Source organism: Shewanella sp. SM101 (assembly GCF_025654465.1).
GTDB classification, from domain to species: Bacteria; Pseudomonadota; Gammaproteobacteria; order Enterobacterales; family Shewanellaceae; genus Shewanella; species Shewanella oncorhynchi.
Map to the genome: position 1 here is coordinate 1 of NZ_JAKKRH010000008.1, position 57,671 is coordinate 57,671.

45 protein-coding genes, 1 tRNA gene and 1 pseudogene (1 of these 47 running past the window's edge) are annotated in these 57,671 nt (G+C 45.3%); 9 read left to right on the plus strand and 38 right to left on the minus strand.

What is annotated here, in order from left to right:
• Positions 1-230, plus strand: a pseudogene (locus tag L5M38_RS06045) (IS4 family transposase); the annotation flags it as partial.
• Positions 231-237: 7 nt separating this feature from the next.
• On the opposite strand, the gene L5M38_RS06050 reads toward L5M38_RS06045, so the two are convergent.
• The 8 genes from L5M38_RS06050 to L5M38_RS06085 all read right to left on the minus strand — a co-directional run bounded on the left by L5M38_RS06050 (position 238) and on the right by L5M38_RS06085 (position 8,617).
• A complete protein-coding gene (locus L5M38_RS06050) occupies positions 238-399 on the minus strand; it encodes a hypothetical protein (RefSeq protein WP_263178574.1) in 162 nt (53 codons plus the stop codon).
• 336 nt (positions 400-735) lie between these two features.
• Entirely contained in the window at positions 736-2,199 is a 1,464-nt protein-coding gene (locus L5M38_RS06055; RefSeq protein WP_126492073.1) for a YfjI family protein, read from the minus strand.
• A gap of 37 nt (positions 2,200-2,236) precedes the next feature.
• Positions 2,237-2,449, minus strand: a complete 213-nt coding sequence (locus tag L5M38_RS06060) for a helix-turn-helix transcriptional regulator (protein WP_126492074.1) — start codon at positions 2,447-2,449, stop codon at positions 2,237-2,239.
• A 118-nt stretch (positions 2,450-2,567) separates the two neighbouring features.
• On the minus strand, positions 2,568-3,644 hold the full coding sequence (locus L5M38_RS06065; protein ID WP_263178575.1) for a cytoplasmic protein: 1,077 nt from the start codon (positions 3,642-3,644) through the stop codon (positions 2,568-2,570).
• A 172-nt stretch (positions 3,645-3,816) separates the two neighbouring features.
• Positions 3,817-5,052, minus strand: a complete 1,236-nt coding sequence (locus L5M38_RS06070; RefSeq protein ID WP_263178577.1) for a tyrosine-type recombinase/integrase — start codon at positions 5,050-5,052, stop codon at positions 3,817-3,819.
• 357 nt (positions 5,053-5,409) lie between these two features.
• Positions 5,410-5,497 (minus strand) — tRNA-Ser (locus tag L5M38_RS06075).
• A gap of 213 nt (positions 5,498-5,710) precedes the next feature.
• Positions 5,711-7,705, minus strand: a complete 1,995-nt coding sequence (locus L5M38_RS06080) for a methyl-accepting chemotaxis protein (protein ID WP_263178578.1) — start codon at positions 7,703-7,705, stop codon at positions 5,711-5,713.
• Between the two features lie 279 nt (positions 7,706-7,984).
• Complete coding sequence (locus tag L5M38_RS06085; RefSeq protein WP_006081420.1) at positions 7,985-8,617, minus strand: YchE family NAAT transporter; 633 nt, start codon at positions 8,615-8,617, stop codon at positions 7,985-7,987.
• A 318-nt stretch (positions 8,618-8,935) separates the two neighbouring features.
• On the opposite strand from L5M38_RS06085, the gene adhE reads away from it, so the two are divergent.
• Entirely contained in the window at positions 8,936-11,539 is a 2,604-nt protein-coding gene (adhE, locus tag L5M38_RS06090) for a bifunctional acetaldehyde-CoA/alcohol dehydrogenase (RefSeq protein WP_263166391.1), read from the plus strand.
• Positions 11,540-11,760: 221 nt separating this feature from the next.
• Here adhE and L5M38_RS06095 read toward each other — a convergent pair whose 3' ends face one another.
• From L5M38_RS06095 to L5M38_RS06110, 4 genes are all read right to left on the minus strand, one after another.
• Positions 11,761-12,696 (minus strand): M14 family metallocarboxypeptidase, encoded by a 936-nt coding sequence (locus tag L5M38_RS06095; protein ID WP_263166392.1) that lies wholly within the window; start codon positions 12,694-12,696, stop codon positions 11,761-11,763.
• Positions 12,697-12,857: 161 nt separating this feature from the next.
• Positions 12,858-13,316: a GNAT family N-acetyltransferase gene (locus L5M38_RS06100; protein WP_263166393.1), complete on the minus strand. Its 459-nt coding sequence runs from the start codon at positions 13,314-13,316 to the stop codon at positions 12,858-12,860.
• Positions 13,317-13,565: 249 nt separating this feature from the next.
• Positions 13,566-15,617 (minus strand): alpha/beta hydrolase family protein, encoded by a 2,052-nt coding sequence (locus tag L5M38_RS06105; RefSeq protein WP_113939551.1) that lies wholly within the window; start codon positions 15,615-15,617, stop codon positions 13,566-13,568.
• A gap of 317 nt (positions 15,618-15,934) precedes the next feature.
• Positions 15,935-17,479, minus strand: coding sequence for a fumarate hydratase (locus L5M38_RS06110; protein WP_113939706.1), 1,545 nt, complete (start codon positions 17,477-17,479; stop codon positions 15,935-15,937).
• A gap of 119 nt (positions 17,480-17,598) precedes the next feature.
• Here L5M38_RS06110 and pabB point away from each other — a divergent pair, with 119 nt between their 5' ends.
• Positions 17,599-19,011 carry an aminodeoxychorismate synthase component I gene (gene pabB / locus L5M38_RS06115; protein WP_263178579.1) on the plus strand — a complete coding sequence of 471 codons (1,413 nt, stop codon included), beginning with the start codon at positions 17,599-17,601 and terminating at the stop codon, positions 19,009-19,011.
• Between the two features lie 31 nt (positions 19,012-19,042).
• Complete coding sequence (locus L5M38_RS06120) at positions 19,043-19,630, plus strand: CoA pyrophosphatase (RefSeq protein WP_219233693.1); 588 nt, start codon at positions 19,043-19,045, stop codon at positions 19,628-19,630.
• Positions 19,631-19,673: 43 nt separating this feature from the next.
• Here L5M38_RS06120 and L5M38_RS06125 read toward each other — a convergent pair whose 3' ends face one another.
• Positions 19,674-20,009 carry a hypothetical protein gene (locus L5M38_RS06125; RefSeq protein WP_263166396.1) on the minus strand — a complete coding sequence of 112 codons (336 nt, stop codon included), beginning with the start codon at positions 20,007-20,009 and terminating at the stop codon, positions 19,674-19,676.
• Between the two features lie 150 nt (positions 20,010-20,159).
• On the opposite strand from L5M38_RS06125, the gene asnS reads away from it, so the two are divergent.
• Complete coding sequence (gene asnS / locus L5M38_RS06130) at positions 20,160-21,560, plus strand: asparagine--tRNA ligase (protein WP_263166398.1); 1,401 nt, start codon at positions 20,160-20,162, stop codon at positions 21,558-21,560.
• A gap of 124 nt (positions 21,561-21,684) precedes the next feature.
• Here asnS and L5M38_RS06135 read toward each other — a convergent pair whose 3' ends face one another.
• The 8 genes from L5M38_RS06135 to L5M38_RS06170 all read right to left on the minus strand — a co-directional run bounded on the left by L5M38_RS06135 (position 21,685) and on the right by L5M38_RS06170 (position 31,326).
• The gene (locus tag L5M38_RS06135) at positions 21,685-22,074 is read right to left on the minus strand and encodes a DUF1801 domain-containing protein (protein WP_263178580.1); all 390 of its coding nucleotides are present in this window, start codon (positions 22,072-22,074) and stop codon (positions 21,685-21,687) included.
• Between the two features lie 188 nt (positions 22,075-22,262).
• Positions 22,263-22,850, minus strand: a complete 588-nt coding sequence (locus tag L5M38_RS06140; RefSeq protein ID WP_028760143.1) for a cytochrome c3 family protein — start codon at positions 22,848-22,850, stop codon at positions 22,263-22,265.
• A gap of 8 nt (positions 22,851-22,858) precedes the next feature.
• Positions 22,859-23,344 carry a nitrate reductase cytochrome c-type subunit gene (locus L5M38_RS06145; RefSeq protein ID WP_028760144.1) on the minus strand — a complete coding sequence of 162 codons (486 nt, stop codon included), beginning with the start codon at positions 23,342-23,344 and terminating at the stop codon, positions 22,859-22,861.
• Between the two features lie 10 nt (positions 23,345-23,354).
• Entirely contained in the window at positions 23,355-25,844 is a 2,490-nt protein-coding gene (napA, locus tag L5M38_RS06150) for a nitrate reductase catalytic subunit NapA (RefSeq protein ID WP_263166573.1), read from the minus strand.
• A 2-nt stretch (positions 25,845-25,846) separates the two neighbouring features.
• Entirely contained in the window at positions 25,847-26,104 is a 258-nt protein-coding gene (locus L5M38_RS06155) for a chaperone NapD (RefSeq protein WP_028760146.1), read from the minus strand.
• Between the two features lie 43 nt (positions 26,105-26,147).
• Positions 26,148-26,306 carry a nitrate reductase gene (locus tag L5M38_RS06160; RefSeq protein ID WP_028760147.1) on the minus strand — a complete coding sequence of 53 codons (159 nt, stop codon included), beginning with the start codon at positions 26,304-26,306 and terminating at the stop codon, positions 26,148-26,150.
• A 605-nt stretch (positions 26,307-26,911) separates the two neighbouring features.
• A complete protein-coding gene (hrpA, locus tag L5M38_RS06165) occupies positions 26,912-30,787 on the minus strand; it encodes an ATP-dependent RNA helicase HrpA (protein WP_411569030.1) in 3,876 nt (1,291 codons plus the stop codon).
• 122 nt (positions 30,788-30,909) lie between these two features.
• Positions 30,910-31,326, minus strand: coding sequence for a CBS domain-containing protein (locus L5M38_RS06170; protein ID WP_006081403.1), 417 nt, complete (start codon positions 31,324-31,326; stop codon positions 30,910-30,912).
• 215 nt (positions 31,327-31,541) lie between these two features.
• On the opposite strand from L5M38_RS06170, the gene L5M38_RS06175 reads away from it, so the two are divergent.
• The gene (locus tag L5M38_RS06175; protein WP_113939545.1) at positions 31,542-31,721 is read left to right on the plus strand and encodes a hypothetical protein; all 180 of its coding nucleotides are present in this window, start codon (positions 31,542-31,544) and stop codon (positions 31,719-31,721) included.
• A gap of 171 nt (positions 31,722-31,892) precedes the next feature.
• On the opposite strand, the gene L5M38_RS06180 is transcribed toward L5M38_RS06175, so the two are convergent.
• The 13 genes from L5M38_RS06180 to L5M38_RS06230 all read right to left on the minus strand — a co-directional run bounded on the left by L5M38_RS06180 (position 31,893) and on the right by L5M38_RS06230 (position 47,548).
• Positions 31,893-32,576, minus strand: a complete 684-nt coding sequence (locus L5M38_RS06180) for a response regulator (RefSeq protein ID WP_028760150.1) — start codon at positions 32,574-32,576, stop codon at positions 31,893-31,895.
• 49 nt (positions 32,577-32,625) lie between these two features.
• Complete coding sequence (locus L5M38_RS06185; RefSeq protein WP_263166406.1) at positions 32,626-35,286, minus strand: sensor histidine kinase; 2,661 nt, start codon at positions 35,284-35,286, stop codon at positions 32,626-32,628.
• A 2-nt stretch (positions 35,287-35,288) separates the two neighbouring features.
• Positions 35,289-36,050 carry a TorF family putative porin gene (locus tag L5M38_RS06190; RefSeq protein ID WP_263166409.1) on the minus strand — a complete coding sequence of 254 codons (762 nt, stop codon included), beginning with the start codon at positions 36,048-36,050 and terminating at the stop codon, positions 35,289-35,291.
• Positions 36,051-36,084: 34 nt separating this feature from the next.
• Positions 36,085-36,684, minus strand: coding sequence for a potassium-transporting ATPase subunit KdpC (kdpC, locus tag L5M38_RS06195; RefSeq protein WP_168824074.1), 600 nt, complete (start codon positions 36,682-36,684; stop codon positions 36,085-36,087).
• A gap of 9 nt (positions 36,685-36,693) precedes the next feature.
• The gene (kdpB, locus tag L5M38_RS06200) at positions 36,694-38,712 is read right to left on the minus strand and encodes a potassium-transporting ATPase subunit KdpB (RefSeq protein WP_131525163.1); all 2,019 of its coding nucleotides are present in this window, start codon (positions 38,710-38,712) and stop codon (positions 36,694-36,696) included.
• 2 nt (positions 38,713-38,714) lie between these two features.
• On the minus strand, positions 38,715-40,439 hold the full coding sequence (kdpA, locus tag L5M38_RS06205; RefSeq protein ID WP_263166414.1) for a potassium-transporting ATPase subunit KdpA: 1,725 nt from the start codon (positions 40,437-40,439) through the stop codon (positions 38,715-38,717).
• 8 nt (positions 40,440-40,447) lie between these two features.
• Positions 40,448-40,528 (minus strand): potassium-transporting ATPase subunit F, encoded by an 81-nt coding sequence (locus L5M38_RS24565; protein ID WP_105252297.1) that lies wholly within the window; start codon positions 40,526-40,528, stop codon positions 40,448-40,450.
• A gap of 225 nt (positions 40,529-40,753) precedes the next feature.
• Positions 40,754-41,752: an FAD:protein FMN transferase gene (locus L5M38_RS06210; protein ID WP_263166417.1), complete on the minus strand. Its 999-nt coding sequence runs from the start codon at positions 41,750-41,752 to the stop codon at positions 40,754-40,756.
• 52 nt (positions 41,753-41,804) lie between these two features.
• Entirely contained in the window at positions 41,805-43,286 is a 1,482-nt protein-coding gene (locus tag L5M38_RS06215; protein ID WP_049821715.1) for a TrkH family potassium uptake protein, read from the minus strand.
• A 12-nt stretch (positions 43,287-43,298) separates the two neighbouring features.
• Positions 43,299-43,664: a DUF4118 domain-containing protein gene (locus L5M38_RS24570; RefSeq protein ID WP_411569032.1), complete on the minus strand. Its 366-nt coding sequence runs from the start codon at positions 43,662-43,664 to the stop codon at positions 43,299-43,301.
• 281 nt (positions 43,665-43,945) lie between these two features.
• Positions 43,946-45,106, minus strand: a complete 1,161-nt coding sequence (locus L5M38_RS06220) for a trans-sulfuration enzyme family protein (protein ID WP_263166421.1) — start codon at positions 45,104-45,106, stop codon at positions 43,946-43,948.
• Positions 45,107-45,124: 18 nt separating this feature from the next.
• A complete protein-coding gene (locus L5M38_RS06225) occupies positions 45,125-46,129 on the minus strand; it encodes an isopenicillin N synthase family dioxygenase (RefSeq protein ID WP_263178581.1) in 1,005 nt (334 codons plus the stop codon).
• 387 nt (positions 46,130-46,516) lie between these two features.
• The gene (locus L5M38_RS06230; protein WP_263178582.1) at positions 46,517-47,548 is read right to left on the minus strand and encodes an isoaspartyl peptidase/L-asparaginase family protein; all 1,032 of its coding nucleotides are present in this window, start codon (positions 47,546-47,548) and stop codon (positions 46,517-46,519) included.
• A 120-nt stretch (positions 47,549-47,668) separates the two neighbouring features.
• Between L5M38_RS06230 and L5M38_RS06235 the strand changes: the two genes are divergently transcribed.
• Complete coding sequence (locus L5M38_RS06235; protein ID WP_263178583.1) at positions 47,669-49,519, plus strand: autotransporter assembly complex protein TamA; 1,851 nt, start codon at positions 47,669-47,671, stop codon at positions 49,517-49,519.
• Positions 49,516-53,505: a translocation/assembly module TamB domain-containing protein gene (locus L5M38_RS06240; protein ID WP_263178584.1), complete on the plus strand. Its 3,990-nt coding sequence runs from the start codon at positions 49,516-49,518 to the stop codon at positions 53,503-53,505. Before L5M38_RS06235 ends, L5M38_RS06240 begins: the two co-directional genes overlap by 4 nt.
• 176 nt (positions 53,506-53,681) lie before the next feature.
• Here the strand turns inward: L5M38_RS06240 and rplY are convergent, their stop codons facing one another.
• Positions 53,682-53,969 (minus strand): 50S ribosomal protein L25, encoded by a 288-nt coding sequence (gene rplY / locus L5M38_RS06245; RefSeq protein WP_028760163.1) that lies wholly within the window; start codon positions 53,967-53,969, stop codon positions 53,682-53,684.
• 303 nt (positions 53,970-54,272) lie between these two features.
• On the opposite strand from rplY, the gene L5M38_RS06250 reads away from it, so the two are divergent.
• Positions 54,273-54,704 (plus strand): hypothetical protein, encoded by a 432-nt coding sequence (locus L5M38_RS06250; protein WP_106650352.1) that lies wholly within the window; start codon positions 54,273-54,275, stop codon positions 54,702-54,704.
• Here L5M38_RS06250 and L5M38_RS06255 read toward each other — a convergent pair.
• The 3 genes from L5M38_RS06255 to mdoH all read right to left on the minus strand — a co-directional run.
• Positions 54,655-55,203: a DUF882 domain-containing protein gene (locus L5M38_RS06255; RefSeq protein WP_028760165.1), complete on the minus strand. Its 549-nt coding sequence runs from the start codon at positions 55,201-55,203 to the stop codon at positions 54,655-54,657. The two genes, L5M38_RS06250 and L5M38_RS06255, sit on opposite strands and share 50 nt — an antisense overlap.
• A 154-nt stretch (positions 55,204-55,357) precedes the next feature.
• Entirely contained in the window at positions 55,358-56,836 is a 1,479-nt protein-coding gene (locus L5M38_RS06260) for a L,D-transpeptidase family protein (protein ID WP_411569033.1), read from the minus strand.
• Between the two features lie 324 nt (positions 56,837-57,160).
• Positions 57,161-57,671 carry the end of a glucans biosynthesis glucosyltransferase MdoH gene (gene mdoH / locus L5M38_RS06265; RefSeq protein WP_263178585.1) on the minus strand. The gene runs 1,673 nt beyond the window's last position, so the window shows 511 of its 2,184 coding nt (coding positions 1,674-2,184); its start codon lies beyond the right edge, outside the window; it ends in the stop codon at positions 57,161-57,163.

A 57,671-nucleotide genomic window follows, 5' to 3' on the forward strand; every position in this document is an offset into this window, starting at 1 on the left:
AATGGCGAGTACTGATGGCGCTCTACAAGCCAAGGGCGCACAAAGGCAAAGAGGCACCAAATATGAAGTGGGCCTATCAGTCTCTGGCGAAATTAGGCGGCTTTAATGATAGCAAGCGCACGGGAATGGCTAGCTGGACCACGATTTGGGAAGGATGGGATGATCTTCAGGCTCAAGTAAAGGGCTATCGATTAGCCAAAGCCCTTTTTGAAGCCGGAAAAACGCTATGAGATCTGATCAAGAGACAGCCTTTGAATACTCCATAACCACGCCATTTATAACCTTTGAAATTTTATTCAGATATTCTTCAATAGCACCATTCTTAAAATAAAGTGTTTGCAATCCATCATATCGAGGTGTTGTTAGCACCGTTAAATTCCTATTAATAATACTATCCATAACTCACTCTCCCATCATTATTTAAAGGGTGTAGTTAACCACTCAAAATTAACACACTAATTTTGATGAATACAAAACAACCAAGTAATACACCAGACAACCAAATTAAAAACATTAAGCAAGAAACATATAAAACACAGATATAATACTATTAAAACCCTAAATTAAAATTACCGAAAACCAACCAAACTCAAGCGATATTTTAAATTTAGATAATAAAGTTCACTGCAAAAATATTTATCACCACTCTGAATTAATATGCATACTATGAGAAAAAATAAATCTTGAGAAACAAACCATAAACGTTAAGCACTTATGTCGATTAAAAAGTAACACTCATAAATAGCGCGCCAGATTTTCAGCTAGTTGAGCATTGTCAGGTTCTTGATTGCAAAATAAGTCCATTACTCTAGTCTTACCTATAAAAACTTCAGCCATTGGGTTGCTTTGCTTTAAATAATCTAATGCAGATTGTAAGTCGGCTTTTTTACGAATACAGTTTGGACCATATTGTAAAATATAATTCTTTCTTATATATCTTATTCCCGAAGCGGTAAATGGCTGAAACCATGCGATCAGCTCCTGTGAATCCAGTACATATTTAGGCGGAGGGCAAAAGACTCGCATAAAATCTCTTGAGAAATAACTTAACAACTCAACGGCTAACCACAAAGATTGTGAAGATATTTCAAAATCGTCTGGATGTTCAAAACAATGGATCAAGGCGGCAACTCTGGCAATGTTCTCTGATAACTTGGATGCATGGTCTCTTGCACATGCATACATGCCCCCGGGAGCCATTTTAGTTTCGATGTCATTATAAATATTCCACCAGATTTTTTCAGCTGCCGAAGAAAAAACCACCTTTTTCCGATGCCAATAATCAACTAATCCCAAAGACTGCTCGAGTAGTTGTCTAATCCTGCAATTAAACTCTTCGATACCCTCACGGGAATGCCGATGACCATTAGCTTGGCGAAAACCACAGGTAGAAAGTGGCTCGCAGATCAACATCCGAGATAGAAATCCATTATCACGGACATTAACGTTAGACTTATTCAAAAAGTTCTGTAACGTATCTGGTTGCACCATGATATGCATCGATAGTCGAATATCGTTTAATTTAAATGATGGTGAGGTTTTTCGATTTACCGTCATATCATCACCACTCCACATCGGGTTAAAATTAGCAGCGTTGCTCATAACCCTACTTTTAAATATTAGATCTCCTTCACTGGAGCCGAAAAAAACATTAGGCAGATCATTTTTTAAACCATCAAGTAACGCTTCACTGGTGGTATCCTCATATATCACTCTAGGGGCTCGAGGTTTTGTAGGTTCTTGTTCAGATAATGCTACCAATTGCTGGGTCGTCTCTTCATTTTCAGCATTATCCAGCGTAATAGTCTTTTTTAATTTTGCTTTTTTTGCCTTATGTATATCCATCTGAATGTTGTACTCTTTTAAAATTTTCTGATAAACAGCCTCTTGTTCTTTTTCAATACTTTTAATCTCTCCCATGAACAAGTTATCAACGGTCGATTTACGTTCACCCGATTGTGCTATGGTCATTACCATGAGTGATACGGGAGCGATTTTCCGAGTAGGTATTTCAACATTGAACACCCCTTGCATGGCTGTTGCCATCGACGTTAACTGACAAGCCAAGATCATACCATCGGGTGCTTGCAGCAATGCTCTTACTTCTTCAAACGCTTTCTCCATCTTAGGAGCGACGGTTAGATTTGGAACATAACCGTAGGAGATTGGAAATAATTTCTGGTAATAATAACTATTCATAATCCACCTTTATTTAATAAGTTAATCACTCTTAAGGTCAGTAAAATCTTCTACCTTGTAGCCACTGTTCGACTTCTTGCATGTACCAGCCAACGGCACGAGCGCCAAGGCAAACTTTTCGAGGAAAAAGTGGATCAAACCTGGGGGATTTGGGATTGAGTTTATCGTAGATAGTTGAACGCGAAAGCCCTGTAAGCTGAACCAAGGTCTTCAGTCTAATAATGGAATTGCTTGTGAGAGTTGTGTTCATAATCGTCCTCAGAGTTGTGAATAAACGTCTACAACCCTGAGATTAGATGGTTATCAAGCATGAATAAACGGGGTAAAAACGGTCCCCCTAGCTCACCTAAAATGCATTATTAATTGTATTATATGCGTTTTTTTGGTGCCCTAAGAAATTCTCTCGGTCTTAAAATTAATTCAGCATATTTAGCATTATCACTCGAAAAGCCTTCTCCCTCTGATCCCTCTAAAAACTTTTGTATTTCAGATGTTATATTTTTATCGTAAGCCTGCTTATGATGCCAAAAATGCTCGAGGCAGTGAGTTAAGTATGGAAACTGGCAACCATCTGCAATCGATTTAGTTTTACCGCATCGACCATCAGGATTAGGGTTGAGAAAAAAAGCCGCCGCTTCTGCCTTTTTTTGAGCATAACCGAGTTGATTCATAATCAACTCTACCAATCCTTTAGCTTTAGGTAGCTTAGCTGTTTTCCCCCAATAATAACGGAAACCTAAGATAGATAATTCGTCAAGGTCTGATTGTTTACGTAACATGTCATCAATATAGTAAGGACTATCTATTGGTATATCGCTTATAGATGTTTTTTTATCTACATCTTCGACAATAAATTTAACAACATCCATTTCATACACATATACTGAATCAACAGATGCCTTTAAATCTTTAAACTCATTTTCAATGCAATTATTTTCCTTCCATTCATTTACTGATTTAGCTGAAAAAACAAATTCTACTTCAATAGAATTTCTAGCAAAAAACATATCAAACTCAGTCATCGAACCTTGTTTTTGGCGTAAATATTCTGTTTGACATCCCTTTCCATCAAGAATTTCAATATCACCATTTGAATCAAAAAACAAGATAGCGAGAGGATTTCTTACGCTGCATCGCCTTTGTTTTAAAAGCACATTTAAATCTTCTTTTTTCAACTGAACATATGAAGCATGTTTAATTAAGTGAGCATCAAATACTGGTTTAACGACATTAGGTTTACCCTTAAACCTAGTATGAGCATTTAAGCCACGGGTTGTGCGCAAATTTCTTCTGAATAAACTTTTATCACCTTTGTAGGTAACCCAGACATTTATGTTAGCGGGAACTTCAATTAAAACAGGTTTATTTTGTTCAAATAGATAAACCAAAACACTGGTAAAATCTGTGTTTAACTTTATTTTCGATAACTCTATAATTCGACCCATTGAAGCTACCACTCCACATTAACCTGCTATTTTTACTACTAATAGCAGAAATAGCACCAAAATCCCATTTCATTCTAAAATTTGAGACAAATCTTTTGCTTAGATAAAATAAGGATAAAATCACAGTAAAGCCACGAGGATGACCGGAGTGTTGGCCTAACCTAAATCCTCTCTAAACCACTTTCAGATCTCTTAAGCCAGTTACTGACAAAGAGCCCACTGCTGCAGTGGCAATATGATTGCTCCACCACTCCATTAACTTGGTACGTCGCTCTAGATAGGTAGTGCGATTATAGGCACTGCGGATTTGGTTTTTATCAACATGGGCTAACGCAGCCTCAATAACATCACCATCAAAGCCTTGTTCGTTTAAGGTAGTGCTCGCCAGCGAGCGTAAACCATGACCCGTTGTTCTTCCCTTTAATCCCATGCGCCCTAATGCTTTGTTGATGGTTTCTGGATCTGTGTGCTTTTTGGGATCTTTAGAAGACGGAAAAACGAATTGGCTGTGTTCACCAATCGGCTTAACAGTTTCCAGTATCGCGAGGGTATGCTCTGTAAGCGGGATAATATGCTCACGATTCATTTTCATGCGCGATTCAGGAATAGTCCAAAGTTTGGCATCAAAATCGATTTCTTCCCAACGGGCTCCGGCCGCTTCATTTGGCCTGGTCATTGTGTGCAATTGCCATTCAATCAAACACCGAGTCGTTAACAGTAAATTGGCGTTTGCGACGGTCTGCAGCAACTCAGCTAGCTCTGCTGGTTTTAATGCCTTCAGATGTTCCACTTTGCTTTTTCTAAAAACTTCTCGAATACCTGACAACGGATTGGCATGAATGTAACCAGAGTTAACCGAATAGTTCATGATTTCATTCAGCAACTGAGCGGTACGTTTAACCGTTTCAAGATGTCCTCTCTGCTCTAGGGGCTTTAGCGCGGCAATGGCTATGGGAGCCGTCAGTCTGCTAATCGCAATACTTCCCAGCTTAGGGAAGGCATACAGCTCAAGCTTGCGCCAATTACCTTGAATGGTTTTAGCTTTAATACTGCCCTGCTTTGAGTCCATCCACATTTGCGCAATATGCTTGAGAGTTTGAGCGTTCTCTGTTGCTGCTTTTAATTTGTTTTCAACTTTAAGTAATTGAGGGTCGATGCCTTCGGCCAAATGTTTTCGCGCTTCTAGTGCTTTATCTCGCGCCTCAGCTAAGGATACGTCAGGATATGAGCCTAAACCAAAATAGGTGGGTTTGCTGGTGGAGGGACGTATGTATCTAAATTCCCATGTTTTCCCTGCTGTGCGCACATAGAGATAGAGATTGCCACCATCTGACAATCTATAGGGCTTTGCTTCCGCTTTAGCATTGAGCACCGCTTTTGCAGTCAGCTTATTTGTACTTCTTCCCATACCGTTCTCCTCCCTCAAATTAAGCCCCAAAGTAATGCTTGATTTTGGCATTATTTCGCACTCTAAAATCAAGCATTACTTATCACTGAATAAATTCAGATAAATCAGGATATTGCCAAGTTAAATCTGGGCTATAAAATCGAGAAAATCAAGTAAAAAAACGGCATAAAAAATGGGTATTTTTTGAAGTAAAAAGTAATGCCAAAATTTGCCAAATTTCCTTGGCATTACTTTTGGCATTACTAAAGATTTCGGATGCTGTAGGATGGCATTAAACAATATAGGATTGTAAGTTATTGATTTTTATAAAAAGCAGATAAGAAAAAAGACGTCCTAGGACGTCTTTAAACTTGAATTTGGCGGTGAGAGAGGGAGTCGAACCCTCGATACGTTACCGTATACACACTTTCCAGGCGTGCTCCTTCGGCCACTCGGACACCTCACCATATGTCGATTTATGTTAGCGTGGTTAATCTTTCACGTTCAAGAATCATTAACGATTTTATATAGCCCTGCCGAGAGGCTTTCATCGTTAACGGAGCGGTACTGTACGCAAAAGCCTAAAGGGGGTCAAGTAAAAAAGACTCAGTTTCAGGCGGTTGCACAATTGCTAAACAAACCGACGTGATTTCTTGAATCTTTTCACCGTTTTATACCGTTAATTGACGGTAAATTTGTGCACTTCTTTTGACATTGAATTCGCGTCAAACGTCAGGGCTTTGGTCAGCTCCCTAAGCTCATCGGAGATCCTTTGAGTATTAAGGTAAATCTCACTGATCTTCAGTGCATTACGATTTACGTCTTCGGATACCGCCGATTGCTCATGAGTTGCTGTAGCAATTTGCTCGTTCATGCGGTCAATAATGTCTACTTGCTCCACAATACGTTTCAATTCGATACCTGCCTGTTCAGCTTCATGGACACTGCTATTAGCCTGAGCTAATCCTCTGTCCATGGCTTTTACTGCAATGCTCGCTCCCGCCTTCAATCTATCTGTCATATTTTTAATGTCAGAGGTCGAGGTTTGTGAGCGCTGCGCTAAACTTCGGACTTCGTCTGCAACTACAGCAAAACCGCGGCCCATTTCCCCTGCGCGGGCAGCTTCAATGGCGGCATTAAGCGCGAGTAAATTAGTTTGCTCAGCAATACTGCTGATCACTTCAAGCACTACCACTATGCCGTGAATTTCACGGTCTAAATCGTTAATGGCTTTAGAAGCTCCACTAATATCGTCGGCTAACGCTTTGATCGCTTTGCTGGTTCGGCCGACTTCGAGGTTGCCTTCTTTAGCCTCTATATTGGCAGCGGAAGACGCTTCGGATGCCTGCACTGCATTGCTGGCAATCTCGGCCACTGTTGCGCTCATTTCTGTCATAGCGGAGGCCACTTGTTCTGCCTCACTGTGGCCCGCCACCACATCTTGCTCCATGGCATGGGTACAGAGATCCATTTGCGCCACAGCTTGTTGCAATCTAGCGCCACTGGAACGTACATGTAGGATCACTTTTTCAAAATCACTCATCATGTCGTTAAAGGCGATGGCGAGTTCACCGAATTCATCGGAGCTAGAGTGAGTCAGACGCACACTTAAGTCGTAATGTTTACGGGCTTGCGTGATGGTCGAATATAAGTGATGCACACTGTCATGCAAATAACGGATAACAGATAGACTCAATATCAATACTATCGCCAATACTGAGATTAAGGTCGCGAGCACTAAGAACATTTTCTCATTCGCTAAGGTTAATCTTTCATGGGTGGTATTAAGTAAATCTGCCGAGACTTGCTGTTCAAACTCACGTAATAGCTCAATCCGCGCCGTCGATTTACTGAACCACTCTTCGGGACTTTGTTGCAGGATTTTTTGATTATCTTGCTCGAATGCGATTTGACGTAACAGCTCAACGTCATGCATTGCAGCTGAACTCTGTAAACGGTTAAACGAGGATAATAAATCAGAATTTGCTAGCGCTAAAAAACGCTCTTGATATGTATTTTGCTCCGAAACCAAAGTGATAAATTTGGCATAAACCTTAGGCTTAAATCCAGCTTGGCCAAAGGTTGAGCTGAGTACCGCCCTTTCAATCCCCGCCCTTTCCTTTAATTGCAAAAAAGCACTAAAAGCCGTCGCTTTAATGGCGATTTCTTGATTCGCACCCGTTTTTGCGGTTTCATCGACTATTGTCAGTAATAACTTATTTAACTCAGTGTAATAGGCAACTTCATCGGCGACACTGATACTTAAACTATCCACCTGCGAGCGGATTGCATTTAAACGCCCGAGTTGAGCGTTTAGCTCTCTAAGTTTTGGGGCAAATATCTCCGGCAGATGATTCTCAGTGATAAAACGCTGATAGAGGCCGAGCTGCGTATCCGTTAATTGTCTTTGATCAGGTATTTTACCCGCAAACGCTTTTCCTGCTGAGCCAATAAATCCAGCACTCATGCCGCGCTCTTTTTGTAACTCATGCACTAAATTACTGTTGGTGACGGCTAGCTCGCTTAATTGCACCACTAAGGTTAAATCTTTTCTATATTCATATTTTTCAATGAGGTAAAGCGTGCCACATAAAAAACAGGCTAACAGTGGAGGCAAGACAACCATTAATAATTTTTGTTTTAGACTGAGATTACCAATCCATTGCCATTTCATAGAAATATCCTTTTAAACTGAGTTTTAGATCCAAACACCGAACACTAGGTATAGCATAATATCAACCGTAGGACGACTAAGGTTTATGGAAATTGCGCAAGCTAATAGCCTGATAAACGAGGATTTCCCCCATATTCCATCAATTGTTTAGATTTTGCTAATCGCAGAGCAAACTTGAGAAACGTCAAACAAGGATCAGATAGAAATAAAAAACGCATTGAAAATTCCAATGCGTTTTTCTAGAGAAAGGAACACTTAATACTGTGACTGAAGATGACTCTAACTGAAAAGCTGTGGGAATAATCCCTTCACACCAGCCGCAATGACTTCGATACCAATAGATAACATCAAGAGTCCCATAAGACGGGTAATCACGTTAATACCCGTTTTGCCGAGGATCTTATAAATGATAGATGCCATTCTAAACAGGCCAAAACTCACTAAACCAAACACTATCACAGTAATGAACATCGCAATAATGTTCGACAATGAATTATGCTCAGCGGCAAAGACAATCACCGAACTGATAGCGCCAGGTCCCGCCATCAGTGGCAAAGCCAAAGGCACAACCGCCACAGATTCCATCGCCGAGGATTCGCGGTCTTCCTCTTGGTTACGCTTCACTTCACCTAACTTACCTTGCAACATTGACATCGCAATAATGGCAATCAGGCTGCCACCAGCAATTCTAAAGGCAGATAACGAAATGCTGAACATATTCAGAATGTGCTGCCCCGCCACAATCGTGACTAAGAGAATCACCACAACCGCAAAGTTCGCTACTTTACCCGTGTGATTCCGCTCAGCCTCCGTTTGATGGCTGGTTAAGCTCACAAACACAGGCAACAAGCCAACCGGATTAATGATGGCAACGAGGCCAAGAAAAAATTTAACGTAAAGAGTTAACTCCAAGGGACTATCCTTATGTGCGTGTCACGCCGTCTTCATCAAAATAAGCTTGAGGGCAAGTATAGTATCTCAAGCGCTATTGACTGAAAAATGAGATTTTTGAGGTTAAATCACAACTTCGAATAATATTTAGTTATCGAAGCCGATGCATTTTCAGCGCAATTTTAAACAAACAAGTCACCCTAAGTGTAGTTTTATTACATAAAAGCACGATATTGTCGTTGATATCACACTTTCAACGCGGCTTTAGGTGTAATTTTCTACCATAAAGAGGATTTAGTGAATGCCTTGATTCACTAAATCTTTTTAGGAGTATTAATCATGACAGTGACCAATGCACAAGAACTGGATCTCATGGTCGAGCGAGTGGCCAAAGCACAAGCCGAGTATGCAACATTCAGCCAAGCGCAAGTCGATAAAATTTTCCGTGCAGCGGCCCTTGCCGCTGCCGATGCGCGTATCTCGCTGGCCAAAATGGCCGCTGCAGAAACCCGCATGGGTGTAGTTGAAGACAAAGTAATTAAAAACCACTTTGCCTCCGAATACATTTATAACAAATATAAAGATGAAAAAACCTGCGGAATTTTATCTGAAGATGTCACCTTCGGTACTATTACCATTGCTGAACCCGTAGGCATTATCTGTGGCATAGTCCCCACCACGAACCCCACATCGACCGCGATATTTAAAGCCTTAATCAGCCTTAAAACCCGTAACGCAATCATCTTCTCGCCCCATCCTAGGGCCAAAATATCGACCACAACTGCAGCAAAATTAGTGCTTGATGCTGCCATAGCCGCGGGCGCGCCCAAAGACATTATTGGTTGGATTGATGAACCCAGCGTTGCACTATCGAATCAATTAATGACTCACCCTAAGGTGAATTTAATCCTCGCAACGGGTGGCCCTGGCATGGTGAAAGCCGCCTACTCTTCCGGTAAACCTGCTATTGGCGTAGGTGCGGGTAACACGCCTATTGTTATCGATGAAACCGCCGACATCAAACGCGCAGTCAGTTCGATTCTCATGTCAAAAACCTTCGATAACGGTGTGGTTTGTGCGTCAGAGCAAGCGGTAATTGTGGTCGACAGTATTTATGAGCAGGTTAAAGAGCGTTTCGCAACCCACGGTGGCTATATGCTGTCGAAGGATGAAGCCGCGGCGATGCAGCAGGTCATTTTAAAAAATGGTGGCTTAAATGCCGATATCGTTGGCCAAAGCGCCGCCAGTATCGCGCAAATGGCGGGCTTTGAAGTGCCGCACTGGACCAAAGTGTTGATCGGTGAAGTCACCGATATTTGCGACAGCGAAGCCTTCGCCCATGAAAAATTATCACCACTGCTTGGTATGTACCGCGCCATCGACTTTAACGATGCCATGGATAAAGCTGAAGCTTTAGTCGCACTCGGCGGCATTGGCCACACATCAGGGCTTTATACCGACCAAGATACCCAAACCGAACGTGTACATGCCTTTGGTTTTAGAATGAAAACGGCGCGTATCTTGATCAACACCCCAGCTTCACAGGGCGGTATTGGCGATCTGTACAACTTCAAACTGGCACCTTCGCTCACTTTAGGCTGTGGTTCTTGGGGCGGCAACTCGATTTCAGAAAACGTTGGCCCGAGTCATCTAATCAATAAAAAAACCGTCGCTAAGAGGGCCGAAAACATGTTGTGGCATAAGCTTCCTGCATCTATCTATTTCCGCCGCGGTAGTTTGCCCATCGCGCTCGAAGAACTGAGCGATAAAAAACGCGCCTTAATCATCACAGACAGATTTTTGTTCAATCACGGTTATTGCGATGAAACCATGCGGATTTTAAAAGCCCAAGGCCTTGAAACCGAAATTTTTTACGATGTTGAAGCCGACCCCACCTTAGCCATAGTCCGTCAAGGCGCTAAGGTCGCTCAAAGCTTTAAACCCGATGTGATAATTGCGCTCGGCGGCGGCTCACCAATGGATGCGGCTAAGATTATTTGGGTGATGTACGAGCATCCAGATGTGGATTTTGCCGATTTGGCGCTGCGTTTTATGGACATTCGTAAACGTATCTACAAATTCCCTAAAATGGGCACCAAAGCCATGATGGTAGCAATTCCTACCACCTCAGGTACTGGCTCAGAAGTCACTCCTTTTGCGGTAGTGACAGACGAAATTACAGGTAAAAAATACCCGATTGCCGACTATCAACTCACGCCCAATATGGCGATTGTTGATCCAAATCTTGTGATGGACATGCCTAAATCCCTCACCGCCTTTGGTGGCATAGATGCGGTGACCCATGCATTGGAAGCCTATGTTAGCGTGATGGCTAATGAGTACAGTGATGGCCAAGCGCTGCAAGCCCTCGATTTACTGTGCAAATATTTACCCGATGCCTACAACTTGGGCTCACAATCACCTGTCGCCCGTGAAAAGGTCCACAATGGCGCCACTATTGCGGGTATCGCCTTTGCTAACGCTTTCCTTGGGATTTGCCACTCAATGGCACACAAACTGGGCGCCGAGTTCCATCTCGCCCATGGCCTAGCCAATGCGCTGCTGATCAACAACGTAATACGCTTTAACGCAACGGATCTGCCCACTAAGCAAGCGGCCTTTAGCCAATACGACAGGCCAAAAGCCCTGTGCCGTTATGCTGCCATCGCAGATCACTTGAAACTAGGCGGAAAGACGGATGAAGAAAAAGTCGAAAAATTGCTTGAGAAAATCACACACCTCAAGAAGACGATTGGCATTCCTGCTTCTATCCAAGAAGCCGGTGTCAACGAAGCCGACTTCCTCGCCAAGTTAGATGAATTAGCCGAAGATGCGTTCGATGATCAATGTACCGGTGCCAACCCACGTTACCCATTGATTAACGAGCTGAAACAACTGTTCCTCGATAGCTATTATGGCCGTGACTATAGCGACAACAACTAGGTTATCGCCTGCCAATGCTAGGCTCGTGCTTAATAAAAGCCGCGCGACATAAATGAAGAAGCCCTCGAATGAGGGCTTTTTATTGCGTGATGTTCCGTGGATGACCTAATTAAGGAGTCGATGCGTTAATCGATCGCACGCAAAATGACTTCACTAGCAGCTAACTCAACTGGGCATCACTCACTTACGATCACTAAGCTGAACATCACAACAAACTGTGACTAACGCTGTGCCAGTACATAATCAATGGCGCTGGTGATGGCTGCAACCTGCGCCAGATTACATTCGGCAGGCGTGGCCGTTGGGCTATCTGGGTACACTTCTGTCGTTGTGTTATAGATACAGCCAGTGACACTGCTGCAAAGCCCTAATGACTTAAGCGGATAGTTAATCACCCCGTGCTGCACCACAGTCGAGCCAATGATCTCGCCTTTCTCATCGGCAGGAGCAATGTGCGTCACTTTGCTCACGCCATCAATAATGGCTTTTTGGAAAGCATCCATTGAATGTTCGGTATCACCCACAGCATAAAAACCATCTGGGATAGTTCCTTTGACGTACTCTTTACCATCACGGGCGCAAAGCGCTGGACGAAATTCTAATTCATCTGAATCAGTGGTTTCATGTAAATCCACATGCACATCAAAATCTTGCTCTACGGATGCGACTAAGGCCATCAAGGCCGCCGATTCTTCCGCTGGACTATTGGCATAAAATGAGCGATTAGGATCGATAGCCTTAGGGTTCCAACGGTTGATGGTTTCGTAACCCCAAGGACTCACGCACACGGCGATGACAAGATTGACGCGATCAACATAATGAGCCGCCTTATCCGCTAAAAATGCCAAGGCACCATGAACACCGCTGGTTTCGTAACCGTGCACGCCACCAGTCACGAGCACGGTTGGCTTTTGTGGATCAAACTGCTGGCTTTTTACCGCAAATAATGGGTAACGATCGGCATTAATCGATAAGGCGCCATATTGCACAATGCCAAACCCAAGCGTAGATAGCTTTGCTTCCATCGCCTTGAGTGGCGTCACGACATCGTCCTGATACGAACGCTTGATTTTGGCGCTTGCAAGCCATGCAGCTTTTTCAGCCTCGCCCCATTTTTCGCCTACGGTGCCGATGGGATAAAATGTTAAATTTGCCATAATTCCTCTATTTTTAGTTCTATTCGGTAAAGTTCTTTTTATTCAAGTTCTTTGCACTCTAGTGCTTTCGTTCAAGCTCTTTTCGCTCAAGCTTTTTCGTTGAATTACTATTCAGTCGAATGATAGTGCTCGTGTTCGGATGATAAATGAATACAGTCAACCTAAAGCAATAGCTGCATGGGAATATCACGGATCCCGCCGCGTTCTCGCTCGGGTCCAAGAGGCACAAAGCCAAAGCCTAAGTACACAGCCTGCGCATTCAGCGCCGAGTTCACGGTAAACACCCCCGGATTGCCTTGGGCTAAACATTGAGCTTTGGCATGTTCCCACAGCATTCTCGCCACGCCTTGCCCCTGTGCATGGGAGGCGACAAAAAGATGGTACAAGTGGCTATTCGCCTTCATCCCCACTACGCCTGCGAGTTGGCCTGAGTCCGTTATGGCGACATGGTACTGATAACCCATAGCAAAGTAGCTACCAATCGCCTCTATCGACATGGCATTGACTAAGATTGCAGTGCCCTCAGCAGTGCAAGTTGGGGCGATAAATTCTTGGGTTAATTGAGTGAGTAATACGCTTATTTCAGGGATATCAGTTAAGGTTGCGGCTCGAATTTTCATCTTAACTCCTTGATTAAAAACATTTCATGACACAATAAAAAGCCAGAACAAAGTCTGGCTTTTTAAGATACTGAATCAAAAGGCACTTAATCAAAATACATTTGGTCAGAAAACGCTTAGTTTAAATACAGACTAAAAATACTGTGATTGTCAGTTGAGCATTAAATGACTCGCCGATGATAATCCTATCAGGGCGAGCCTTGCTTCTATGGGCTTTCGTCGCTGCAAAGCCCATAAACGCACTGGTCGTTATTGCTTAGTCCAGCGATCCATCCAACCGAAGACATTAGCATACCATTGCTCTAAGTTTTCAGGTTTTAAGATCCAATGGTTTTCATCAGGGAAAATCAATAACTCAGATGGGATCCCTTTGCGCTGCATAAAACTGAATGCCGCTAAACCTTGACCATAAGGGACGCGGAAGTCCTTCTCACCGTGGATAACCAGCATGGGTGTTTTCCAGTTTTCAACATAATTCACTGGGTTAAACTTCTCATATAACGCTTTGTTATCTGAATAAGTGCCACCAAACTCATGCTCTGCGAACCACACTTCTTCGGTCACGTAATACATAGAACGCATATCGAACAGACCCGCGTGGTTAACTAAGCACTTGAAACCGTCGTTCCAGTTACCTTGGATCCAGTTCATCATGTAGCCGCCGTAAGAACCTCCGAGCGCACAGGTGTTTTGCGGATCGAGCCATTTTTGTTGCTGGCTCACCGCTGCTAGGCCTTTTTGCAGATCTTCTAATGGCTTACCACCCCAATCTTGGCTGATTGAATCAGTAAAGGCTTGGCCGTAACCGGTAGAGCCGTGGAAATCCACCATGACGACGCCATAACCCGCACCCGCCCATAATTGGGCATTCCAACGACCACTGAAGGCATTACCAAATGAACCTTGCGGCCCACCGTGAACGAGATAGGCAATTGGGTATTTTTTCCCTTCTTGGAAATTCGCCGGTTTGATCCAGTAACCGTAAACGTCTTCGTTATTCCAACCTTTAAAGCTGAACTGTTCAAACTTACCAAACTTGATCTCGGCCAATTTGTCTTTATTCACTTCGGTTAGACGTTTAAGCCCTTCACCTTCAGTCGTAATGCTATAGAGATCGCCCGGTTCAACTAAGGTTTTGCTATCGAAAATCAGTTGTTCGTTAGTGACCGCAATTAAACTGTTCGTACCATCACTGTAGACAGAACGCACATCGCCAAATTGGGTATTCACTTGGAAAATAGAGACTTGACCTAAGTCTTGTGCCGTCACATACAAGGTACGATTGTCAGGAGCAAACATCAGTGAGCTTGGGCTGCGATCCCATAATGGCGCCACTTCTTTGGTTTGGCCTGTGCTAGTATCGCGCAGCATAATGCCGTAGCGATCTGCTTCAAAACCCGGTTTTTTCATCGCTAAATAGGCCATGTAACGACCATCGCTCGAAAATGTTGGTTGCGCATCCCATGCAAGATTGTCTTTAGTTAAGTTAGTTGCGGTGCCGCCAGTGACGGGCACTTGCCACAAATCATAGTTAGTGGTCCAAGCTTGATCTTTGCTGGGGGCTTTCGCGCTATAAACCACAAACTTACCGTCTGGGGTGAAGGTCACTTCTTCCATACCCGAGAAAGGTTTTGGCGGCGTTTCAGTATCTAAACCTTGAGTCACATCCACTACTTTAGTGAGTTTCTCACCGTTTACCGCACCAACAAATAAATGGTTACGGGCGTGGTCTTCCCACGTATCCCAATGGCGAACCATTAACTGCTTGTATTCACGGCCAGTCGATTTACGCTCAGCTTCGGCGGTAAATTTATCCTTTGAGCAAGCTAAGTCCTTACACTCGGGGAATACCCGCATGCTGAGTACAACTTGTTTACCGTCGTTTGATAATTTATAGCCATCAATATCCAAAGGTAAATCAGAAACTTGTACCGCTTCACCGCCCGTTAATGGCAGTTGAAATAACTGGCTTGAACCACTGCGACTAGCAAGGAAATAAATCGACTTGTCGTCATTGGCGAAGCTCACATCGTGCTCTGTGCCCGTGGCAGAGGTCAATTGCAGTGGTTTCGCCTTCGTGTCTATCAAATCTAATAGATACAGATCCGAGCTGGCCTCTCCTTTATCGTTTACCGTTTTAAGACCATAAACTAATTTAGTGCCATCGTGGGACACAGTCGCAGAGTGCATCTTATTGAGTTTAATGAGTTGTTGCACAGTAAAAGGCGTTGGATCGGCCGCTTGGGCTGATAACGCCAGTCCTGCAGCGCCGAGCGCCAATAGGAGAGGAGCTATTTTCATTGTTATGTCCGTTTTTGGTTAAACTGGTTCGATAGTTGCGCCAATCATTGCAAGGGTTCTACTGAAATTGCAATAGTTCTACTGAGTTGCAACCGCACGAATGTTAAAAAACGATCTGAGATCGTATCTTTCGAAGATAAGCTTGCCACACTATCGAAACAAAAACGCTCAGGCAAGCCAAATGGCGAACCTGAGCGTATTTTTTTGTGACAAAATGTCAGTGGCGCAACGTTTTACCTCAAGAACAGATATCAGAACTCAAACTTAAGCTGTTTTGCTTAAAAAGCCATCAAGTTCAATCCGCTGCATCCCAACCTTTACGCTTTCGCGTTAGCAATATTCACTTTCCAAATTGCTGGGCCAGTTTCATGGGCGTTCACACCATGTGAATCCACAGCCACAGTCACTGGCATATCTTGCACATCAAACTCGTAAATCGCTTCCATGCCCAAATCAGCAAAGGCCACGACGCGAGAATGTTTAATCGCTTTAGACACTAAATACGCAGCGCCGCCAACGGCCATCAGATATACCGCTTTGTGTTTTTTGATCGATTCAACTGTCGCAGGGCCGCGCTCAGCTTTACCTATCATGCCCATCAAGCCAGTTTTCTCTAACATTAAGTCAGTGAATTTATCCATACGAGTTGCTGTGGTTGGGCCCGCAGGGCCGACAACTTCAGTACCCACTGGATCAACTGGGCCAACGTAGTAAATAAACTTACCGGTAAAGTCCACGCCTTCTGGCAGACCTTCACCGCTTTCAATCAGGCTTTGAATGCGCTTATGGGCAGCATCGCGACCTGTGAGCATTTTACCGCTCAGCAGAATGGTTTCACCGCTCTGCCACTGCTCGATATCCGCTTGAGTGACAGTATCTAAGTTAACGCGGCGCACATCATCACCCACTTCACGGGTAATTTCTGGCCAATCGGCCAATGATGGCGGCGTTAATTCCGCAGGACCTGAACCGTCTAAATGGAAATGTACGTGGCGTGTGGCCGCGCAGTTCGGGATCATCACCACAGGCTTTGACGCCGCGTGGGTAGGCGCCGATTTGATTTTAACGTCTAATACTGTGGTTAAACCGCCAAGACCTTGTGCACCTATACCTAAGTTGTTCGCGCGCTCAAAAATGTCTAAACGCAGCTTTTCTTCGGTCGTTTGCGCGCCACGGGCCATCAACTCATGGATATCTACACTTTCCATCAGTGCTTCTTTGGCTAATACGGCCGCTTTTTCCGCCGTGCCGCCGATGCCTATACCCAGCATACCCGGTGGACACCAGCCCGCCCCCATAGTCGGTAGCGTTTTTTCTACCCATGCAGCGATATCGTCAGATGGGTTTAACATCACCATCTTAGCTTTGTTTTCACTGCCGCCGCCTTTGGCTGCAATCGCCACTTCGATGTGGTTGCCAGGCACCATGTCGATATGCACCACAGATGGGGTGTTATCTTTGGTATTTTTACGGCTGCCCGCAGGATCTGACACTATTGATGCGCGCAGTGGGTTATCAGGATTGGTATAGGCACGACGAACACCTTCGTCGACCATTTCCTGAATCGTCATATCGGTTTTGTCCCATTGGACACCCATACCCACTTTCACGAAAGTGGTCACAATCCCAGTGTCTTGACACAGAGGACGCTTACCTTCGGCCGACATACGCGAGTTAATTAAGATCTGGGCAATCGCATCCTTCGCCGCCGCACTTTGTTCACGCTCATAAGCTTGGCTCATGGCATCAACAAAATCCTTCGGGTGGTAATAAGAAATGTATTGCAAAGCATCCGCCACACTTTCAATAAAGTCGGCTTGTTTAATCACAGAAGTTTCAGACATTTTATGGTGAGATGACATAGTAGGAGCGCTCCAGCAGCCTTTGCGGCCTAACTTGTTTTTGTTTAATTCTTTCTGGGCCAATATGATACTCTTTCACATCTTTTTGGGCTACATCACATTTTGAATAGGGTTAATCGATGGCAATTAGGGCGTCAAAACAGCTTGCATCACGCCAACTTGACTGGACATTAAGTACCGCAGCACTGTTCGAACACTTTGCAAATGACACTTGGGCAATTCTGTTAGATTCGGCGAACGCGCCGCATCAAGACGCCAGATTCGACATCATTTGCGCCAATCCTATCGCAACGTTAGTGACTCAGGGCGAGCGTAGCTATATAAAGCTCATCGATACGAGCTTGAGCTTACCCGAGGCAATAGACCCAAACCGTGATCCCTTCGAGTTACTCAACACTTTATTAACCCATTGGTATTCAAAATCTTTTGATTGTGATTTGCCCTTTAGTGGTGGCGCAATGGGCAGTTTTAGCTACGATTTAGGCCGCAGAATTGAATCACTGCCGATAACGGCCAAGCAAGATATACAACTGCCAGAGATGAACATCGGCTTTTACGACTGGGCGTTAGTTTTTGATTACCAAGCCCAGTGTTGGTATTTATTGCACTATTTAGGTGAAGCGGCACTCGACATTGAGTTGAATAAAATTCAAGATAAAATCACTAAAAAGCCAAATTCCGCCGCATTCATGCTCACTAGCCCATGGGCAGCACAAATAGACAAAGCTCAATATACGGCCAAATTTGCAGCAGTTCAAGCCTATTTGCACAGCGGTGATTGCTATCAAATAAATTTAACCCAAAGATTCGAAGCCCATTATCAAGGCGATGAGTGGTCGGCCTATAGCCAACTGCGCAATGCCAATAAAGCGCCCTTCTCGGCCTTTATGCGTCTGCCGCAAAACACGATTTTGTCGATTTCACCCGAGCGCTTTATTCAGCTTCGCGGTGACGATATTCAAACCAAACCTATCAAAGGCACACTGCCGCGTCATACCGATCCCGCATTGGATGTGAAAGCCGCCAATACACTGGCAAACTCACCAAAGGATCGCGCCGAAAATGTCATGATTGTCGATTTACTGCGTAATGATATCGGCAAAGTGGCGGCAGCAGGCTCAGTACGTGTACCGCATCTATTTGAGATTGAAAGTTTTCCTGCGGTGCATCACTTAGTCAGTACGGTGACTGCCAAGCTTGATAGCCGATTCACGGCGAGTGATTTGCTGCGTGCAGCGTTTCCCGGCGGCTCAATTACCGGCGCACCGAAAATTCGCGCCATGGAAATTATTGAAGAGCTCGAACCTTCACGGCGCAGCCTTTATTGTGGATCTATGGGTTATATCAGCCAAGACGGTCAAATGGATACCAGTATCACCATTCGCACTATTGTGGCAGAACAGGGCAAACTCTATTGCTGGGCTGGCGGCGGCATAGTGGCGGATTCTGAAGTGGATGCCGAGTACCAAGAAACCTTTGATAAGGTCAGCCGTATTTTACCTTTGCTTGGCGCTGCGTCACAAAAGCCGTAAGCTTTAATACTAAACAGTCACGAGAACGTCGATGGATCAAGCGGAATTTAGACTCAGATTTAATCTGCACCCGTTAGCGCGGCAAGATCCGGCGGCCTTCCCTCACCTTGGACTGCGCAAAGCCGCGGTGTTGATCCCACTGCTGGAGATTAACGGTGAGCTGAATCTAATTTTAACCCAAAGACCTATGCATCTGCGCGCCCATCCGGGGCAGATCAGTTTCCCCGGCGGTAAAATTGAGCCCTATGATATTGATGCGATTGCGGCCGCGTTAAGGGAAGCAGAAGAGGAAATTGGACTATCAAGGCATAACGTCGACGTGGTGGGCACGTTTCCAGCCCATAATACCTTCACAGGGTTTGAAATCACTCCTGTGATAGGCATTATCAAGCAGGCATTTGATTTAAAACTCGATCCCGGTGAGGTAGCCGATTGCTTTACCGTGCCATTAAGCTTTTTTATTGAACCGAATAATCGCCACCAAAAACGCTTTTTACGCCAAGGGCGCTATTACAGCGTGCATTTTATTCCCTATCAACAACGGTTTATCTGGGGTGCGACTGCCGCGATTATCGACCATCTGTGCCGCCAATTAAGCATTCCTGCCGATATCCTCTGACTTCACTTGCCATTACTAAACCGCCACAAGCCAACAGGCTAGCTTAAACCACCAAATGGATATACAAACCGGCGACAATAGAGGTTAACAGCAACATGGGAATATTAAACCAATAACCCATACGACTGTGGTGGGCGACATAATAGTTAAACGCTAAACTGACCAAACTAATACCGCCACAAACCCAAATCAAATACTGCAATAATTGGGTTTCATGTGGATCCCAATGGACTCTAAATGTCGCACCACGGGTTAAATAATCGCCAACTTCGCGATCGGGTCTCGCGTCACCAAACACTAATAGCGCATAGACGGCAATTGCCCAGCCTAAAATGGATAAGGCCGCAAGGATAATTTGAAATATTCTAGTCTTGCTCATACCGCCTCCCGCCGTTTAACTCACTATATCGCTCAATATCGATATTATTAACCTCAGGATACCTTTTTCAGCTTGAGAAAAGCCACCAGCAAGGTAATATAAACCTCCAAAATTTTCATATAAAACGTTTCGTTGGAGAATTAAGCAACAATGAGCATTGCATCTGTCGCATCTGTATTTAAAGGTGAGCACGCCGTCGGTTCTAAAGTCACAGTGCGTGGCTGGGTCAGAACCCGTCGTGACTCTAAAGCCGGCATCTCTTTTTTAGCTGTTTACGACGGCTCTTGCTTTAATCCTATCCAAGGTGTCGTGCCCAATAGCTTAGATAATTACGACAACGAAGTGTTAAAGCTGACTGCGGGTTGTTCTGTTGTGATGACAGGCGACGTGGTGGAATCTCCTGGTGCAGGCCAAGCATTTGAGCTGCAAGTGACTGAACTTGAAGTCGCTGGCTGGGTTGATGATCCAGACACTTACCCAATGGCCGCTAAGCGTCATTCAATTGAACATTTACGCGAATTAGCGCACTTACGCCCACGTACTAACATTATTGGTGCCGTTGCTCGCGTACGTAACTGTCTATCCCAAGCGATTCACCGCTTCTACCACGAAGAAGGCTTTATTTGGGTATCGACCCCACTTATCACAGCATCAGATTGCGAAGGCGCCGGTGAGATGTTCCGCGTATCGACCTTAGATATGGAAAACCTGCCGCGTACTGAAGCAGGTAAAGTCGATTACGATAAAGATTTCTTCGGTAAAGAAGCTTTCCTGACCGTATCAGGTCAGTTGAATGCTGAAACCTACGCCTGTGCACTGTCAAAAGTGTATACCTTTGGCCCGACTTTCCGTGCTGAAAACTCAAACACTAGCCGCCACTTAGCGGAATTCTGGATGGTTGAGCCTGAAGTCGCCTTCGCTAACTTAAACGACATCGCAGGCCTTGCCGAAGCTATGTTGAAATACGCATTCAATGCCGTATTGACTGAGCGTATGGACGATTTAACCTTCTTCGCCCAACACGTTGATAAGACTGTGATCGACCGTCTGCAATCTTTCGTTTCAAGCGATTTTGCTCAAGTGGATTACACTGATGCGGTTGAAATTCTGCAAAACTGTGGCAGAACCTTCGAGTTCCCTGTGTCTTGGGGTATCGATTTATCTTCTGAGCATGAGCGTTACTTAGCCGAAGAACACTTCAAAGCCCCTGTGGTAGTGAAGAACTATCCAAAAGATATCAAGGCCTTCTACATGCGCTTAAACGATGACGGTAAAACCGTTGCCGCGATGGACGTGTTAGCCCCAGGTATTGGTGAGATCATCGGTGGCTCTCAACGTGAAGAGCGTTTAGACGTGCTAGATATGCGTCTAGACGAAATGGAACTGAACCAAGAAGATTACTGGTGGTACCGTGATATGCGCCGTTATGGCACAGTGCCACATGCAGGTTTTGGTCTAGGGTTTGAGCGTTTAGTGTCTTACGTGACAGGCGTAAACAACATTCGTGATGTTATTCCTTTCCCACGTGCACCGCGCACTGCGAACTTCTAATCTCCCTTAACTTGGGACTGCATAGCTAAGACATCTCTATTAAGCCTTAGCAAAACGAAAGGAGCTGAATATTCGGCTCCTTTTTTGTTCGTCCGTTTTAGTCACATCATGCGGCAAAAAACCATTAATCCGCCAGACTCAACGCCTGCGCAATATATTCCGCGACTCGCTTGGCAGCAATATCATCGATTGACACCAACTTAATATGACGACGAAATTTGCCACTGCCTTCAAGTACCTGATGTGGATCGCTAAGATTCGCGCCTAAGCTAAACTCCAATGAAACATGCTGTTTATAGGCAAACACACCACCAAAACTGGCTTTGGTGCTAAAGAGTATACCGCCGTACTTAACGGCTTCAGTAATGGCCCGCGACGATGTGGTAGCGGCGGTTTTGACCTCCTGCCTCACCCCCTGCACTATTTCAAACAGACTCGGGCTGATACATAAAATATCTTCTAACAGTTTTTCAAGTTGCGGCTGATCTTCCATCATGATCTCTTTACCTCTCATACAAGCAAGACTATCCCAGCGCGATTGTAGCGCGCTAATCGGACTGAATAACACCCTATTGAAGCATCCCCAAGAAATAGAATAGTGACGTGCAAATAAAAAGGCCAAGCGTGGAGTACGCTTGGCCTTTTGCTGGAGTTGTCCAACTTAGCAAGGCTAAGTCACACGGATTAACACTGTGCCCTAGATTAAAACCCCTTCACACCGGCCATATCAGGGAGATGATGAGCAATCCCCTTGTGGCAGTCGATACAGGTCTTTTCGCCGCTTGCCAGTGATGTTGAGTGCATCTGCGCCGCTCTGGGTGATTGGCGAGTAAAGTCCATGTAAGTGAAGTTATGGCAGTTACGACACTCGAGCGAATCATTGGCCTTTAACCTTGCCCACTCATGTTCTGCCAGTTCACGACGCTTATCTTCAAACTTCTCACGGGTATTAATCGTCCCAAAAACCTTACCCCACACTTCCTTAGATGCCTGCATCTTACGGGCAATTTTATCGGTCCAGTTATGCGGTACGTGGCAATCAGGACACGTCGCCCGCACGCCACTGCGGTTAGTGAAATGAATCGTCGTCTGTAGCTCTTGATAGACGTTATTTTCCATCTCATGGCAACCAATACAGAAAGCTTCTTGGTTGGTCACTTCTAGGGCAGTGTTAAACCCGCCCCAGAAAATCACCCCAGCCACAAAACCACCTAAGGTCAAAAAACCTAAACTGTAATGCACACTCGGACGATTGAGTACCTGCCAGATTTTTTTCAGTTTATCTAACATGCTAACTCCTAGTGTTTTTTCTGCTCAGTGTTGGCTTTGATCAGATGTTCCATATCCACAAAGTCGTTTTCGACCAGTAACTTGGCATCTAACTGCGGCACATGACACTGAGTGCAGAAATAGCGGCGCGGCGATAACTCGGCTAAGAAGTTATTGTCCCTGTCCATAAAATGCGTGACGCTGACCATAGGCGCTTGCGAATCCCCAATGCGGCTACGAGCATGGCAAGCCATACACTTGTTCACTTTAAGATCAAGCTGATAGCCGTCGATCTTGTGTGGGATCACCGGTGGTTGCATGGGATAGCTGCGCACTTCCTTCACATCGGTATTACGCACACTTTGCATCGCAGGTGGCGTAGGCTCGACATTGATAGGCGCTTGGCGCAGGGTATCAATTTTATCTTCGGGTATACTGGCGGCAGACACACTTGTCATGATGAATGAGCCAAATACCAATAAACCGATCGCTGAGACTAATTTTAGGGTTTTCATCGTGTTCTCCTTAAACCTTGACGATCTTCACCGCACACTTTTTAAAGTCAGTTTGTTTTGACAAGGGATCTGTCGCATCTAAAGTGACTTTATTAATGAGCTGGCTAGCATCAAACCAAGGCACGAACACTAAACCCACGGGCGGTTTATTGCGGCCACGGGTTTCGACTCGGGTCTTAATTTCACCGCGACGGGACACCACGCGAATTTCATCGCCACGGCGCAGACCGCGTTTCTTCGCATCTTCGGGGTGCATAAAACATACGGCATCGGGGAAAGCACGATATAACTCAGGCACACGTTGGGTCATAGAACCCGAATGCCAGTGTTCCAACACTCGACCCGTCGACAACCAGATATCATATTCTTCATCGGGCGCTTCTGCGGCAGGTTCATAGGGCAGCGCGAAAATCACCGCACGACCATCGGGATGACCGTAAAACTCAAAGCCCTTACCCGCCTTAACATAAGGATCTGTGCCTTCACGGAAGCGCCACTTAGTTTCTTTACCATCGACCACAGGCCAACGTAGACCATGAGCCTCATGGTAAACATCAAATGGGGCGAGATCGTGGCCATGGCCGCGGCCAAAGGTCGCATATTCCTCGAATAAGCCTTTTTGGACATAGAAGCCAAAATGTTTAGCCTCATCGTTCAAATACTTAGGATCGGCATCCGCAAGCGGAAACTTATCGACATGGCCATTTTGATATAGGACTTCGAAAAGCGTTTTGCCTTTGAACTCTGGATTGGCGGCTAATACGTCCTTTGGCCACACTTCATCTGTGGTGAAACGTTTTGCAAATTCCATCAACTGCCACAGATCCGAATGGGACTCACCCGGTGCCTGTACCATTTGATGCCAGAACTGAGTGCGACGCTCGGCGTTACCGTAGGCGCCCTCTTTTTCCACCCACATAGCAGTGGGCAAAATCAAATCGGCAGCTTGAGTCGTCACCGTCGGATAGGCATCGGACACCACGATAAAGTTGGCAGGGTTACGGTAACCCGGTAAACCTTCTTCATTGATGTTTGGGCCCGCCTGCATATTGTTGTTCACTTGCACCCAGTAACAATTCAAGTCGCCATCTTTTAGACGACGGTTTTGCTCAACGGCGTGATAACCGGGTTTAGGTGGAATAATGCCGCTTGGGATCTTCCAAATGTCTTCGGCATGCTTTCTGTGTTCAGGATTGGTCACGACCATATCGGCGGGTAAGCGATGGGAAAACGTCCCTACTTCACGGGCCGTGCCACAGGCTGATGGTTGACCCGTCAAAGAGAATGGACTGTTACCTGGGGTTGAAATTTTACCCATCAAGAGATGAATGTTATAAATCAGGTTGTTACACCACACACCTCGGGTATGTTGGTTAAAACCCATGGTCCAAAATGAGGTCACTTTGATATCGGGATCGGCATACAGCTTGGCCAGCGCAATCAGTTTATCCTCGGGCACGCCCGACAACTTACTGACTTTTTCGACGCTATAATCCGCCACGAAGGCTTTAAAGGTCTCAAAATCAATTGGGGTTGAATCCCCCGCCGTTTTAACATTTTTCGCTTTTTTCTCAAGGGGATGTGTCGGACGTAAACCATAACCAATATCTGTTGTGCCCTGACGGAAGTTAACGTGTTTCTTCACGAAGTCCCAGTTCACTTTATCATTCTGAATGATGTAGTTAGCTATGTAGTTCAAAATGGCTAAATCGGTTTGCGGGGTGAACACGATCGGCAAGTCGGCCAAATCGAAGGATCTGTGTTCAAAAGTCGACAACACGGCCACTTTTACATGGCTGGCACTGAGACGTCTGTCTGTCACTCGACTCCAGAGGATCGGGTGCATCTCCGCCATATTCGAGCCCCAAAGGACAAAGGCATCGGCGGCTTCCATATCGTCATAGCAACCCATAGGTTCGTCGATACCGAAGGTGCGCATAAACCCGACCACAGCTGACGCCATACAGTGACGCGCATTCGGATCGATATTATTCGAGCCAAAACCCGCTTTCATCAGCTTAACGGCAGCATAACCTTCCCACACTGTCCATTGGCCCGAGCCAAACATGCCCACAGCGGTTGGGCCCTTGGCTTTAATGGTCTCTTTCCATTTTTGCGCCATGATGTCAAAGGCACTGTCCCAACTGATGGGCGAAAACTCACCGTGCTTGTCGTATTTGCCATCTGTCATCCGCAGCATAGGCGTGGTTAAGCGATCGCTGCCATACATGATTTTCGACAGGAAATAGCCCTTGATACAGTTGAGCCCACGGTTCACTTCACTGTTGGCATCGCCATGGGTGGCAACCACTTTGCCGTCGCGAGTTGCGACAATCACGGAGCAGCCCGTGCCGCAAAAACGGCAAGGGGCTTTATTCCACTCTAATTTGGTTTGTTCTGAGCTGGTAATTAAGTTGCTTGCGCCAGCGGGCAAGGCTAAACCAGCGGCGCCTGCCGCGGCAATCACCGCATTGGCCTTAATAAAGTCACGTCTGTTCATATTCATTCTTCACCCTCTTCGAGCACTTCACTCTGGTGGTAAACCATAGTGGCTGATAACACGCCCGGAATGGCATTGATCGCTTCGATACTGTCCATCAAGGCGCGTTGCGTCTCGCCTTCGATCACGACGACCAATTTCACTTCGTTGTTGACGGAAAGTTCGGCATTTTCAATGGTCATTATCTGTTGTCTAACATCTGCCATTTTCTGCGGTAAGACCTGCACCACTAAACTGGTGATATGGAGTTCTTTGCTCATCCGACATTCCACTCTTATTTTTAACTATTTGATGATGTTACGTTTAACCAGCGCCCGGTGGACCCGTCAAAATTTGGCTGAACCAAATAGCAAAGCCCAGACCACTGACCAGTAGTACGGACAATAACGGTGCGAGAAACACGGTTAAAAAGATAAAGATTTTCAGTTCTAAGGATTTTTCTTCTGCGGTGCTAGCACTCATGCATCCTCCAAGAGGTGTGTTCCTGCCACTTTGAATGCGCTGCAAAAAATCGCCAGCGGCAGGTTTAATGTATATCTATTGCATCTTTGGATCACGAAGCGATCATACCTTTTAGTTGTTAACAAAATGTATACCTCCAAATTGGTAAAGCGGATGATGCTTGATCCAGATCATCAATTTGATGTGAGTATTCGTCAGATCTCAGTTTTTAAACGTTTTTTGCAATTACAAGTTAGATGATTGAATTGATTTTATGATTAATAAGCGACTGAAATAGATAAATCACTGCAAGAAAACAACAGAAAAACCGCCAAAAAAACCTGAGTATTCATAAAGGAGTAGGCAATAGAAAGGTGTTAAAACATGCGAGATAACGACTTGATCCCAAAAGAAAGATATTCGGCATAAAAGCATCGCTGCCACCCAGAAAAAGCGCTCATTTCATGGCGCATCACTGGAGGTATATCGCGTGAGCAGAGTAAGCATAGGGAAAATAAAAAACCGAGAAAATAGTTAGTTTTCTCGGTTTATTTAGTCATTTTTTGATCGCGTTATTGTTACATTAATCGGACAAAGGCGCTCAGTTCAACCTTTACATCAGTCCATTAAACCTGTTGGATATGATTCAAAATGCGTTTTTCCGATATCGGATAAGCCGTGCCTAACACCTGCGCAAAACAGGAAACACGATACTCTTCAATCATCCAGCGCGCTTCAATTAACGCGGGCGGTGTCGGCTGCGATCGTGGCACTTTCGCCAATTGTGCATTCAATGCTTCCTGCACCTTGTTAATGCTCTGCATATGCAAACGGTCACGAGTCGGATCGACAGGCAACTTCTCGACACGGATTTCAATCGCTTTTAAGTAACGCGCCACATCGACTAAACGATTCCAACCGCAGGATTCAACAAACCCTTTAAAAACTAATTTGTCTAATTGGCTTTGAATATCACTCATAGCAAAAGCGATATCTAAGCTAATTTTGCCCTTGAGACGCTTTTTAATGCTCTGGTATAAGGTCAAAATCTGCTCAACCTTCAGGGCAATTTGCTCTGCGGTCGGGTTGAGTTCTTGGCGAACCCAGTCCTTTGCCTGCTCAAATTGGGTTTGATTACGCACATCGAGGGCTTTTTCATCCAACAATTGCTGCACAGCGGCGGCAATAATGTCATCAATCAAGATTTGCACTTGACCGAAGGGATTGAAATACATCGCCAATTTCGCCTTATTCGGCAAAGCTTGCTGTAAGTGTTTCACCGGTGATGGAATGTTTAGCAGCAATAAGCGTCGCAGACCTTGGCGATGGGCATCTAAGGCTTCAAATTCGTCATCAAATAATTTGATCGCAACACTGTCTTTTTTATCGATCAGCGCCGGAAACGCCCGCACTTGATAATTGCCTTTTTGCTGCTGATATTGCTTGGGTAAATCGCCGAAGGACCACTCAGTTAACGCTTCTTGCTCTATACCTTTATCCGCCACCTGACGAATGGCTTTCGCCACCACGCCCTGCAACTCGGCTTTTAAGGTATCGAGCACCCGACCTTCGGCGACTAAGTTGTGTTTATCGTCTTCGATTTTAAAGTTCATCTGCAAATGCGCGGGCAGTTGCGTTAAATCAAAATCTTCCGGCGATATACGCGTGCCACTCATGCGCAATAATTGCTTGCACATGGCCTCAAGCAAACTGGCACTAAAAGGCACCATGGCCTGCACACAAGCGCGGGCATAGTCAGGCGCGGGCACAAAGTTACGTCGTAAACTCTTAGGCAAAGATTTGATCAGAGCGATGCACTTTTCTTCCCTTAGCCCTGCCACTAGCCAATCAAAATCGCTATCGTCGATTTGATTAAGCAGCGCCACCGGAATGTGAACCGACACGCCGTCATCCGCCGCCGCGGGTTCAAAGTGATAACTTAGCTGTAGGCGCAAATTGCCCTTGTGCCACGTATCGGGGAAATCCAAGGTCGAGATATGGTCGGCATTGCGCTGCATTAACAGTGCTTTGCTGAAATCGAGTAAATCCGGTTGCTCGCGCTTGGCCTTCTTCCACCAGCCAAAAAACAGCTGCGCGTTGTAAATCCCTTCAGGGATCCGCGGCTCGTAAAAATCCACTAACACTTGCTCGTCCACCAAAATATCGCGGCGACGGGATTTATGTTCGAGTGATTCAATGTCTTCGAGCAGCTTTTGGTTAGCGACAAAAAACGCTTCTTGGGTCTGTAACTGCCCTTCTGCCAAAGCGCTGCGGATAAAAATCTCACGCGCTTCAACAGGATCGATGGGGCCGTATTGCACTTTACGACGGTGCACAACCGTCAAACCGTAGAGCACTTGATTCTCAAGGGCGATAACGCTGCCAGGTTTTGCCTCAAAATGGGGCTCCACATAGCTTTTCTTGATCAAATGCGCCGCTAAGGGCTCTAGCCATTCGGGTTCGATTTTGGCGCAGCAGCGAGCAAATAAGCGTGAGGTTTCGGTAAGCTCAGCGGCCATGATCCACTTAGGGCCTTTTTTGGCCAGTGGCGAACCAGGGAATACAAAAAACTTACGATTACGGGCACCTAAGTACTCGTTATTGTTATCTTTAAAACCCACATGGCTCAATAAGCCCGATAAGAGCGCGCGGTGCAAGCTGTCGTAATTGGCTGGTGTATCGTTTAAGCGCCACTTTAAATCGTGCACGGCTTGCTTAAGCTGGGCGTATAAATCCTGCCACTCGCGCACGCGCAAATAGGCTAAATATTCATCGCGGCACTTTTTACGAAACTGACTAGCAGATAACTCTTTTTGTTGATCTTTTAAGTGCTGCCACAGGTTTATCCAACTGACGAAATCGGAACTGGGATCGGCAAAACGGCGATGGGCTTCATCACTGGCTTGCTTCTTCTCCATCGGACGCTCGCGGGGATCTTGAATCGACAAGCCCGCGGCAATCACTAGCACTTCGTTTAAACAACCTAACTGCTGACTCTCGACCACCATACGCGCCAAACGCGGATCCACAGGAATTTGCGCCAAGTTGCGCCCAAGTGGCGTCAGCACTAGCTTGCCGTGTTTGCTCTCAACCGCTTGTAATTCTTCGAGCAACAGGAAACCATCGCGGATATGGCGTGGATCGGGTGGCTCGATAAAGGGGAAACCGGCGATATCACCTAGGCCGATGGCCAGCATTTGCAAAATGACCGAAGCCAAGTTAGTGCGCAAGATTTCAGGATCGGTAAAGGCCGGACGATTATTAAAATCCGCCTCATCGTACAAACGAATACAGATACCCGGCCCTACACGTCCACAACGGCCTTGACGCTGATTGGCGCTCGCCTGCGAGATAGGTTCAATCGGTAAGCGTTGCACCTTAGTCCGATAGCTATAGCGGCTGATACGCGCCGTACCTGGGTCGATAACGTAGCGAATGCCCGGCACAGTCAGCGAGGTTTCCGCCACGTTGGTCGCTAATACAATCCGCCGACCTCTGTGACTACTGAAGACTTTAGACTGCTCACCGTAAGATAAACGCGCGTACAGCGGCAAAATTTCGGTATCGCGGTAATTACGCCGACTTAATTGTTCGGCCGTATCGCGAATTTCCCGCTCGCCGTTCATAAAGATCAGAATGTCACCCAGCCCTTCGGCCACCAGCTCATCGACGGCGGCAAAAATGCCTTCGATTTGATCTAAATCGGCATCGCTATCTTGCACTAAGGGTCGGTAACGGGTTTCGACCGGAAAGGTACGGCCCGACACTTCGATAATAGGCGCATTATTAAAATGCTTAGAAAAACGCTCAACGTCTATGGTCGCCGACGTGATAATAACTTTGAGATCGGGGCGTCTTTTGAGAATTTGTTTGAGGTAGCCCAGAATAAAATCGATGTTGAGGCTGCGCTCGTGGGCCTCATCTATGATGATGGTATCGTATTGATCGAGATTGCGATCGGAGGTTAATTCCGCCAGTAAAATACCGTCGGTCATCAACTTGATATAAGAGTCACTCTTAAGCGCATCGGCAAAACGCACTTTAAAGCCAACCACTTCACCGAGCGGACTTTGTAATTCTTCGGCGACTCGGCTCGCCACACTGCGGGCTGCTAAACGTCGTGGCTGGGTGTGGCCTATCATGCCACGGCAACCTAGGCCTAATTCCAAACATATTTTAGGTAACTGGGTCGTTTTACCCGAGCCCGTTTCACCAGCGATGATCACCACTTGATTGCCCGCAATCGCGCGTGCAATATCATCGCGCATCAAGGAAACGGGCAGGTTTTCAGGATAGTGGATTTTAGGCCGAGCGTTACGGCGCTGCTCAACCTTCTCAAACGCCGCCTGCGCTTGCTCGCTCAGCTGAGCTAAGACTTGGGTCTTTTTATCTGAGTCGGCTTCTTTATTGAGCTTAAATAAACGACGACGGATCCGCGACGCGTCGCTCTGATAACAAAGATTAAGAAAGGCGTTCGATAGCGGATGTTTGTCTGAGTTCAAATCCAAATTCCATTGCTAGCATCAAAAACGGCGATCCTAGCAAGGAAAGTGGCGTAATGGTATTGCTAATTTACTCTGCACTCAGTATATGGCGTGTCAGTTTCGCACTGGCTCGACTTAGATTAAACCGGTGACAGATAACATTGTTGCATATAGATATTCATGGCTTTGAGCACATTGGTGCGATTAATCGTGCCAATTACTTTGCCATGTTCAACCACTGGATACACTTTAGGTTTAGGCCCTAGCATTTGTTCGGCGAGCTGCAAAATACTGTCATCTGGCCCAACGAACAGCACTTCAGTTCGCATGCAATCCTTCACCACTGAGGTCATATCACAGTGATAGCTACTTTTGATCATCACAGCCAAACAATCCTGCTGGGATAAAAAGCCCACCAAATCGCCCGCATCATCAACCACTGCTGCGCCCATTTTATTATTATCTAACAGCTTTTCGACCGCAGTCGCGAGCGACATATTAGCGCGCAGCAACACGGGCTGGCGATCCATATGGTCGCGGATTTTAATTAAGTCCATAGTCTTTCCCTCGAATTAACCCTACGTTTGTAGTCTAGTCAAAATATCGGCAAGAATGTGCGATTTATATCGATTGGGCTTATCTAGTGCATAATACCAATCACATTAAATATCTAATCAGTTCAGAGCCTCACAGGCATCTCAATCCAAGGCGCATTGACGCAGAAATGGTTATTCCCTTTTAAGTCTATGCAACACGGGAGTGGGATGCCTGTGTGGCTCCCGAAGGGCGGGTTTCAACGCGCTTTATACTGCGTTTAAGGCTGTCGACAGAGCACCACTATGCCTTCATGCCTTCGCCTTGTCTAAAGCGCGTTGAACTCCCGCTGAATGAACAGATATTTAATACGATTGGTATAATCCAATGTCAACAAGAGCTAACAGGACAAAAATAGCGTCAACAAAGGCTGCCAGAAATAGCGACTTAGAGTTAACTGAAGCGAACACTACAAACTGAAATCAGGCAAGTATCCGATTGAGCTTCAATGGCGGCAGATAATACCATCAGTCTTCGGTGATCATGTTACTTGTCATTCCAACGCGTTTTAATTCGCTATTGATACAAGCTATAAGTCGATATAAAAGCGATAACCCACACCGGGCTCAGTCCGCACATACTGAGGTTCACTCGGGGAGTCGCCTAATTTTTGCCTTAAGTGACTGACCACAATTCGTAGATAATGTGTGTCTTCTGTATGAGCGGGCCCCCAAATTTCTTTGAGCAACTGAGTCTGAGTGACAACGCAGTTAGGTGACGACGCCAATTTAGACAATACTGCGTATTCCTTGGGTGTAAGTTCGACAATTTGATGATCAACTTTAACCAGCCTGCGACTTAAATCAATCTGCAACTTGCCATCATCTAATATGGGTAATTTTTCAGGTTTGATATGGTCCCTTAAAATCGCCCGCACCCTTGCCAGTAACTCTTCCACACTAAAGGGTTTGGTCACATAATCCTGCGCGCCTGCATCTAATGCTGCGACTTTTTCTTTATCTTGATTGCGAACCGACAATACAATCACAGCAACATCGGACCATCCCCGTAACTCCTGTAGCACTTGATGACCTTCCATATCCGGCAAGCCTAAATCCAAAATAACTAATTCAGGTTGCTGTCGAGCGACAGCTGCGAGCCCTTGCTGACCATTTTCAGCTTCGGTAACGTCATAGCCCTCACTGGTGAGTGCAATCCGCAGCATGCGGCGTATTTGGGTCTCATCATCGATAACCACGATTTTTATTGCCACGTCTCTAGTCCATTCTGTGGTTTATTAAGGATATTTTGGCTAAAAATGATTAGCCAGGAACGGGATAGTCTAACGGCAATTCAACTTCAAAACGAGTGCCTTGCCCCTGTAGGCAATCGGTAACGCGAACACTACCGCCGTGTGCAGCTATCATGCCTTTACAAATAGCCAGCCCCATACCTGTATTCTGTTTTTTCTGATCGCCATCGGCAACCACATAAAACATATCGAAAATTTGATCCCTATGACTTGCAGGGATCCCCGGCCCTCTGTCTTCTATTGCAATACAACAGCGATGATTTGAGATGGATAATTCAATACTAATAGGCTCTTCTGGTGGTGAAAATCGAACAGCATTTTCAAGAATGTTAAATAGTCCTTGTTCGATCAGCGCCGCATGCACAAAGAGGAGTGGGGGTTCTTTTTCTCTGTGATATTCAACGATTGCATTAGGGAAATAGCGTTTAAGCCTGCCAAGTACGCTGCCAATAATGTCATCTGCCGAAACCCAATCACGCTCTATGCTCAAAGTGCCATGACCCAGGCGTGTCATATCGAGTAGATTTTGGATATAGCTGTCCAAGCGACGGCTTTCTTGCAAAATAGTATCAAGTAGCTCGTTACGGTCGGCCTCTAGCAATTGTTTGTTCAATAGTTTTAAGCTCTCCGCCGCCCCCATCATGGCTGAGAGTGGTGATTTTAGATCGTGAGACACTGACGATAATAATGCGGAACGTAACTGCTCAATTTCTGTTTTCACCCGTGCTGATTCAAGATCTGACACTAACTGAATACGCCGCCATGTATTAGCGCCTTGCTGTAACATGGCCAGAATAAGCTCTCTATCAAACGGACTGAGTTCGTTGACTGTGGGTTGCCAATCTAAAATCGCCGCGCCAATTGTCGTACCTTCAAGTTCAATGGGGAACACACTCACACCCGATGCGCTCAAGGTATCGCTCAAACGCCCCGCAGCTTGCCCATGGCGCAAGGTCCAATCGATTGCGGCTAAATCAAGGTCGTTAAATGGCGTATTCAGCAGCGGTAAATAGGATCGCTGACCGTCTTTACGCTGCAAAACAATATAACAATCGGCATTCACTGAACCAGCAATCTTGCGCCCTATCGTTTGCCAAAGGGCTTTTTCATCATCGGCGACCGATAATTCTTGGGCAACATCTTTTAAGGTTTCAGCATAACGATTTGACTCACGCAGTAAAATAAACTGATTTCGGATCCGAGATGCCGCAGGGCCACTGATAAGCCCTATACACATCAAAAAGATTAAAGTGGCAATATCATCCTGACTATTTACATTCATAGTAAATTTGGGATCAGTAAGAAAAAAATTAAAGCTGAAAAAAGACCACACCGCAGTTGCCATGGCAGGCCTAGCGCCATAGGTTAAACCAATGCTGACAATCAAGAAAACATATAACAACACCAGATTGCCATTACTGAGCCAAGTATCTAAAAATGCCACCAGCGGAAAAATAACCACCACGCCAATCAACCCAAGAATATGGCCTCGAAGATCACCAAAACTGGCTTTAGGCGTAATGGGATCTCGTACTTGCATTTGGTTTTCGGGTGCGTGATAGACACTCACCTCAACAGGTAAACCAGACTCAATCAAGCGCTGATACAGCCTTTTACGCCACCAAGGATAGGTGCGTTTCACACCCGCGCCGACTAATACTGTGTTAATTCGATGCAGGGCTATGTAAGGTAAAATGGCCTGATAACTGCTTGTGTCGCGTAATACTTCAGTCTGCGCGCCAAGTTCCTTCGCTAAGGCAAAGGCCTCATTTAGCCTTTTCCGCTGATAAAGGCCCAGCGCTTTGCCGGTATCGACCCAAAGCACTAACCAAGGAATTTGCCGCCGCTCGGCAATCTGCCGACCTATACGGATCAAATACTGATGATCACTGCTGTTACTCACTAAAACCAACAATCTGTCTTTGAGAACAAAATCTGTTCCCTGTGCTTTGGCATCGAGTTCACAAATCAGTTTTGCATCGACTCGCTCTATGACTTTTTTCATTGCTAATTCGCGCAGTGCAGTCAAATTCGAGACCGAAAAAAAAGCATCTAAAGCCGAGCGAGCATACTCTGGCAGATAAACTTTGCCTTGCTGTAAGCGTTCGATGAGTGTTGATGGCGGTAAATCGACAAATATAATTTCATGGGCTTCATCAAGGAAGCGATCGGGGACGGTTTCCCGTACCCGCACTTGAGTAATTTGCAAAACCAGATCATTCAAACTGACCAAATGTTGGATATTGACTGTGGTATAGACATCAATGCCCGCAGCCAATAATTCTGCGACGTCTTGATAGCGCCGTTTATGACGACTACCGGGGACATTCGTGTGGGCCAACTCATCGACTAAGATAAGCTTAGGCCGACGAAGCAGCGCCGCATCCAGATCGAATTCCGTTAAACGATTATGATGATAATCAATGGGTTTACGTGCCAATACCTCAAAACCCGCTACCATGGCCTCGGTATCGGCACGCCCATGGGTTTCCACCAGTCCAACCAGCAAATCGATACCTTGCTGGGCCATTTCCCTTGCCGCACTTAGCATTGCATAGGTCTTGCCCACGCCTGGTGCCGCCCCAAGAAAAACCGTCAGTTTACCTTTATCATTTTGCTGTATCTGACTTAAGAGCGCATTGGCTTGCTGTGTTTGACTGATTGGTACCACGATTAGAAACTCCTTGAAAGACTCACTATCCAGCGCGCATCACACAGGGACTGGCACTGACTCTGCGATAAATCCGTATCGACATAACCGACACTCAACACATCCTGCTCAGTCATATTGAGGTTCAGCCCAACTCGCCAATCTAAATAGTGGCTATTGCTTGCGGCCATAGAACCTAAAAACAGTGCCATATCTTGCTGAGAAGCAAAAAAATTGCTCCCAAGATGCAGTACTAGACTTACATTAGAGAACAGTTGCGGCTCATAACTCGCATAAACATACTGAAAATCGTCCACATTCTCGCCAAAATAATCAGGAGAATAAACCAGCCCTAACTTAGCATCGGCGTAGCTTACCACAGCATAAATTTCGTTATAACTCAGGTCGGTATCGTCCTGAGAGTATTGGTAACGTATCACGCCTAGGTCCGTTGTTAAGCCATTATCCCAATCTTTAGCCCAGCCAGCGGACAAGTCGAGTTCTAAACTTCCATCCCCAAATTCGATGTTACTGCCCCAAAGCGAGCCATACCAGCCAGAATCATGGCTTAGGGTATACCCTGCTTGAACTGCAGGTCCTTCATCAGTTTGAGAAATACCGCGAAACGCATAATCACTGATGAGCATCACACTCCCTTGGCTCTGCCAAGAGGCATTGCCCCCATGAGTCTCAGTGCTGGCAAGCGCGCCCATAGAGAGTGAAGATAATGCCATCATCACACCCGCACAGAGGCGTGAACAAGGAGCAGACTTAATCGGTAACATAAAAATTTATCCTTAAATTCAGTAGAATATTGTTTTATTGAGCGTGTTTAGCAATCTGGTCGAGAGCGAGGTTGAGCTTGAGCACATTGACGCGCGCTTGCCCAAAAATGCCCCACTGCGGTGGTTCGATAAATTGCGCCACTAAGGTCAACACTTGTGGTTCGGCTAACTGTCGAGCCTGAGCCACGCGCGCGACTTGCAGTTTGGCTGCTGCGGGTGAAATATGAGGATCCAGTCCCGCCCCCGATGTGGCGAGTAAATCCACTGGAATATCAGCGGCCTGAACAGATTCTCTGGCTTGGATTTCTTGGCTTGTTGCCATCACACGTTCACGTAACGCCGGGTTACTCGGCGCAAGATTACTACCACCTGTCGCCATAGGATCGTAACCGACAGCGCTCGGCCGACTAAAAAAATAGGCCGGATTAACAAAGGGCTGAGCGATGAACTCAGACCCCATAGCGACATTATCCCTGTGGATCACACTGCCCTTAGCTTGTACGGGAAATAAAGCGCCACCGAGCTGAGTCACAGTGCCGGTATAGACAACGCCACACACAAATAACAGGGCGAGACTGGCTCTCAATCCCATAACGGCATGCTGGGTTTTAGTGGTATATACGATTGAATTCATTACTGTCTCCTAGAGCATAAGTGCAATGATTGAGTCGAGTGCTTTAATGCCGACAAAGGGTAAAATCACCCCACCTAAGCCATAAATCAGCATGTTATTTCGCAGTAATTTTTCGGCACTTATGGGTCTGAGCTTGATGCCTTTTAATGCCAATGGAATTAAGGCGGGAATGATAAGAGCGTTAAATACGAGTGCTGCGAGTACGGCTGAGGTTGGGCTGTGAAGCTGCATCAGATCCAGTGCACCAATCGCAGGCAAAGCCCCCGCAAATACCGCTGGAATAATGGCAAAATATTTAGCCACATCATTAGAGAGGGAAAATGTAGTCAAGGCGCCGCGGGTGATCAGCAATTGTTTTCCGACTTCAACGATAGCCAGTAATTTAGTGGGATCTGAATCCAAGTCCACCATATTGCCAGCTTCTTTAGCGGCTTGGGTACCTGAGTTCATCGCAAGACCTACATCGGCCTGCGCTAATGCCGGCGCATCGTTAGTACCATCCCCCACCATAGCCACTAATCGACCTTTGGCCTGCTCTGCGCGAATAAGGGCAAGTTTATCCTCAGGTTTAGCTTCAGCGACAAAATCATCAACCCCAGCTTCGGCGGCAATCACGCCAGCCGTTAGCGGATTATCCCCTGTCACCATGATGGTCCGTACACCGAGCGCTCTTAAACGGGCAAACCGCTCCGCAACGCCTGGCTTAATCACGTCACTTAAGGCTATAACCCCTAAAATGTGCGTGCCACTGGCGACGACTAAGGGAGTCCCCCCCTGCAAAGCCACTTTGCGGATAAGCGCGTTAACAGATTCAGGCCAGTGAATTTGATGCTGCTGCGCCCAAAACTGCATCGCATCGCCAGCGCCTTTAATGCCTTGAATACCATCGGTTAAAATCACCCCAGAAACCCGAGTCTCCGGCGTAAATGGGATAAAAGTTGCATCCGTAGGTTTGACGGGCAATACCGCGCCCAAATCTATGGCCAATTTGAGTACAGATTTCCCTTCAGGGGTGGGGTCATCGAGGGAAGAAAGCACCGCCGCATCACGCAACATCTCAGCTGCAATGCCTTTCACGGGTAAAAATGCGGTCGCTTGACGATCACCGAAAGTGATAGTGCCAGTTTTATCCAGCAGTAACGTATCGATATCCCCCGCAACTTCCACGGCTTTACCCGATTTAGCGACCACATTGGCGGCTAAGGCGCGGTTCATGCCTGCAATACCAATAGCGGGTAACAAGCCACCAATTGTCGTTGGGATTAAACACACTAACAGCGCAATTAACATAGTGTAATCAAGGCTTGCACCGACGAAACCCGCCATGGGTGGCAAAGTCACCACCACGATCAGGAAAACCGCAGTCAATGATGCAAGTAGCACAGTCAACGCCGTTTCGTTCGGTGTTTTCTGACGCTTCGCCCCTTCGACCAGCCCAATCATGCGATCTAAGAAGCTATTCCCAGGATCGTTAGCAACCAGCACAGTAATTTCACCCGTAAGTACCTTAGTGCCGCCAATCACACCGGAATGATCTGTGCCCGCTTCACGCAGCACAGCCGCAGATTCACCGGTAATCGCCGATTCATTGATAGTGGCTATCCCTTCGATGATTTCACCATCGGCAGGAATATAATCACCCTGTAAAACCTTCACCTTATCGCCTTTGACAAGCAAAGTTGCGGATACTGATTCCAACTCACCGTGGCGTATGCGCCGAGCCTGCAAGGCCTCTTTCGCCGACTTTAAGCTAGCAGCTTGTCCGCGCCCCCTTGCCTCTGCCACGGATTCCGCAAAGTTAGAAAACCACACGGTAAGCAAAAGAATAAGGGTCGTGGCTAGCTCAAAACCAACAGTCTCGCCATTGAAGAACTTTTGTCCTGTGATCAAAGCGGCAAGTAAAGCGCCGACCATCACTACGAACATCACAGGGTTACCAGCCATACTCACTAAGGACATTTTCTTTACAGCACCAAAGGCAGCTTGCTTCACGCCGGCGCTATCTAATATTTGAGCAGGTTTATGCATGACTATTTCTCCAGACTCATAGTGGCAAGTTCTAAAGCTTCGCCAATAGGCCCTAATACCGCCGCAGGTAAGAAAGACAGGAAGTTAATGATTAAAATCACAGCAATAAGGGTGAAACAAAAGGTGGGACTCTCGAGCTTCAAGCTCGCGTTACTGTCGGGGCTCACTCTTTTACTCGACATCATCCCCGCAATCGCCAGCGGTAAAAACAGTGGCAAGTATCGACCAAGCAGTAAGGCGATAACGCAGCTGATATTCCACCAAGGCGTGTTATCACCTAAGCCTTCAAAACCCGAACCGTTATTAGCAAAAGCGGAGGTATATTCATAAAAGACTTGCGAAATCCCATGAAAGCCGGGGTTGCTGTTGCCCGTAATACTCGGGATAGCCACAGTGATCGCCGTCAAACCTAAGACGCACAAGGTAGGTAAAACTAATAGACTTCCCAAAAGAGTGATTTCACGGGTTTCGAGCTTACGACCAAATATCTCTGGCGTACGGCCAATCATCAATCCCGATAAGAACACAGCAATCCACACATAAACGATAAAGTTAACAAAACCGCAGCCAATACCGCCCCATATCGCATTGAGTAACATGCCTGATCGCGTCATCAATCCCCCTATTGGATTGAAGGAATCGTGCATGGCATTGACCGAACCGTTAGAGGTTTGTGTGGTAAAAGAAGCCCATAGCGCCGATAGCTCAGGTCCAAAACGAACTTCTTTACCTTCCATATTAGGCCCTTGGGCGCTTAACCCCGCAAAGGCAGCGTTGGGTTGCAACTCGCTGTACACAGTTGCCCCAAGAAAACTGACGCTCAATAGACCCATAGCCACCAAAGCCATCAAGGTAAATTTTTTGCGTCTTAGCATTCCGCCAGCCATAAAGACGACGGCCATAGGGATCAGCACTAAGGCAATGGTCTCGATTGCATTACTGACTGGCGTTGGGTTTTCTAGCGGGTTACTGCTGTTGGGGCCATACCAGCCTCCGCCATTAGTACCTAACTGCTTAATGGCCACCATAGATGCTACGGGGCCGATCGGAACGACCTGCTCAGAGATAGGTGATGCAGAATCTAAGGTGTTCACTTTTTGCGCACCGTCAAAACTACTCGGTACGCCTTGCCAAGTCAGTAACAGCGCAACAATAGCGGCTAATGGCAGCATAAGTCTGAGTACACCGCGCACTAGGTCAACATAATAGTTACCCAGATTTCGAGCCTCGCCCTCTTTGGCGCTGTCATTATTCAACCCGCCTAACATTCCCCGCAAAATCGCCACACAAACCGCCAGCGCCATGGCTGGAGTGACAAATTGCAGCGTGACAATGACAAATCCTTGGGATAAATAACTGAGCTGAGCCTGCCCGGAATAGTGCTGTTGATTGGTATTGGTGAGGAATGACACCGCAGTGTGTAAAGCCAGATCCCAAGATAATGGTCCTATGCCATCGGGGTTAAGCGGTAACACATGTTGGAATTTAAGGATAAGAAACGCCAAAATGCCAAGTACCAAGTTGCTGATAAGAAACGCCGCACCATAGGATTTCCATGTCATCCCCGAATGGGCATTTACGCCTATAGCCCGATAAATCCACTTTTCAATGGGATTAAATAAACGATCTGAAAAATGGGACTGACCAGAGAAAACTCCTGTCATATAGGATCCCAACAGCCATGCGAGCCCAAGCGCAGTAGTAAAAATAAGGGTAATTTCAAACATAACGACTCCTAAAACTTATTAGGGGCAAACATTGCCACTGCTAAGTAGATGAAAAGTGCTATGGAAAGTATTAGAAATATCCAGTCCATATAATTTGTCCTTAAGAAAGTGAGTAACAGGACAAATATATGAATTAACCGCGTAAAGTCTCTAGAGTTCAAATGACTAATCCCGTAAAGAATACGTAAAAGTCATCATAATCAGTGGTAAATAAGGCCACAACAAACCATGGCATTAGCTATAAAAGTAAAATAAAAATGCCAGCTAGAAATACTAACTGGCATTAACACATAACCAAGCGATGATATCGTAGATTAATTAAGCTCTATATTTTTCATTTTATTATAGCTATCTGTCTTAATCTCTTTAAGTACACCTTTATTGTCATCAATAAATAATGCTTTTATATCATTCTGATTAGCGACGACTAATCCTTCTTGACTTCCTAAACATAATAGCGCTGTAGACCAAGCATCTGCTCTAGCCGGATCCGTTGCCAATACAGTTACAGATACTGTGTTATGGGTTACGGGTTTACCGGTTCGCGCATCAATAATATGTGAATAGCGCTGTCCTAAATGATCAAAATAATGACGATATGTACCCGATGTCATGATCGCTTGAGGAAAATCAATAAGCAGAACCTTTTGCATTGTTCGCTGTTCGGGCAGCGGTTTTTCAATCGCGATTTTCCAAGCAGAACCATCGAGCTTACTGCCGTGTACGACCATTTCGCCGCCAATCTCTACCAAATAATTATCGATATTGTATCGCTTTAGCACATCTGCAACTTTGCCTACGCTATATCCCTGTCCAATCGAAGATAAATCAAGATGTACCTCTGGCAAATCTTTAGTTAACATTTGATTATCAATACTTAAATGATGTAAGCCTACATAGGTTAATGTCTGTTGAAGTGCACTTTCTGTAGGAATGGTTAATTGGTTATGGGTAAATCCCCACAAATCGAATAATGGTTTAATGGTCAAATCATAACAACCCTCCGTTTTTGAAGTGACCTCCTTGGCTATCCCTATGAGCCCTAAAATATCATCCCCGACCGCCATAGCGGAGTGCATACTGTTAAAACGAGAAATCACTGAATCTGAACGATAAGTAGACATATGAAGATCTATTTCTGCCAATTGCCGCTCAATCTCGCGATTTATCTCTGTACTATTTAACTTGTCTTTACTCCAAAATGTCACATGCCAACTCGTCCCCTGCGCAAGGCCTTCTAACTTGGTATAAACTGGCGATTTCTGACACCCTACTAGCATAATGAGTAATATACATCTCAATAACCATTTCATTTAATGACCCTCCCAGTCAATTCGACAAATTAACCATAAAATACACTTAAAATTAAAATCGCCAGAATGCCCGTGAGAAAATGATGAGTACAGGAAATATTTCTAATCGCCCAAAAAGCATAGCGACACACATCAGCCATTTAGCCGCATCTTTTAACGTGCCAAATCCAGATGCAGTGTCACCATAACCAATCCCCATATTATTAATGCACGCGGCGACGGTTCCAAAGGCGGTGGCAAAATCATGTCCAATGGCGACCAATCCCCATACAAAAACGCAAGTAAAAAATATGTACAGGAAAAATAATCCCCATACTGAACGAATGACTCTGTCTGAAACGACTTGACCACTGATCTTTGTTGTTAAAATGGCATTAGGATGAACCAATTGATGAATTTCTCGGATCCCTTGACGGTACAAAAGTAAAAATCTGACAGCTTTAATACCGCCACAAGTAGAACCAAAGCATCCACCAAAAAAGCTCGCGCCTAATAATAAAAGCACAATATGACTGGGCCAATTAGGATAACCTGCAGAGCCTAATCCATTGTCCGTCATAACTGAAACTGTTTGAAAAAATCCATGTACCAATGAATCTTTAATATCAAAAGTTTGAGTACGATTCAGCTCTAAACAAGCGATCCCAACAACGATAGATAATATGAGAATAAAAAATCGAACCTCCGCATTATACCAAATAGGCTTGAAGCTTCGCCGAACTAACACTATGTAGTATAAGGCGAAATTGATTGCTGCAAGTATTGAAAACACACCACCCACAAGCTCAATTGCAGCACTGTTATAATATCCTAAGCTGTCACTATGTGTGGAAAATCCACCCAATGAAACGGTAGATAGACTATGACATATGGCATTAAACCAATTCATTCCTGCAAGTTTATAAGCAACTGCACAACCTAAGGCAAGTACGCTATAAAGCCCCCATAAATTTCGAGCCGTATCCGCAAGGCGGGGCGTCATCTTTTCCTCTTTCATGGGACCTGGCATCTCAGACTGATATAATTTTGCGCCACCAATACCAAGAAATGGCATAATTGCAACGGCCAAAACAATTATCCCTAACCCACCGAGGAAATTAAGCTGTGCTCGATAAAATAAAATCGATTTGGGTAGTTCATCAATATCTGAAAAAATCGAGGCTCCAGTCGTCGTAATGCCAGACACACCTTCAAACATGGCATCGGTTAAACTCAAGTCCAATCGTCTATCAAGAAGAAAAGGTAATGCACTCATTAAGGAAAATATCAGCCAAAATAAACAAGCGACCATGAAGCCATCACGTTTTTGCAGATTTTTATTTTCCTCACTTGTCATCTTCCAACCGACCACACCAATAAAAAGGGAAAGGAGGAATGTGATTAAAAATGGAGTGATATATCCATCTTTATAAAATAATGCAACAGCGATAGGCATCAACATGGTGAAGCTATATATGACAATCAAAAAGCTACATAGATGAATTATGGTATGAAATCGAGAGCTAGATTTCTGTATTCCACTGACTGCAATCATTCCAACTCACCTTTAGATATTTATCGTGAAAGACTTAATGAATAATTTATTAGGTATCATAAAATACGAGCGCTCATGTCCTATTCTAAAATTATATGCAATCGATAACAGAGTTAGGTTAGGAAATAGATCTTCCCCTAACACTCTTTGTTGTCGTCTAAGGTGGACTGCAAGTTGACTTATCGTCACGACAATGGCTATGACAATAAAAGCGATTAGATTGATAAGAACAGCCACATCTATCATTGGGAAGAAATAATAAGGAGCGTTAAATAAAAAATAAACACGAATAGCTTCAAAAAATGCAGCCATATACGCATATTGAAAACAACATTGAAGTGTAATCATAACGACAACGAGTTGGAGTACAATAAGAATGCTTTAGATGACACCCTCCAAGATGGTAGATATAAGCAAATAGCGAGTAGGCACTCAGAAATAAAGCTCAACCTAACAGAGAGTTTAAAAACACTTAGTTTGTCCATCAAAATGTAAGTCGTTATGTCATACAGATTTTCACTTTAACAGACGAAAACAATTCTGACGCGTAAAAAAAACGTAAAAAAATACGGAGATTAACTTTAGATCGACGAAATTAATAACATTATACTTTTGAAATCCCCAATCAATTTAACTGGGGATGGCTAGTATCAATATGCTTAAATGGCTAAGGCTTGCTCAAGATCGGCAATCAAATCTTGAGGATCTTCGACGCCAATGCTCAATCTAATCAGGTTGTCATTCACCCCTGAAGCTAGCCGACTCGCGGCATCCATAGCAGCATGGGTGGTACTAGCGGGGTGGCAGGCAAGACTCTCTAAGTCGCCTAAACTGACCGCTTGAGTAAACAAGTTCAAATGATCTAAAAACTGCGCCGCTCGATTAAAACCCCCTTTGAGCTCAATACTCACCATACCGCCAAAGGCGTTGATGGTTTCACTCAGAACTTGATGACCTTGATCATCTGCTAGCCCTGGGTAATAAACTTTTGCAACGCTCGGATGGGTTGCAAGAAAAGCGGCGACCTTAGCCGCGCCCGCAAGATGAGCATCCATTCTAAGTGCTAAGGTACGTAAGCCTCGCTGTAATAAATAGGCTTCCTGTGGCCCAATCGCGGCGCCGATATGTTTAAGCGCTATAGTGCGAATAGGTTGCACTAATGCCTTAGGTCCAGCGACAACACCTGCGATCAAATCGCCATGGCCACTTAAATACTTAGTGGCACTGTGCATCACAATATCAATGCCATGTTCCAGCGGTTTGAATAAATACGGGGTTAAAAACGTATTATCACAAATGGTTATAGCGCCCACTTTTTCGGCGGCACGCTTAACCTTACGGTAGTCACTGACTTTTAAGGTCGGATTGGTGATGGGCTCAAATAAAATAATTTTTGTTTTGGCGTTAATCTCTGCCAACAAATGATCATCGTCTTGATAACGGCGCACAGTAATACCCGCGCGGGTTAACGTTTGGATTAAAAATGCCGCAGTGCCACCGTATACGGGGTCGATAAATGCGATTTCATCACCTTGACTGGCTAAGGCATAGAAAATACTGCTGATTGCCGCCATCCCACTCGCAACAACGAGTGCTTCATCAGCCCCTTCCAGTTGTGCTAATTGATATTCAAGCGCCTGCACTGTCGGATTCGCCATGCGACTGTAGATAAAGCCCGGTTGCTCACCTGCAAAACGGGCTCGACCATCCTCGGCACTACCGTAGGCGAAGGTGCTACTTTGATAGATAGGAGTTGTAAGAGCGCCCGTCGAGTTATCAGCAGCATAATGGGTGTGAAGTAATTTAGTTTTAAATTGCATAATAGATCCTAATAACCATTAAATGGCATGAGCGAATGAGGCGTAATGCGCTTGAGCAACGTCGGGATGAGAGCGTAAACGCCCTTTTAATACGTTCTGGCCCACTTGGTGGAAAAGTGGATTTAATGGATCGCTTGCCGGTCCTTGAGCTTGGTTCGCCAAATGCTTTGGCAAAGGTAACAAAGGGACTATCGCATTCAACTGCGCCGCCATAAAAAAGGCACACGAGTAGCGCTCGACCCCAGCAGGCGGGCTCGTCACCCTATGGTTGGTTGCCTTTAAATACCCATTAGAAGCCAACTCAAGTAATTCACCTATATTCACCACAAAGGCGTCTTCTAATGGCGGTATGCTTAACCAACCGTTGTCAGTCTGAACCTCTAAACCGGATTGCTTATCTTGCAGCACTAAGGTCAAATAGCCAGGATCTTTATGTGCCCCTACGCCTTGGCCTGAAGTCTGTCCATCCGCGCTGGGATAGCGAATAAGCTTCATATGTTGATAAGGACCCGCTTCAATCGTGGCATCAAAGGCGCTTTCAGGTTGCTCTAGCGCAACAGCAAAAGCTTTCAAAAGAGTGACACTGATATCCGCTAAATCCTGTTGCCATGCCAATAAAGTAGATTTCATCTGTGGTAATTGTGACGGCCATTGATTAGGCCCCTGTAGCTGCCACCATATAGGCACATCAGACTGCTGAGGGTTAGCCACTTCTTCTTGCATGATATCAAACTGTTCCCGCAAGTCCGGTTTCCCTAAGGTCAATTCACCTTGCAAACGAGTATAACCGCGAAAATGCGGTGTATTAGCCATTTTCACCGCAAGTTTATCTACGACGGGCAGCGCAAAGAAATCTGCCGCTAACTGAAGTACTTGCTGCTGTCTAGCAAGCTCAATGCCGTGGCCGGTGAGATAGAAAAACCCTATTCTTCTGGCAGCATCGGCAAGCTTAGTAATAAAAGCGTTACGACGTTGTCCACCCGCATGCCAATCACTTAAATTCAATATCGGTAATTGTTCCATCAATGACTCCCATTTAATGCATTGTCTGAGCCGGATTCTATGCCTTTATGGGTCGATGGATAATGAATTAATAACTATTTGATATATTAAACAGTAATAATAGATCATTTGGATATATAGACATCTAGGCTTCTATACTGCTAGATTTGAATTTCAAAGGTTAAAACAGCGCTAATTATTAGGCCAACTCAAACCGCACCACTCAGATAAACATCATAAGCCATACTGCTTAATGATATTTATCTGGTTATTTTTCAATATATTAGTAAAATTAAGATATAAAAATAAAAGCGAGTCCACTTTTGCGGCACTCGCTTTTTAAGGTTTCGAAGTTTTAACGTTTCTAAGTCATGTCAGTTATAAACCTAGATGCTTCTACCAATGACATTATTGATCATGCCAAATCAGCACTTGGGCTGGCTCACCATTACTACGAGTGGCGCGGTACATACCTTCGGTATTAAATGGCGTAGCAATATTGCCACGCTGATCGACTGCAATCACACCACCTGAACCGCCAGCAGTGATAAGACGTTGATTAATAACTTCATCTGCAGCCTGAATGATGGATTTTTGCTGATATTTCACCTTGGCACAAATATCCCCCGCGACGAGGTAACGGATAAAGAATTCACCATGACCCGTTGCCGATACGGCGCACACCCCGTTTTCAGCATAAGTGCCAGCACCGATGACAGGAGAGTCACCGATACGACCAAAGCGTTTTGCCGTCATACCACCGGTCGATGTACCTGCAGCTAAGTTACCCTTTTTATCTAAGGCGACAGCACCAACGGTACCAAATTTGTAATCGAGGTCCTTCATCTCAACATTAGCAACTTGTTCAGATTTAGCCGCAACTTGCAGTTTTTGCCGTGCATCGAGTAATTGCTGATAACGCTCGTCAGTATCAAAATGACGGTTTGGCACTAAAGTAAAGCCTTGAGTCAGGGCAAATTCTTCCGCTCCTGCGCCCGAGAGCATCACGTGCTCAGATTTATTCATCACGGCCAAGGCTAAGTCAATTGGATTGGCAATATGACGCACTCCAGCGACAGCGCCGGCATTCATGGTTTTGCCATCCATAATAGAGGCATCTAATTCATGTCCGCCGTCATAGGTATAAACCGCACCTATACCAGCATTAAACAGAGCACTATTTTCAAGGATATTAATTGCGGTTTGTACTGCCACTAAGCTGTCACCGCCCTCCTCTAAGACTTTTGAGCCTTTATCGACCGCTTCCTTTAACTTATCTTTGTAGGCTTGGCGTTGTTCAGGGGTGAGATTAGCTTTAGAAATCGTCCCCGCGCCGCCATGGATCGCAATGGCGAACGGTTTATCATTGGCAAAGGTGTTATGTGACATAAAAAGTAGGCCCGAAATAATTAAACTAAAGGTGGCTAATTTTGTTTTCATTCTTTACATCCCCTTAAAAAGTAGCGTCCTTTGTAACCATTTCATCGTGTAATTTCAATCATCTCCTTGCCTGTTGGTTTTATTCTGGCGACAATGATGCCAAATCACAGGGACTATAAAGTGCAGCCATTTTTGCAAATCACCTCACATTACATTCGTCTTTGCTTGTTTCTGAGTCTGATTTCAGTCACATCAGTCGCGGCAGCAGATGATTTTATCAAATTATCTGTTACAGGCGTGAATGAAGCGCTGCGAAGCAACATAGTTGCTCACTTAGGCGCTTTACCTGAATCAGAGGTACAGCGCCGTGCCTTTTTGTTTAATGTCGATGACAATATCAGCACCGCCTTAGAATCCATGGGCTACTATCACGGTGAAGTAGAAGAAAAGCTGATTGAGCATGACAAGGGACCGTGGGAATTAAAACTTGAAATCAGCCCCGGCGAGCCAACCATTGTTCAGTGGGTCGATATTAATTTTAGTGGTGAAATGCTTGATGACCGAGCCTTCGATAAATGGCTCGCAAAGGTCAACATTAAACCCGGCGATGTGTTAAATCACGGTGTTTACAGCGACGTAAAATCGCAACTGGTCACCTTAGCCTTGGCACGAGGTTACTTCGATGGCGAATTTAGTGAATCACAAATTAAAGTTAACCGCGATATTAATACCGCACAGGTCAGTTTGCATTTTGATTCAGGCAAACGTTACCGATTTGGCCAAGTCAGTTTCGATGGCCATAACTTAGAACCCGATATATTAGAGGATCTTATCCCCTTTAAAGAAGGTGCTTCATACTCAACTCGCCGGGTAAGCGCCTTGAATCGTCAGTTATTAGATACTGGTTATTTCGCCAATATCAAAGTGATCCCGCAAATCGATAACGTCGAAGATAACCATATTCCAATGCGAGTCGAATTAACGCCTAAGGCAAGTCACGCAATTGAACTTGGTTTTGGTGGCGATATTGGCAAAACAGATCAAGCCTTTGATCCGAGGGTGCGCGTGACTTGGCGTACACCACAAATCAATAAATACGGGCATTCTCAAGAAACCAGTCTCGAATGGTCGCCCGATAGACCAAAGTTATTAACCACTTATACGATTCCGCTCACACATCCCTTAGACGATCAATTGAAGATCCGCCTCGGTTTACTGCGGGATAAATATGGTGTGACTCAAGTATATGATGCCGAGAATCGTGATTTTAGTAACACAGGCCAGCTCGAGTCGACTAAGTACCTTCTGGGGCTATTACGTCAGCAAAGACTAGAAAATCAATGGCTAATGAGTTATTCGTTGGAGGCCATACGCGAAGAATATACTCAGTCTGACGTCGATTATATGCCGTCGTTTTATCTGGCAGGAATTAACTTTTCTCGGACTAGCCGGGGTGATAACTCACTGGATCCTAAATCCGGGTTTAGACAAATTTACAGCCTAGACTATGCCGATCCCTATTTAGGATCAGAAACCCGCCTAGCCCGCTTGCAAGCTAAATTTAAATGGATTGATACCTTCTTCGATAACCACAGAATCGTCGCTCGTATTGATTTAGCTGCCAACTTAGCTAACGAGAATGATCTTGCCTCTATCCCACCATCACTACGCTATTTTGCCGGTGGCGATCAGAGTGTCCGAGGTTATGGTTATCAAGAACTCGGCCCCTATTTAGACTATGTTGCTGACGATGGAAAAACCAATCGCGAGGTTATCGGTGGCCGCTATTTAATGGTTGGTAGTTTGGAATATCAATATTATGTGACCCCCACTTGGCGGGTCGGCACATTTATCGATGCGGGTAACGCCTTCGATAATAATCAATTTGAACCTGTCGTCTCTGTCGGTGGCGGTATCCATTGGATCTCCCCGATTGGTCCAATCAAATTAGATTTAGGGGTCGGATTGAAAGAAACTGAGACCATTGAAAGATCATGGCGAATTCACCTAACCATGGGGACAGATCTATGAGCCAGCCCCCAGAGCATAATAAGCCAAGCGAACAAGATATCGTTGATAATCCCATCACTGAAGTCAATGAAGCCGAGGCCACTGAAACCATAGTGACCTCTGTCACCCCATCGGTGTCATTCATTCAAAGACTGTGGCGGCAGTTCAAACTCTGGACTCGGATTATTATCTATGTGCCATTAGGGCTTTTAGTGTTAATCGCCCTATTACTCGGCACTGAATTTGGCTCGCGCATTAGCGTGGGTTTAGCCGATCAATTTGTACCCGATCTTGAACTGACTTATACCTCTGGTTCCATTAACAAAGACTTAGCCCTATCTCACGCGGCTTGGTCTATGGCCGGAATGAACGTGCAACTTGAGGATCTGCATTTACTGTGGCAGCCCGCCTGTTTACTGCAAAAACGCTTATGCGTGAATAGCTTATCTGCGGCTAAAGTCGATGTCACTATTGATACCCTAGCGCTTTCTGCAGACTCAAACGAAGCGCCAGTCGCGCCACTTGATGAAGAACCCAGCGAGCTCCTATTACCCTTTGATATTGTTTTAGATTCTGCTGAACTCAATGGTGTTAATATCCAAGTGGATGATATGCAATTTACCGCTAATCGTCTTAACGCAGAAGCACAATGGTTTACCGAAGGTTTGTCGGTTAAACAGCTATCCAGCGAAGGATTATTCATACTGATCCCTGCATCAACCGATGTAGCAACGCAAGCCAGCACGGCAGCGGTAACGAATGCAGCAGATCCCAGCACTGCTACGAATACAACACCGACACCATCGGCCAGTCCGTCGCTAACAAAAGAGGCTGAATGGGCTTTAGCACAATTGCCACAAGTATTTATGCCTTTCCCTGTGACAGTCAATGCCCTAACGTTAGACAACACCACACTGCAAATCGGCGATCGTAAAGATGTTTTTGGCCATGCAGAACTACAAGGCAGTTTCCGTGAATACCAATTGACCTTAGACCATCTCGCCATCAGCCACACCGATGGCAGCGTCGATATCACAGGCAGCCTAACACTTGATAAAGATTATCCACTCGATTTAGAGGCAAATCTCACCCTTAACCAACTAGTCGAATTGCCAGATCTCACTCATCAAGTATTAACGTTAAAGCTGAGCCAAAGTTTAGGGCAACTTCAGGTGAATGCCGTCGCCAAAGGCGATACCGACTTTACGCTAGATGGCCAAATAACACTGCAAGACCCTAACCTGCCCTACAAGGTGAAACTTGAACAAACACGGCTTCAGTGGCCACTGAAGACCCCTGAATACTCGGTAAGCGATGCCACACTCGATAGCCAAGGCGACCTCAATCGGCAAGAGGCGAGTCTTACTGGCCAACTGATCACACCCTTTCACAAAGTGCTCGACATAGACACTGACATCCATCATCAAGATGCTAAGTTAACCATCAATAATCTTGATGTAATGGGCGCGATTGGTAAGGTCAAGCTCACGGGCGAACTCGATTATCAAAAAGCCATTAGCTGGAACGCCAATCTCTGGATCAATGACGTCAAATTACAAGAAATACAGCTGCCACAAACGGATACAGCACAAAGTACAACGGGTTTACCGGACAGTTTGATTTCAGGAAAATTACGCACTAAAGGCTCATTTGCAAACCCCCGTTGGCAAGTATCCCTGAGCGATACTGAGCTCACTGGCACTTTGCAAGGTTATCCCTTCGATATTACAGGGGATATCAGTGTGAATGATTCCCTGTATGTCAGTGCTAAAGGGCTGAACGCCAAAGTACTAGGTTCAACTCTGGCACTCAAAGGCGAAGCCAATGCCAACTGGGATCTCCAAGGTGAATTACAAGTGCCCGACTTTGGCCTATGGTTACCTAAGGCCAGCGGCCAACTACAGGCGCAGATCAATGTCACTGGTGACGAGAAACACCCCCAGGTCGAGCTTACAGCGCAGCTGGCAGAACTTTACTATCAAAACATTAAACTGCAGGAATCTAATTTAAAGGCCTATTACAAGCCGCTAGATCAACATGAATTTGCTATCTCGCTAAAATCAAAAACCTTACAGATTGCAGAACAAAATTTAGATACAGTGACACTCGGGGCGAAAGGTACCATTAACGCTCAAAAACTCACTCTCAACGCCACGGGCGATCTTGGGCTCGATGCAACGATGAGCAGCCAATACGATGTGAAGAAGTCACGACTACAGCTCGATGTTGATCGTTTAAATCTCAACACGCCCCTAGGCCTATGGCAGATCGATAACACCATTAATCTGGCTTGGGACCAAATCAAGAATCAAGGCAGCATTACGCCCTTTTGCCTCATGAATCCCAATAGCCGTATCTGCCTGAACAGTAATACACCAATAGGTAAAAAAGGCAGCGCACAGGTGAGCTACTCAGGTAATCCAGGGCAATTACTTATCCCAATATTACCAACGAATATGCGTTGGAACGGCCCTGCATCGCTATTAGCCAATGTTGCATGGGCTGCTGGCCGTAAGCCTACTGCAGATGTGAACTTTGATTTTGCTCCCGGCAGCATTATGCTCAAACGGGATAAAAATCGTGAAGTCACCATTAATTACCAAAACCTATCATTAAAAGCGACCTTAGATGCAAAACGGCTGGCGACGGTTTTAGATTTTGAATCAGAAGGCGTGGCCAGTTGGCAGAGTGAGATTAACGTCAATGTCACACCCGATCGCACCCTGTCAGGTTATGCCAATATCAAGCAAATCAACTTGCAGCCACTTGGGGAGTTTTTCCCTCAATTAAATACAGTGCAAGGTTTGCTGACGAGTCAACTTAACTTTGCGGGTAGTCTAGATGCGCCCGAAGTATCGGGGAGCATGGCCTTAACTGAGGGCGCCTTAGCCCTAACAGCAAACCCAACATTAATCGACAAAATTGACATGTCGATGTCATTTGCGGGTCAACAAGCGCAGCTTAAGGGACGCTGGATGATGGGCAATGGTTTAGGTAGAGTGAATGGTCAACTGCAATGGCCCCAAGGTCAATTTAGTGGCGAGTTAGCCCTCGAAGGCGATAAGCTCGCCGTGATCCAACCGCCACTGGCTATTCTCGATGTCTCCCCCGATATCAACTTAACCTTCAACAGTAAGCAACTGGCAGTAAAAGGAAAAATAGCAGTACCTTCAGGCAACATTAAAATTGTGCCATTAGCGGAAGGCGGTGTCGCAGCCTCCGAAGACGTGGTATTTGACGACTCCATTGCCGCCACTCAGCCTAAAACTAGCCCCTACGCCATCGTTGCAGATCTGAATATCAGTGTGGGGAACGAACTCAGAATTGATGGTATGGGTCTCAAAGGTAAACTCCAAGGAACCTTAAAGCTACAGCAGCAAGCTTTCCGTCCTCCTTTGCTCTTCGGTAATATCAAAGTCAATCAAGGTAGCTACAAGTTTATGGGCCAAACCCTAAAAATCCGCACTGGTGAAGTGCAATTTGTGGGGCCAACGTCATTACCAAACCTGAATATTGAAGCAATACGGGAAATTAAGACTGAAGACTTAGTGGCAGGTGTACGTGTCACAGGCACGCCATCACGCCCAGTGGTGACCTTATTCTCCAATCCAGCCAAAGAGCAGGCCGAAATCTTGTCTTACATTATCAAAGGCAGTGGCTTTAACAGCGCCAACAATGAGCAAAATAACTCGCTGATGATGGGCGCGGCACTCGGTTTAGGCTCACAGGTGGGCGGCGGCGCAATTAACAACTTAGGGAATACTGCGACAGGACTCATTGAAGAGTTTGGTTTCTCTAACGTGCAACTCGACACTAATGATGAAGGGCGTGTGGCGATCAGTGGCTTTATCGGCGATAACTTAATGGTGAAATACGGAGTAGGTGTATTTAACCCTGGTTACGAAATGACAGTCAGGTATTACTTGCTCTCACAACTCTATCTAGAAACCGTGTCAGGCACTTTAGGCCAATCACTTGATATCTATTACAACTTCAATATCAAGTAACCATATGAATACCAATATATTGACACTAAAAACTCTAGCCAAACAATCTCAAAATACGCGTTACAGTATGTTGAGGTTGTTTGGGTAAAGCCTAAGTGTCTACCCATAAATACAAACAACTAAAAATCAGCCACAAAAAAAGCGCCCTTAGGCGCTTTTTGCTTCAGTTACGACAATTAAGCGTAAACGAAGTCAACATGTTCAATGATTGGCTTGAACACGTGGCGTTGCATAGCTTGTGCACGAACACCCACTTCTTTACCATCAACAACGATAGTCAGAGTAGAAGTGTAGAAGTCAGCATTAGCTTGAATGTTAATGATATCTTTGTGATCAAAAACAATAGAAACTGGCTCTTTGCCTTGGCCATAAATAACAGCAGGTACTTTACCAGCATGGCGTAGGCGGCGGCTCGAACCTTTCCCTATTTCAGTGCGGGTTTGTGCTTGGATAGTGTAAGACATGTGTTTCTCACTTAAATTTAGAGTAAAAAGTTGCCGGCATTTTCGACCAATGACGGCTCATATAAAGCGCGCGAATACTAACATAGATACCCAAGGCGCACAAGAATACCGCAAGCCCTCTATTTATCGGCGTCAGCGTTAGCAAAACAGACCGCTATTTATCAAATTGAGGAACTTGTATCTTGGCTGTTACGGCAGAGAAAAGGCTTTGATCTCAAACAAAAAACACGAGATCTAGATCACACTGGGAAATTGAGAAGCCTGTTAAGCTCGGGCAAATTTCGATAACTGCTGTGTCAAAAAATGCGTCATGCGCTATACCAGTTACAACAAGAAAATAGACTTTCATGCCAACTGGCCCGTGAACTCGTCTCTCTTATCGAAACCGTTCCTTATCAGCAAAATACCCTCGAATTAAAATTCTTAGAATTGCTTGCCTGCACCCAACAAAAAAACCGCAGCTTGATCTTACTTATGCAAATTATTGAGTCTGTCGATATTGAGTCGCAGAGGCAAAGACAATATCAATTTTCACAACGTCTCAGCCTATTGATCTGTGATTGGCAACAACATAGAGAAATGAACAAACTCAATCAACAATTTATCCCGCTGCTCAGACATTACTTGATCGAATCGCAAGCCTTGGAACAAGATTTTTATCAGCAGATCCAACAACAGATCATTGCTACCAGTGCCTTACCGGACCACAATCGACGTGCACAAAGCCAGAATTAGGATAATAACCCACACCACCGAGTTTCAGGGATAAAGCTGCTTCTCTGAGGGTTTTTAGTTTAACGCTAGGGATCGCTATGTCCATCGCCATGCCGCGCATGTGATAACTCTTCTTAGCAACTCCGCCACTGTGGCTCACGAGCATGGCATTGGTTTTTGGTGAACGGTAACCAGAAATTACATGGATTTCATCGTTGGTATTCAAGGTTGTTTTGAGCGAGTGGAGTAAATCAAATAAGCGCTTATCCATAGGCGCTGCCACATTCTGACGATGATCCCGCAGCAAATGATTAAAATTGTCTAACACCTTGCTCTGATAATGACCATCTACCCAGTAACTACCATCATCGCGCTCGCCAGTATGACGATTAAACAAACTTAACTCGCGGATCCCTTTGGTTGAACGGCTGGCAACTGCTTTTGAGGGAATAAAGGAACATAATGCCACACCACTAAGGCCTAACAATAACTGCCTACGGGCAGGACATATTAAAGTCACATGATCACCTTTTGTATGCTTTTTGGTCACTAGTAAGGCAAATTATACTGAATAAGCCCTAAGATCAAGTTTTGCCAACCCCATTCTGAGTAGGATTTCAAAATGCCAAGCGAGTTCAGATGCTTATCTTGCTCAGCTTTACAGCACAAAAACGTTAATGTTGTTCCAAAACCGTGGCAGGCACAGCATTCGTCAGCTCAGGTTCCAAATGATAAATATCGCGACGGTATTGCTCCTGCCCACTATCGTCTAACCATGCAGTCCAGTAAACCAGATGCACGGGCAACTTTTCGGAAAGTGAAAACCACTGGGGTTCAGTAATACCAGGGGCTAACTTGTCCCATAAACGTTTGTCTTTTACTAAATGCTCTTTAAACCACTGGGCTAATTCAGTGGCTTTTTCAATACGAATACACCCAGATGATAGTGCCCTATCGTCCTTTTTAAAGAGACTTGGCTCAGAAGTTCCATGTAAATAGACACTGAAACTGTTATCAAAGTGAAACTTATATTTACCTAATGCATTCTTCGCCCCAGGGCGTTGTACAAGCTGATAGGGAAACGAAGCGCTGGCTAAGGCCTGCCATTCCTCTGGCATGCGTTGCACCCGTTGACCGTTATAATCGTACACATCAAATTGACGTTCATTAAGATAATGACCATTTCGCTGAATTTGCGGCAGAATGTCCCGCCGTAAAATGCTGCTAGGCACTCGCCAACTAGGGTTAAGCACCACGCTAGAAATCTGACTGTCCAAAATCGGTGTTTGCCGAGAAGATTTACCCACAATAACCTTGGAACTTAACACTGGCGTACCATTATCGACCAACGTCATCTCAAAAGCGGGCACATTAATCAGCAAATAACTCGGCTCTAATTTACGTTCAAACACTCTTTGTCGAATAGTGTTTTTAGCTAATAGTACCGCCCTCGCCCTTGGCGATTGGTTCACCCAAAATAAGGTCTGCTTACCTATCACCCCGTCCTGTTTTAACCCATGCTTTTGCTGAAAGCGCTTAATGCCAATCATAAGTTCTTCGGTATAAACTTGATTCACTCTAGGCTCAGTGGCTAAGTCTCCCAATATCCACATACGCTTTGCTAGGGTATCAACGATCTGATGACTCATTCCTAAGGTTAACTTTTCATCTAGCACTAAAGTTTCCCATGGTTCAATTGTGTCCAATTGCACTAAATGGGCGATTTGCTTAAGCACCCTTTGATATTGGGGATCCACTGGAATAACGGATGAAACCGTCCCTGGGGCTCCAGCGTTGTTACATTCTGCGGATGTCATCACATAATGCCAGTAACCGGTAACATCAGCTTGGATTCGTACTAAATCAGCAGTAGATAAGGTATTAGGAGAAAGTGTTAAGTCACGATAATGCTGGCCAAATACTGGATTAACGCCTGCGAGATCCAATAGCAACACCTGTGGCACTAAGGCCGCAAGCGGCAGCACAGCAGTAAGATCTTCAGCTTTACCCTCAAGATTTGGCTGCGCAGCAATACTCGAATTTGATGTTACGGATTGAGCGCCATCAGCTGCACCTACCTTTGGCACTAAAATTATTGGAATACAGAAAAAAAGGCTGAGTAATAGTTGCGCGAGATTACGCCTCGTCGGCATCGGGTTAATCTGCAATGCTTTCAAGTTCGCGATGTTGAACTCCTGCTCTATCAATTTGAGTTCTCTCACGTTTAGCGTTACACGCATGGATGGGGGCAAATAGCGAATGATCTTTTTCAATATCATAAATACTCCCTTAGCTATTTTTAAGGTCACCTGAGAGCCAGCGGGTATATCAATCAACAACACTATGATATGACTATTCCATGGAGATCAATTAATTACTAGGGGTTAACTCCAGATAATGAAAAGAAAAATGCCACTGAGGTCGTCAGTGGCATTGATATCAAACAAACTCGCATAAATATGCTGAGCAAGTGCTCGTTAGCAAAAAGACACGAGATCTTCTTCGACAAATTGCTCTGGTAATTTCTGTAGGCTACGTAACATCAAAGGATTTGCCAACACCATCGCCATTTCTTGACGATTGAGTAAAGCTAATGCGCTCTGTTGACAACGAGCTTCATGCACCTTCACATGTACTATGGCTTCCATCGCTTCAATTGGTGTACCCGCAGCACGCAAAGGCTGTTTATCCACCATTGCTAAATGCAATTCCATCAACGCAGGGTCTTTAAGTACCTGTGCTAACGTCCAAGGCTCAGCAATGTGTCTTTGGTAAGCGGCGCGCGCTTCTTGCGCTTGCAGACAAATTTGCGCAGGGTTACGTTCTTCTGGTGTTGCAAGAATACCGGCACGCTTGAACACTTCGCCAATTTTGACTGAACCTGTCCATGCAGAAATTGGCACAGCAATCCACAGACCGATCAACGCCGGACTCATCCAAGCTAACAAAGTCAAAGAATCCAAAATAGCCGCATAACCTAACATCACA

Bases quoted from the DNA above. Each gene is read 5' to 3' on its own strand.
- pabB (WP_263178579.1), top strand. From the start codon at position 17,599: ATGGCAATTAGGGCGTCAAAACAGCTTGCATCACGCCAACTTGACTGG.
- asnS (WP_263166398.1), top strand. From the start codon at position 20,160: ATGAGCATTGCATCTGTCGCATCTGTATTTAAAGGTGAGCACGCCGTC.
- L5M38_RS06120 (WP_219233693.1), top strand. From the start codon at position 19,043: ATGGATCAAGCGGAATTTAGACTCAGATTTAATCTGCACCCGTTAGCG.
- L5M38_RS06070 (WP_263178577.1), bottom strand. From the start codon at position 5,052: ATGGGAAGAAGTACAAATAAGCTGACTGCAAAAGCGGTGCTCAATGCT.
- kdpA (WP_263166414.1), bottom strand. From the start codon at position 40,439: ATGTTTGAAATTACCCTTATTTTTACTACTGCGCTTGGGCTCGCATGG.
- L5M38_RS06250 (WP_106650352.1), top strand. From the start codon at position 54,273: ATGCGTCATGCGCTATACCAGTTACAACAAGAAAATAGACTTTCATGC.
- L5M38_RS06155 (WP_028760146.1), bottom strand. From the start codon at position 26,104: ATGAGCAAAGAACTCCATATCACCAGTTTAGTGGTGCAGGTCTTACCG.
- L5M38_RS06240 (WP_263178584.1), top strand. From the start codon at position 49,516: ATGAGCCAGCCCCCAGAGCATAATAAGCCAAGCGAACAAGATATCGTT.
- L5M38_RS06065 (WP_263178575.1), bottom strand. From the start codon at position 3,644: ATGGGTCGAATTATAGAGTTATCGAAAATAAAGTTAAACACAGATTTT.
- L5M38_RS06100 (WP_263166393.1), bottom strand. From the start codon at position 13,316: ATGAAAATTCGAGCCGCAACCTTAACTGATATCCCTGAAATAAGCGTA.
- L5M38_RS06210 (WP_263166417.1), bottom strand. From the start codon at position 41,752: ATGAAATGGTTATTGAGATGTATATTACTCATTATGCTAGTAGGGTGT.
- L5M38_RS06140 (WP_028760143.1), bottom strand. From the start codon at position 22,850: ATGTTAGATAAACTGAAAAAAATCTGGCAGGTACTCAATCGTCCGAGT.
- L5M38_RS06060 (WP_126492074.1), bottom strand. From the start codon at position 2,449: ATGAACACAACTCTCACAAGCAATTCCATTATTAGACTGAAGACCTTG.
- L5M38_RS06080 (WP_263178578.1), bottom strand. From the start codon at position 7,705: ATGAAATGGCAATGGATTGGTAATCTCAGTCTAAAACAAAAATTATTA.
- L5M38_RS06230 (WP_263178582.1), bottom strand. From the start codon at position 47,548: ATGAAAACAAAATTAGCCACCTTTAGTTTAATTATTTCGGGCCTACTT.
- napA (WP_263166573.1), bottom strand. From the start codon at position 25,844: ATGAACAGACGTGACTTTATTAAGGCCAATGCGGTGATTGCCGCGGCA.
- L5M38_RS06225 (WP_263178581.1), bottom strand. From the start codon at position 46,129: ATGGAACAATTACCGATATTGAATTTAAGTGATTGGCATGCGGGTGGA.
- L5M38_RS06105 (WP_113939551.1), bottom strand. From the start codon at position 15,617: ATGAAAATAGCTCCTCTCCTATTGGCGCTCGGCGCTGCAGGACTGGCG.
- L5M38_RS06215 (WP_049821715.1), bottom strand. From the start codon at position 43,286: ATGATTGCAGTCAGTGGAATACAGAAATCTAGCTCTCGATTTCATACC.
- L5M38_RS06095 (WP_263166392.1), bottom strand. From the start codon at position 12,696: ATGGCAAATTTAACATTTTATCCCATCGGCACCGTAGGCGAAAAATGG.
- L5M38_RS06145 (WP_028760144.1), bottom strand. From the start codon at position 23,344: ATGAAAACCCTAAAATTAGTCTCAGCGATCGGTTTATTGGTATTTGGC.
- kdpC (WP_168824074.1), bottom strand. From the start codon at position 36,684: ATGAATTCAATCGTATATACCACTAAAACCCAGCATGCCGTTATGGGA.
- L5M38_RS06050 (WP_263178574.1), bottom strand. From the start codon at position 399: ATGGATAGTATTATTAATAGGAATTTAACGGTGCTAACAACACCTCGA.
- L5M38_RS06190 (WP_263166409.1), bottom strand. From the start codon at position 36,050: ATGTTACCGATTAAGTCTGCTCCTTGTTCACGCCTCTGTGCGGGTGTG.
- L5M38_RS06110 (WP_113939706.1), bottom strand. From the start codon at position 17,479: ATGTCATCTCACCATAAAATGTCTGAAACTTCTGTGATTAAACAAGCC.
- L5M38_RS24565 (WP_105252297.1), bottom strand. From the start codon at position 40,528: ATGGACTGGATATTTCTAATACTTTCCATAGCACTTTTCATCTACTTA.
- L5M38_RS06055 (WP_126492073.1), bottom strand. From the start codon at position 2,199: ATGAATAGTTATTATTACCAGAAATTATTTCCAATCTCCTACGGTTAT.
- kdpB (WP_131525163.1), bottom strand. From the start codon at position 38,712: ATGCATAAACCTGCTCAAATATTAGATAGCGCCGGCGTGAAGCAAGCT.
- L5M38_RS06135 (WP_263178580.1), bottom strand. From the start codon at position 22,074: ATGAGAGGTAAAGAGATCATGATGGAAGATCAGCCGCAACTTGAAAAA.
- rplY (WP_028760163.1), bottom strand. From the start codon at position 53,969: ATGTCTTACACTATCCAAGCACAAACCCGCACTGAAATAGGGAAAGGT.
- L5M38_RS06220 (WP_263166421.1), bottom strand. From the start codon at position 45,106: ATGCAATTTAAAACTAAATTACTTCACACCCATTATGCTGCTGATAAC.
- L5M38_RS06160 (WP_028760147.1), bottom strand. From the start codon at position 26,306: ATGAGTGCTAGCACCGCAGAAGAAAAATCCTTAGAACTGAAAATCTTT.
- L5M38_RS06125 (WP_263166396.1), bottom strand. From the start codon at position 20,009: ATGAGCAAGACTAGAATATTTCAAATTATCCTTGCGGCCTTATCCATT.
- adhE (WP_263166391.1), top strand. From the start codon at position 8,936: ATGACAGTGACCAATGCACAAGAACTGGATCTCATGGTCGAGCGAGTG.
- L5M38_RS06170 (WP_006081403.1), bottom strand. From the start codon at position 31,326: ATGGACTTAATTAAAATCCGCGACCATATGGATCGCCAGCCCGTGTTG.
- L5M38_RS06260 (WP_411569033.1), bottom strand. From the start codon at position 56,836: ATGCCGACGAGGCGTAATCTCGCGCAACTATTACTCAGCCTTTTTTTC.